At 60.8% G+C, this 57,671-nt stretch carries 44 protein-coding genes and 11 pseudogenes (1 of these 55 running past the window's edge); 28 read left to right on the top strand and 27 right to left on the bottom strand.

Annotation, left to right across the window (positions count from 1 at the left end):
• The 19 genes and pseudogenes from QCM77_RS33300 to QCM77_RS33210 form a co-directional block, all read left to right on the top strand.
• Window positions 1-646, top strand: the 3' portion of a protein-coding gene (locus tag QCM77_RS33300; RefSeq protein WP_279686312.1) for a hydrogenase small subunit. 446 nt of this gene lie to the left of the window's left edge; 646 of the gene's 1,092 nt are visible here — the last part of the coding sequence; the start codon falls outside the window, past its left edge; it ends in the stop codon at window positions 644-646.
• Between the two features lie 29 nt (window positions 647-675).
• Window positions 676-2,466: a nickel-dependent hydrogenase large subunit gene (locus tag QCM77_RS33295; RefSeq protein WP_279686311.1), complete on the top strand. Its 1,791-nt coding sequence runs from the start codon at window positions 676-678 to the stop codon at window positions 2,464-2,466.
• A gap of 12 nt (window positions 2,467-2,478) precedes the next feature.
• On the top strand, window positions 2,479-3,219 hold the full coding sequence (gene cybH / locus QCM77_RS33290) for a Ni/Fe-hydrogenase, b-type cytochrome subunit (RefSeq protein WP_462804363.1): 741 nt from the start codon (window positions 2,479-2,481) through the stop codon (window positions 3,217-3,219).
• A gap of 14 nt (window positions 3,220-3,233) precedes the next feature.
• Window positions 3,234-3,815 carry a hydrogenase maturation protease HybD family protein gene (locus tag QCM77_RS33285; protein WP_148744601.1) on the top strand — a complete coding sequence of 194 codons (582 nt, stop codon included), beginning with the start codon at window positions 3,234-3,236 and terminating at the stop codon, window positions 3,813-3,815.
• A gap of 26 nt (window positions 3,816-3,841) precedes the next feature.
• Complete coding sequence (locus QCM77_RS33280; RefSeq protein WP_279686309.1) at window positions 3,842-4,138, top strand: HypC/HybG/HupF family hydrogenase formation chaperone; 297 nt, start codon at window positions 3,842-3,844, stop codon at window positions 4,136-4,138.
• A gap of 275 nt (window positions 4,139-4,413) precedes the next feature.
• Complete coding sequence (locus QCM77_RS33275) at window positions 4,414-4,860, top strand: thioredoxin domain-containing protein (RefSeq protein WP_279686308.1); 447 nt, start codon at window positions 4,414-4,416, stop codon at window positions 4,858-4,860.
• Window positions 4,857-5,720: a hydrogenase expression/formation protein gene (locus tag QCM77_RS33270; RefSeq protein ID WP_279686307.1), complete on the top strand. Its 864-nt coding sequence runs from the start codon at window positions 4,857-4,859 to the stop codon at window positions 5,718-5,720. The genes QCM77_RS33275 and QCM77_RS33270 overlap by 4 nt, the downstream gene beginning before the upstream one ends.
• Window positions 5,717-5,926, top strand: coding sequence for a rubredoxin (locus QCM77_RS33265; RefSeq protein WP_148756122.1), 210 nt, complete (start codon window positions 5,717-5,719; stop codon window positions 5,924-5,926). The genes QCM77_RS33270 and QCM77_RS33265 overlap by 4 nt, the downstream gene beginning before the upstream one ends.
• Window positions 5,923-6,450, top strand: coding sequence for a [NiFe]-hydrogenase assembly chaperone HybE (hybE, locus tag QCM77_RS33260; RefSeq protein WP_279686306.1), 528 nt, complete (start codon window positions 5,923-5,925; stop codon window positions 6,448-6,450). Before QCM77_RS33265 ends, hybE begins: the two co-directional genes overlap by 4 nt.
• Window positions 6,447-7,541, top strand: coding sequence for a nickel-dependent hydrogenase large subunit (locus tag QCM77_RS33255; RefSeq protein WP_279686305.1), 1,095 nt, complete (start codon window positions 6,447-6,449; stop codon window positions 7,539-7,541). Before hybE ends, QCM77_RS33255 begins: the two co-directional genes overlap by 4 nt.
• The gene (hypA, locus tag QCM77_RS33250) at window positions 7,534-7,875 is read left to right on the top strand and encodes a hydrogenase maturation nickel metallochaperone HypA (RefSeq protein ID WP_279686304.1); all 342 of its coding nucleotides are present in this window, start codon (window positions 7,534-7,536) and stop codon (window positions 7,873-7,875) included. Before QCM77_RS33255 ends, hypA begins: the two co-directional genes overlap by 8 nt.
• A complete protein-coding gene (gene hypB / locus QCM77_RS33245) occupies window positions 7,875-8,795 on the top strand; it encodes a hydrogenase nickel incorporation protein HypB (RefSeq protein WP_279686303.1) in 921 nt (306 codons plus the stop codon). The genes hypA and hypB overlap by 1 nt, the downstream gene beginning before the upstream one ends.
• Before the next feature lie 2 nt (window positions 8,796-8,797).
• Entirely contained in the window at window positions 8,798-11,050 is a 2,253-nt protein-coding gene (gene hypF / locus QCM77_RS33240) for a carbamoyltransferase HypF (RefSeq protein WP_279686302.1), read from the top strand.
• Entirely contained in the window at window positions 11,050-11,286 is a 237-nt protein-coding gene (locus QCM77_RS33235) for a HypC/HybG/HupF family hydrogenase formation chaperone (RefSeq protein ID WP_279686301.1), read from the top strand. Before hypF ends, QCM77_RS33235 begins: the two co-directional genes overlap by 1 nt.
• The gene (hypD, locus tag QCM77_RS33230; protein ID WP_279686300.1) at window positions 11,283-12,425 is read left to right on the top strand and encodes a hydrogenase formation protein HypD; all 1,143 of its coding nucleotides are present in this window, start codon (window positions 11,283-11,285) and stop codon (window positions 12,423-12,425) included. The genes QCM77_RS33235 and hypD overlap by 4 nt, the downstream gene beginning before the upstream one ends.
• Window positions 12,422-13,462, top strand: a complete 1,041-nt coding sequence (hypE, locus tag QCM77_RS33225; protein WP_279686299.1) for a hydrogenase expression/formation protein HypE — start codon at window positions 12,422-12,424, stop codon at window positions 13,460-13,462. Before hypD ends, hypE begins: the two co-directional genes overlap by 4 nt.
• A gap of 8 nt (window positions 13,463-13,470) precedes the next feature.
• The gene (locus QCM77_RS33220) at window positions 13,471-14,481 is read left to right on the top strand and encodes a formyltransferase family protein (RefSeq protein WP_279686298.1); all 1,011 of its coding nucleotides are present in this window, start codon (window positions 13,471-13,473) and stop codon (window positions 14,479-14,481) included.
• A 9-nt stretch (window positions 14,482-14,490) separates the two neighbouring features.
• A complete protein-coding gene (locus QCM77_RS33215; protein WP_347882409.1) occupies window positions 14,491-15,171 on the top strand; it encodes an enoyl-CoA hydratase/isomerase family protein in 681 nt (226 codons plus the stop codon).
• Window positions 15,168-16,270: pseudogene (locus tag QCM77_RS33210) on the top strand (sigma-54-dependent transcriptional regulator); the annotation flags it as partial. The gene QCM77_RS33215 and the pseudogene QCM77_RS33210, both read left to right, overlap by 4 nt.
• A gap of 476 nt (window positions 16,271-16,746) precedes the next feature.
• Here QCM77_RS33210 and QCM77_RS33205 read toward each other — a convergent pair.
• The 12 genes and pseudogenes from QCM77_RS33205 to bioB all read right to left on the bottom strand — a co-directional run bounded on the left by QCM77_RS33205 (window position 16,747) and on the right by bioB (window position 32,040).
• Complete coding sequence (locus tag QCM77_RS33205) at window positions 16,747-17,319, bottom strand: GNAT family N-acetyltransferase (protein ID WP_279686297.1); 573 nt, start codon at window positions 17,317-17,319, stop codon at window positions 16,747-16,749.
• Window positions 17,320-18,525: 1,206 nt separating this feature from the next.
• The gene (locus QCM77_RS33200; RefSeq protein ID WP_279686296.1) at window positions 18,526-19,317 is read right to left on the bottom strand and encodes a polysaccharide deacetylase family protein; all 792 of its coding nucleotides are present in this window, start codon (window positions 19,315-19,317) and stop codon (window positions 18,526-18,528) included.
• Between the two features lie 1,100 nt (window positions 19,318-20,417).
• Window positions 20,418-22,412, bottom strand: a complete 1,995-nt coding sequence (locus QCM77_RS33195; RefSeq protein ID WP_511337219.1) for a methyl-accepting chemotaxis protein — start codon at window positions 22,410-22,412, stop codon at window positions 20,418-20,420.
• Window positions 22,413-23,330: 918 nt separating this feature from the next.
• Window positions 23,331-23,570, bottom strand: a complete 240-nt coding sequence (locus QCM77_RS33190) for a hypothetical protein (protein ID WP_279686294.1) — start codon at window positions 23,568-23,570, stop codon at window positions 23,331-23,333.
• Window positions 23,571-24,012: 442 nt separating this feature from the next.
• Window positions 24,013-24,213: a hypothetical protein gene (locus QCM77_RS33185; protein WP_279686293.1), complete on the bottom strand. Its 201-nt coding sequence runs from the start codon at window positions 24,211-24,213 to the stop codon at window positions 24,013-24,015.
• A 480-nt stretch (window positions 24,214-24,693) separates the two neighbouring features.
• Window positions 24,694-25,543: pseudogene (gene panC, locus QCM77_RS33180) on the bottom strand (pantoate--beta-alanine ligase).
• Window positions 25,544-25,556: 13 nt separating this feature from the next.
• Window positions 25,557-26,431, bottom strand: a pseudogene (gene panB, locus QCM77_RS33175) (3-methyl-2-oxobutanoate hydroxymethyltransferase).
• A gap of 1,209 nt (window positions 26,432-27,640) precedes the next feature.
• On the bottom strand, window positions 27,641-28,906 hold the full coding sequence (locus QCM77_RS33170) for an adenosylmethionine--8-amino-7-oxononanoate transaminase (protein ID WP_279686292.1): 1,266 nt from the start codon (window positions 28,904-28,906) through the stop codon (window positions 27,641-27,643).
• A complete protein-coding gene (gene bioD / locus QCM77_RS33165; RefSeq protein WP_279686291.1) occupies window positions 28,903-29,535 on the bottom strand; it encodes a dethiobiotin synthase in 633 nt (210 codons plus the stop codon). The genes QCM77_RS33170 and bioD overlap by 4 nt, the downstream gene beginning before the upstream one ends.
• Window positions 29,532-30,686: an 8-amino-7-oxononanoate synthase gene (locus QCM77_RS33160; RefSeq protein ID WP_279686290.1), complete on the bottom strand. Its 1,155-nt coding sequence runs from the start codon at window positions 30,684-30,686 to the stop codon at window positions 29,532-29,534. Before QCM77_RS33160 ends, bioD begins: the two co-directional genes overlap by 4 nt.
• Window positions 30,687-30,766: 80 nt before the next feature.
• Window positions 30,767-30,993 (bottom strand): annotated as a pseudogene (locus QCM77_RS33155) (aspartate 1-decarboxylase); the annotation flags it as partial.
• Window positions 30,994-31,044: 51 nt separating this feature from the next.
• Window positions 31,045-32,040, bottom strand: a complete 996-nt coding sequence (bioB, locus tag QCM77_RS33150) for a biotin synthase BioB (protein WP_279686289.1) — start codon at window positions 32,038-32,040, stop codon at window positions 31,045-31,047.
• Between the two features lie 203 nt (window positions 32,041-32,243).
• On the opposite strand from bioB, the gene QCM77_RS33145 reads away from it, so the two are divergent.
• The 4 genes from QCM77_RS33145 to QCM77_RS33130 all read left to right on the top strand — a co-directional run bounded on the left by QCM77_RS33145 (window position 32,244) and on the right by QCM77_RS33130 (window position 35,442).
• A complete protein-coding gene (locus QCM77_RS33145) occupies window positions 32,244-32,876 on the top strand; it encodes a GntR family transcriptional regulator (protein WP_462804362.1) in 633 nt (210 codons plus the stop codon).
• 126 nt (window positions 32,877-33,002) lie between these two features.
• Window positions 33,003-33,362 (top strand): Dabb family protein, encoded by a 360-nt coding sequence (locus tag QCM77_RS33140; RefSeq protein ID WP_279686287.1) that lies wholly within the window; start codon window positions 33,003-33,005, stop codon window positions 33,360-33,362.
• 116 nt (window positions 33,363-33,478) lie between these two features.
• Window positions 33,479-34,876, top strand: coding sequence for an aminodeoxychorismate synthase component I (gene pabB / locus QCM77_RS33135; RefSeq protein ID WP_279686286.1), 1,398 nt, complete (start codon window positions 33,479-33,481; stop codon window positions 34,874-34,876).
• Complete coding sequence (locus QCM77_RS33130; RefSeq protein ID WP_279686285.1) at window positions 34,873-35,442, top strand: anthranilate synthase component II; 570 nt, start codon at window positions 34,873-34,875, stop codon at window positions 35,440-35,442. Before pabB ends, QCM77_RS33130 begins: the two co-directional genes overlap by 4 nt.
• Window positions 35,443-36,563: 1,121 nt before the next feature.
• Here the strand turns inward: QCM77_RS33130 and QCM77_RS33125 are convergent.
• The 6 genes and pseudogenes from QCM77_RS33125 to QCM77_RS33100 all read right to left on the bottom strand — a co-directional run.
• Window positions 36,564-36,984, bottom strand: a pseudogene (locus tag QCM77_RS33125) (IS5/IS1182 family transposase); the annotation flags it as partial.
• 157 nt (window positions 36,985-37,141) lie between these two features.
• A complete protein-coding gene (locus tag QCM77_RS33120) occupies window positions 37,142-37,327 on the bottom strand; it encodes a hypothetical protein (RefSeq protein ID WP_279686284.1) in 186 nt (61 codons plus the stop codon).
• 258 nt (window positions 37,328-37,585) lie between these two features.
• The gene (locus QCM77_RS33115) at window positions 37,586-37,759 is read right to left on the bottom strand and encodes an AbiEi antitoxin N-terminal domain-containing protein (protein WP_279686283.1); all 174 of its coding nucleotides are present in this window, start codon (window positions 37,757-37,759) and stop codon (window positions 37,586-37,588) included.
• A gap of 8 nt (window positions 37,760-37,767) precedes the next feature.
• Window positions 37,768-38,004, bottom strand: a pseudogene (locus QCM77_RS33110) (ATP-binding protein); the annotation flags it as partial.
• 756 nt (window positions 38,005-38,760) lie between these two features.
• Window positions 38,761-40,016 (bottom strand): annotated as a pseudogene (locus tag QCM77_RS33105) (IS256 family transposase).
• Between the two features lie 221 nt (window positions 40,017-40,237).
• Window positions 40,238-40,417, bottom strand: coding sequence for a hypothetical protein (locus QCM77_RS33100; RefSeq protein WP_279686282.1), 180 nt, complete (start codon window positions 40,415-40,417; stop codon window positions 40,238-40,240).
• Window positions 40,418-41,231: 814 nt separating this feature from the next.
• On the opposite strand from QCM77_RS33100, the gene QCM77_RS33095 reads away from it, so the two are divergent.
• Entirely contained in the window at window positions 41,232-41,441 is a 210-nt protein-coding gene (locus tag QCM77_RS33095; protein WP_279686281.1) for a helix-turn-helix domain-containing protein, read from the top strand.
• A 154-nt stretch (window positions 41,442-41,595) separates the two neighbouring features.
• Here the strand turns inward: QCM77_RS33095 and QCM77_RS33090 are convergent.
• Together QCM77_RS33090 and QCM77_RS33085 are read right to left on the bottom strand one after the other, a co-directional pair.
• A pseudogene (locus tag QCM77_RS33090) lies at window positions 41,596-42,503 on the bottom strand (transposase family protein); the annotation flags it as partial.
• Between the two features lie 380 nt (window positions 42,504-42,883).
• A complete protein-coding gene (locus QCM77_RS33085; RefSeq protein ID WP_279686280.1) occupies window positions 42,884-43,960 on the bottom strand; it encodes a TlpA disulfide reductase family protein in 1,077 nt (358 codons plus the stop codon).
• A 749-nt stretch (window positions 43,961-44,709) separates the two neighbouring features.
• Here QCM77_RS33085 and QCM77_RS33080 point away from each other — a divergent pair.
• Both QCM77_RS33080 and QCM77_RS33075 read left to right on the top strand, forming a co-directional pair.
• Window positions 44,710-45,123: pseudogene (locus QCM77_RS33080) on the top strand (nucleotidyl transferase AbiEii/AbiGii toxin family protein); the annotation flags it as partial.
• 1,579 nt (window positions 45,124-46,702) lie between these two features.
• Entirely contained in the window at window positions 46,703-48,028 is a 1,326-nt protein-coding gene (locus QCM77_RS33075) for a DUF3422 family protein (protein WP_279686279.1), read from the top strand.
• A gap of 452 nt (window positions 48,029-48,480) precedes the next feature.
• Here the strand turns inward: QCM77_RS33075 and QCM77_RS33070 are convergent, their stop codons facing one another.
• The 3 genes and pseudogenes from QCM77_RS33070 to QCM77_RS33060 form a co-directional block, all read right to left on the bottom strand.
• Window positions 48,481-48,951, bottom strand: coding sequence for a DUF736 domain-containing protein (locus QCM77_RS33070; protein ID WP_462804361.1), 471 nt, complete (start codon window positions 48,949-48,951; stop codon window positions 48,481-48,483).
• 1,026 nt (window positions 48,952-49,977) lie between these two features.
• Window positions 49,978-50,414, bottom strand: a pseudogene (locus QCM77_RS33065) (hotdog domain-containing protein).
• 45 nt (window positions 50,415-50,459) lie between these two features.
• Window positions 50,460-51,155: pseudogene (locus tag QCM77_RS33060) on the bottom strand (P-type ATPase actuator domain-containing protein); the annotation flags it as partial.
• A gap of 272 nt (window positions 51,156-51,427) precedes the next feature.
• Between QCM77_RS33060 and hemN the strand changes: the two are divergent.
• Window positions 51,428-52,783, top strand: coding sequence for an oxygen-independent coproporphyrinogen III oxidase (gene hemN / locus QCM77_RS33055; RefSeq protein ID WP_279686278.1), 1,356 nt, complete (start codon window positions 51,428-51,430; stop codon window positions 52,781-52,783).
• 1,508 nt (window positions 52,784-54,291) lie between these two features.
• Window positions 54,292-54,477 (top strand): IS66 family insertion sequence element accessory protein TnpB, encoded by a 186-nt coding sequence (tnpB, locus tag QCM77_RS33050; protein WP_279686277.1) that lies wholly within the window; start codon window positions 54,292-54,294, stop codon window positions 54,475-54,477.
• 53 nt (window positions 54,478-54,530) lie between these two features.
• On the opposite strand, the gene QCM77_RS33045 is transcribed toward tnpB, so the two are convergent.
• From QCM77_RS33045 to QCM77_RS33030, 4 genes are all read right to left on the bottom strand, one after another.
• Window positions 54,531-55,283, bottom strand: coding sequence for a 4Fe4S-binding leucine-rich repeat protein (locus QCM77_RS33045; RefSeq protein ID WP_279686276.1), 753 nt, complete (start codon window positions 55,281-55,283; stop codon window positions 54,531-54,533).
• A complete protein-coding gene (locus QCM77_RS33040) occupies window positions 55,276-55,671 on the bottom strand; it encodes a type 2 periplasmic-binding domain-containing protein (RefSeq protein ID WP_279686275.1) in 396 nt (131 codons plus the stop codon). Before QCM77_RS33040 ends, QCM77_RS33045 begins: the two co-directional genes overlap by 8 nt.
• A 28-nt stretch (window positions 55,672-55,699) precedes the next feature.
• Complete coding sequence (locus QCM77_RS33035) at window positions 55,700-55,930, bottom strand: hypothetical protein (protein ID WP_279686274.1); 231 nt, start codon at window positions 55,928-55,930, stop codon at window positions 55,700-55,702.
• 1,336 nt (window positions 55,931-57,266) lie between these two features.
• A complete protein-coding gene (locus QCM77_RS33030; protein ID WP_279686273.1) occupies window positions 57,267-57,476 on the bottom strand; it encodes a hypothetical protein in 210 nt (69 codons plus the stop codon).
• Between the last annotated feature and the right edge of the window lie 195 nt (window positions 57,477-57,671).

Genomic DNA, 57,671 nt, shown 5'->3' with positions numbered 1-57,671 from the left:
CGAGGACGCGATGGCAATCATTGCCTGGGGCGCCTGCGCCTCCTGGGGCTGCGTGCAGGCGGCAAAGCCCAATCCGACACAGGCAACTCCGATCGACAAGGTGATCACCAACAAGCCCATCATCAAGGTGCCGGGATGCCCCCCGATCGCCGAGGTGATGACCGGCGTCGTCACCTTCATCACCACCTTCGGCAAGCTGCCCGAGCTCGATCGCCAGGGCCGACCGAAGATGTTCTACTCGCAGCGCATTCATGACAAGTGCTACCGGCGCCCGCATTTCGACGCGGGGCAGTTCGTCGAGGAGTGGGACGACGAGGCCGCGCGCAAGGGCTATTGCCTCTACAAGATGGGCTGCAAGGGGCCGACCACCTACAACGCCTGCTCGACCGTGCGCTGGAACGGCGGCGTGTCCTTCCCGATCCAGTCGGGTCACGGCTGTATCGGCTGCTCGGAGGACGGCTTCTGGGACAAGGGCTCGTTCTACGACCGTCTCACCAACATTAAGCAGTTCGGCATCGAGAAGAACGCCGATCAGATCGGCATGGTGGCGGCCGGCGCCGTCGGCGCCGCGGTGGCTGTGCATGCGGTTGTGACCGCTGTCAAGCGGCTCGCGACCAAGCGCGATGACGCCGACCACAATAGCTGATCGAAAAGACACAGCAGGGCAGGACAATCATGGGTATCCAGACTCCCAACGGCTTCAATCTCGACAATTCCGGCAAGCGCATCGTCGTGGACCCCGTGACACGTATCGAAGGTCACATGCGGGTCGAAGTCAATGTCGACGCCGACAACGTCATCCGCAACGCGGTCTCCACTGGCACGATGTGGCGCGGCATCGAGGTGATACTGAAGAACCGCGATCCGCGCGACGCCTGGGCGTTCACCGAACGGATCTGCGGCGTCTGCACCGGCACGCACGCGCTGACCTCGGTGCGCGCGGTCGAGAACGCGCTCGGGATCACCATCCCGCCGAACGCTAATTCGATCCGCAACCTGATGCAGCTTGCCCTGCAGGTGCACGACCACGTCGTCCATTTTTATCACCTTCACGCGCTGGACTGGGTCGACGTCGTTTCCGCGCTTTCGGCCGATCCGCGGGCGACCTCGACGCTAGCGCAGTCGATCTCGAGCTGGCCGCTGTCGTCGCCCGGCTACTTCAAGGATCTGCAGACCCGGCTGAAGAAGTTCGTCGAGTCCGGGCAGCTCGGTCCGTTCAAGAATGGCTATTGGGGCAGCAAGGCCTACAGGCTGCCGCCCGAAGCCAATCTGATGGCGGTGGCGCATTATCTGGAGGCGCTCGATTTCCAGAAGGAGATCGTCAAGATTCACACCATCTTCGGCGGCAAGAACCCGCATCCTAACTGGCTGGTCGGCGGCGTGCCCTGTCCGATCAATGTCGACGGCACCGGCGCTGTCGGCGCCATCAACATGGAACGGCTGAACCTGATCTCCTCGATCATCGACCGTCTGATCGAGTTCAACGAAATGGTCTATCTCCCCGACGTGGCTGCGATCGGCTCATTCTACAAGGATTGGCTCTATGGCGGCGGCCTTTCGAGCCAGAGCGTGCTCTCGTATGGCGATGTGCCAGAACATGCCAACGACTATTCCGCCAAGAGCCTGAAGCTGCCGCGCGGCGCCATTATCAACGGCAACCTGTCCGAGGTGCTTCCGGTCGACCACGCCAATCCCGACGAGATCCAGGAGTTCGTGGTGCACTCCTGGTACAAATATCCCGACGAGACCAAGGGACTTCATCCCTGGGACGGCGTCACCGAGCCGAATTACGTGCTGGGACCCAACGCGAAGGGCACCAAGACGGCGATCGAGCAGCTCGACGAAGGCGGCAAGTACTCCTGGATCAAGGCGCCGCGCTGGCGCGGTCACGCCATGGAGGTCGGCCCGCTGGCGCGCTGGGTCGTCGGCTACGCGCAGAACAAGGCGGAGTTCAAGGATCCCGTCGACAAGTTCCTTCGGGATCTGAACCTGCCGATGTCGGCGCTGTTCTCGACGCTCGGCCGCACGGCGGCGCGTGCGCTCGAATCCGTCTGGGCCGGACGCCAGATGCGCTACTTCCAGGACAAGCTCGTCGCCAACATCAAGGCCGGCGACAGCTCGACCGCCAATGTCGACAAGTGGAAGCCGGAGAGCTGGCCGAAGGAGGCCAAGGGAGTCGGCTTCACCGAGGCGCCGCGCGGCGCGCTCGCGCACTGGGTCAAGATCAAGGACACCAAGATCGACAACTACCAGTGCGTGGTGCCGACGACTTGGAACGGCTCGCCGCGCGACCCCAAGGGAAATATTGGCGCCTTCGAGGCGTCGCTGATGAACACGCCGATGGTCAATCCCGAGCAGCCGCTGGAGATCCTGCGCACCATCCATTCCTTCGATCCGTGCCTGGCCTGTTCGACGCACGTCATGAGCCCGGACGGCCAGGAGCTCGCCAAGGTCAAGGTCAGGTAGGAGAGGATCATGATGGATGCAGTTGCTCCTGCCTCGGACGCCAGGCCCGACCTCGCGGCGATCGGAGCCTATGCTTCTGGAGAACGTGCGGTGGGTCGTCCCAGCGTCTATGTCTACGAAGCGCCGGTACGGATCTGTCACTGGGTGAACGCGTTCTCGATTATCGTGCTTATGGTGACCGGCTATCTGATCGGAACGCCGTTGCCGACGGTCGCGGGCGAGGCGTCCGACAATTTCGTGATGGGCTACATCCGCTTCGCCCATTTCGCCGCGGGGCAGGTGCTTGCGGTATTCTTCCTCACGCGCATCCTGTGGGCTTTCGTCGGCAACCACCACTCTCGGCAGATCTTCTACATCCCGTTTCACCGCAAGCGGTTCTGGACGGAAGTGCTGCACGAAATCCGCTGGTACGCGTTCCTGGAGCGCGAGCCCAAGATGTATGTCGGCCATAATCCTCTGGCGCAGATTGCGATGTTCACGGGATTCACGCTGTTCGTGGCCTTCATGATCATCACCGGGTTTGCGCTCTATTCGGAGGGCACCGGCATCGATAGCTGGCAGCATAAGCAGTTCGGCTGGGTGTTTGCGATCTGGCCGAACAGCCAGGACGTCCACACCTGGCATCATCTCGGCATGTGGGCGCTGGTCGTGTTCGTGATGGTGCACATCTACACCGCGATCCGCGAAGACATCATGTCGCGCCAGAGCATCATCTCCTCGATGATCTCGGGCGAACGGCAATTCCGCGACTGAAACGGGAACGCCAAGTGAAGCCGACATTCTCGCAAGACGATCGCATCCTGGTGCTCGGCATCGGCAATATCCTGTGGGCCGACGAAGGGTTCGGCGTCCGGGCGGTCGAGGAATTCCACCGCCGCTACGCCGTACCCGACAATGTCACCATTCTCGATGGCGGCACGCAGGGGCTCTATCTTGTCAACTATCTGGAAGAGGCGGACCGCCTGATCGTGTTCGACGCGATCGACTATGGCCTCGAGCCCGGCCAGTTGAAGCTTGTGCGTGACGACGAGGTGCCGCGTTTCACCGGCGCCAAGAAGATGAGCCTGCACCAGACCGGCTTCCAGGAAGTCATCAGCGCGGCCGACCTGCTCGGCCGCTGCCCGAAACATCTGGTGCTGATCGGCTGCCAGCCGCTCGATCTCGAAGACTGGGGCGGGCCGCTGACGCCGCCGGTGCGCGACCAGATCGCGCCGGCGATCAATCTCGCTTGCGCCATCCTGGCCGAATGGGGCCTCACGGTGAGCCAACGCGCCGAGCCATTGGCAGATATCGAGCGGCTGCTCGCCAATGACATCGATCATCTCCATTACGAGACGCGGCCGGCCTGATCGGCCACACTGCCGGAGACTTGCCCATGTGCCTCGGCCTGCCCATGACGATTGTCGAGACCGACGGGATCTCGGCGCTGTGCGCGTATCGCGGCGAGCAGCGCCCCGTCTCTGTGCTGCTGCTCTCGAATCCTGCGGTCGGCGCCAAGGTGCTGGTCTATATCGACACCGCGATCCGGCTGCTGGACGAGGACGAGGCACGCCTGATCGCGAATGCGATCGAAGGCCTCAGCGCGGCGCTCGACGGCGAGGATTGCGACCGCTTCTTCGCCGACCTCATCGACCGCGAGCCGCAACTACCCGAGCACCTGCGGTCCGACTAGGATCGCCTCTGCTTCTCCCGTTTGATGCGTTGACTACATCAGTGACCGGCCGGCCTCGGCGGCCGCTGTGCGCCTGGAAGGTCGATTTCTACCTGCAAAGACAGCTCTCACCAGATATGGCAAGTATCTTTCCATTGAAGCTTGGCTTACACTCGGCGCCAAGAAATACATGATCTGGATCAATGAGATAAATCCGAACATGTGATAACCGATCCTGGCACGTGGCTTGCTGACCTCTAGTTCGCCAAAAACACAAGCTTGCTAGGAGAGGTTCGATGGAATTCCGGGTGGGAAAGCATGATCTGGCGCGGAGTGGTCTGCCCGAGGTCGATGCTGCGACGGTCGATCATTTTCTTGGCGGAGCGGATGAGGCCGGTGCGGTCGCGGTGCTGCTGTCGGCGGGCGATCCCAACCGCTTTCCGGAGGCAATCGATGTCGCCGTGGTGCTGCCCGAGCTTATCGCAGCGTTCGGCAATCGGCTGCGCGGCGCGATCATCGCACGCGACGCTGAGCGTGCGCTCGGCGAGCGCTTCGAGGTGCGGGTGCAGCCGACGCTGATCTTCGTCGCCAACGGCAAGACGCTGGGGTTGATCGCCAAGATCCAGGACTGGTCGGTCTATGCCGACCGCATCACCAAGCTGATCGACCGGCCGCGCGGGCAAGGCGCCGCAGTCGCCGTCACCATCGTTCCCCAGCATCGCGCACAAGAGGTCGGGCTATGAAGGCCGGCTTCTGGGATGCGCCCGAAGGCGCCGAGCAACCAGTCAACGTGTTTCCGATCGGCGACGAGAGTCTCAATGCAGCGAAGGGCAGCCTGACGGCGGCCGGCGCGCTCGCAAAGCTTGCAACGCTCGACAGTGCGGAGCTTGCAAAGAGCTGCCCGAACGCGGTCGCGCTGCTCTCGAGGATCGCGGATGCCATCGCGAATCAAAAGGCGAACGCGCCGACAAGACTGTTTCGGCTGGCCAATCTCAACGATCTCGAGAGCAAGCTGGTGGCCGACGTGCTCGGCGAAGGCGAGGTCGCCGGCGTCGTCGCGCTGCCGGACGGATCGCTGGCGCAGATCCAGGAATCGGTGCTGGCGGGAATTTGGCGTGTGCGGCTCGAGACCGACGCCACTTCCGAATATCTCGAGATTGGCGCGGTTCCCGAGATTGTCAAGCGTGCGGCTGCCGACCTGACCTCCGCCGATTTCGAGATCGGGCAGGTGCCGGAGGGCGCCATGAACGTGCTGCCGGTGCTCGCCGAAATCCGCGAGTGGGCACAGGCCTGGCGGCCCGGCATTCGCTCGCAGATCATCAATTTCACGCTGCTGCCGATGAGCCCGGTCGACATGAGCTTCCTGCAGGACACGATCCGGAACGGACCGATCCAGCTGGTGTCGCGCGGCTACGGCACCTGCCGGGTGCTCTCCACCGGCATCTGCAATGTCTGGTCGGTGCAGTTCTTCAACGCCATGGACACTATCATTCTCGATACGCTCGAAGTCGGCGGCGTGCCGACGGTTGCGCTGGCAGCGGACGAGGATTTCGGGGATTCCGCCGAGCGGCTGCAGGAAATCATCGAGGCCTACTTCAAATGAGCGCCTTCGAGAATATTGGCGTGCGCCAGGACGTCGCCGACGTCACGCGGCTGGAATGCGGCATCTGCTGGACCGTCTACGATCCGGCGGATGGCGATGAGGTAGCGCAGATCGCGCCGGGCACGCCGTTCGCGGCGCTGCCGGAGGAGTGGCACTGCCCGAATTGCGACGCGCCAAAATCCAAGTTCATGGCGATCGAAACATGACAGGCAGCGCACCAGCGAGTGCGTCAGGTCCTGCCGGCGACGCCGACGCCGCGGCGTGGGGCGAGCTTCTGGCCGCAAGCTACCGCGAGATCGGCGAGCGCGCGATGCGCGATCTACCCATCTACAACGATGCGCTCGGCGTCGAGGCGGTCGGTTTCCGTCCCTTCAACGGCACGATCGTCGGCATCATGGTCACGTCGTGGTTCATGAACGTGGCGATGCCGGCGGGCGCGGTGACGCCAGCCACCTCGGGCGCGACCGCGCGAATGCGTTTTCCCGCGGGCGATATCGAATTCACCCTCAGCAAGGTCGCCCGGATCGGCCGGATCGCGAGCTGCTCGCTGTTCTCGCCGATGTTCCAATTCGCCGACATGGATGCCGCGCGAGCGACGGCCGAAGCCGCGCTTGCCGAATTGATGCTGCCGGCGGACAGCGAGGAGGCGGTTCGCCGCCGCGAGCCCGCGACAAGCCCGATCGATCGGCGTAACTTCCTGCAGCGTGCCTTGACGGAGCGGCATGGATGAGTCTCTCGTTTCGCAACGAGATCGATATTACGGTGCTGTTGTCCGGCGCCACGATCGCCGACGTCGCGATCAAGCCGCGCAACCGGCCGCCGCTGACGCGGCTGTTTGCGGGAAAGCCCGCGGCTTCGCTGCTTCCGGTGCTGCCGCGTCTGTTCTCGCTGTGCTCGATCGCCCATCACGTGGCGTTCCAGTCGGCGGTGGAAGCCGCGCAAGGACGGGAGCCGGCTCCCGCAACGGTGCGGCGCCGCGTCACCGCAGTCGTCGTCGAGCGGCTGACCGAACTGCTGCGCGGCCTGTTCGTCGGACGGCTCGCGCTCGACGGCACAAACGCTCTGGCGGTGCGCGCCGTAATGCAGGCAAGCGCGCTGCTTGGGGGCGCGGACGAGGCCGTCCCGCCGGCCTTGCATCGCGACGCGGTGGTGCAGATCAAGGCCGCGCTCGGCGCGATGGGGATCGCCGGCGAAGAAGACGAGACGCTCGCGCCGGGCAGCCCGCTCGCCGCCTCCGTCGCGGGATGCCACGGCAAGCTGGTGTCAGAGCCCGAGGCCGATCCATCCTTCCTGACGGTGGCGGACGATTTAGACATCGTCACGCGTCTGCTGGCGGACGGTGCGGCCTATTCCGATGCGCCGGACCTCTGCGGCCGGATTCCGGAAACCGGCGTCTGGGCGCGCAGGGCACGCCGTGAAGCGGTCTCGGCGGCGGAAGCGGGCTCCGCCGCGCGTCTGAAGGCGCGGATTGCCGAGGTCGCGCGGCTCTGCGCCTGGCTCGATCGTGGCGATGCGGATCTCGATGAAGGCGTCGTCGCGAGCTACCGGCTCGGCGCGGGCAAGGGGGCAGCCGCGGTCGAATGCGCACGCGGGCGCCTCCATCACGCCGTCGCACTGGACGACGAGGATCGCGTCGTCAACTTCGAGTTCCTGGCACCGACCGAGTGGAATTTTCACGCCCGCGGACCGCTGGTCAGGAGCCTCAAGGGCGCGACGCTCGCGACCGGCCGGCAGGGACAGGACGCGGTTCGCGCGCTGGTCGGCTCCTTCGATCCCTGCGTCGGCTTCAGCCTGCAATTTCGCGAGGCCGGCCATGCATGAGATGGCGCTGTGCGAAGGCATCGTCGGTATCGTCGAGGAGGAAGCGCGCAAGCGCGCTTTCACCAAGATGAACGTCGTCTGTCTGGAGATCGGTGCGCTGAGCCATGTCGCGCCGGAGGCGCTGAAATTCTGCTTCGAGGCCGTAGCCGCGCGGACCATCGCGCAAGGCGCGCGGCTCGAGATCGTCGAGACGCCCGGCACGGCTTGGTGCATGGCCTGTTCCAAAACCGTTGAGATCGGGCAGCGTTACGAGCCGTGCCCGTCCTGCGGCGGCTACCAATTGCAGGTGACGGGCGGCGAAGAGATGCGCGTAAGGGAATTGGAGGTCGACTGATGTGTACGGTCTGCGGCTGCAGCGACGGCAAGGCATCGATCGAAGATGCGCATGGTCATCATCATGATCACGGCGATGGCCATGGGCACGGCGAGCACCATCATCATCACCGCGGTCATGGCCACGACCACGGTCACCACCATCACCACGGTGGTGCCCACGACCACGCCCCCGATGAGGCCGGGCTGCTCGACTGCGGCGCCAATCCCGCGGGCCAGAAGATCGCCGGCATGAGCAGCGACCGCATCATCCAGGTCGAGCGCGACATCCTCGGCAAGAACGACCGGCTTGCGGCCGACAACCGCGCCCGCTTCGCGGCCGACGGCGTGCTCGCCTTCAACCTGGTCTCCAGCCCCGGCGCCGGCAAGACCTCGCTGCTGGTCCGCGCCCTGTCCGAGCTGAAGGCAAGCTTTGCGATCGGCGTGATCGAAGGCGACCAGCAGACCTCCAACGATGCCGAGCGCATTCGCGCGACCGGCGTGCCGGCGATCCAGGTCAATACCGGCAAGGGCTGTCACCTCGACGCCGCCATGGTCGGCGAGGCCTATGACCGGCTGCCCTGGCTGAACGGCGGCCTGCTTTTCATCGAGAATGTCGGCAACCTGGTTTGCCCGGCGGCGTTCGATCTCGGCGAGGCCTGCAAGATCGTGGTGTTCTCGACCACCGAGGGCGAGGACAAGCCGCTGAAATACCCCGACATGTTCGCAGCCTCGTCGCTGATGCTGATCAACAAGATCGATCTCGCGCCCGTGCTCGATTTCGATCTGGCGAAGACCATCGACTATGCGCGCCGGGTCAACCCGAAGATCGAGGTGCTGACGGTGTCGGCGCGCACCGGCGAAGGCTTTGCGGCGTTCTTTGCCTGGATCCGCAAGCGGATGGCGGCGACGACGCCTGCCGCGATGACGGCGGCGGAGTGACGATGGGCGGCGAGGCCACGGCGCGGGACGGACGGCGGCTGCGCCTGCACGTGCGCGGCGCGGTACAGGGCGTCGGCTTTCGCCCCTATGTCTACGGCCTCGCCACGCGCTACCGCCTCGACGGCTTCGTCGCCAACGATTCCCATGGCGTCGTCATCGAGGTCGAGGGCGAGCGCGCGTCGGACTTCGTCAGGGCACTGCCGCTGGAAAAGCCGCCGCTCGCCCGGATCGACGAGATCTCGGTGCAGCCGGTCGGGGCGGTGGCGAGCGAAGGGTTTTATATCCGCGCGAGCGACCAGGGCAGGGTGTCGACACGCATCGGCGCCGATGCCGCGACCTGTCCAAAATGCCTGAGCGAGCTGTTCGATCCAGCCAGCCGGTTCTATCGCTACCCCTTCGTCAACTGCACCCATTGCGGTCCGCGCTATACCATTGCCGAGCGGCTTCCTTACGACCGCGCGACCACGGCCATGAAGCGCTTTGCGATGTGCAAGGCCTGTGCGGGCGACTATGCCGATCCCGACAGCCGCCGCTTCCATGCTGAAGCGATCGCCTGCCCGCAATGCGGCCCGCGGCTCAGCCACGGTATCGAGGACATCGCTGCCGCGATCGCCGCAGGCAAGATCGTCGCAGTCAAGGGGCTCGGCGGTTATCAGCTCGTCTGCGATGCCCGGGACGAGGCGGCCGTGCAGCGCCTGCGCCAGCGCAAGCAGCGCGACCAGAAGCCGTTTGCCGTCATGGTCGGCTCGGTGGACGCGGTCGCCGGCATCGCCGACGCCGATGCTGCCGAGCTCGCCTTGCTCGAGACGTCGCCGCGGCCGATCGTGCTGATGACATCGCGCCATCGGCTCTCGCCAGCGATCGCGCCGGAGCTGGCGCGGATCGGCATCGCGCTGCCGGTCACTCCGCTCCTTCATTTGATCTTCGAGGCGCTGGATGCGGCGCATCCGCTCGCCGGCGAGAGCTGGGCGATCGTCGCCACCAGCGCCAATCCCGGCGGCGAGCCGCTTCTGATCGACAATCGCGAGGCCGAGCTGCGGCTTGCCGGCATCGCCGACCTCATCGTCAGCCATGATCGCGACATCGTCACCCGCGCCGACGATTCCGTGGCGGCCGTCGTCGCCGGCCGGACGCAGTTCAGCCGCCGTGCCCGCGGCTACGTGCCGGAGCCGGTTCGGCTGGCGCGACCGGTGCCGCCGATCCTTGCGGTCGGCGGCGCGTTGAAGTCGACCGTGACGGTCACGCGCGGCAGCGAGGCCTTCGTTTCCCAGCACGTCGGCGACCTCGACACCGCCGAAGGCGTCCGTGTCTTCGAGGAAACCATTGGCCACCTGCTGTCGACGCTGGACGTCGAGCCGGCGGTTATCGCCCATGATCTGCACCCGAACATAGCCTCGACCCGCTTCGCCGAAGCGAGCGGGCGGCGGCTGATCGCAGTCCAGCACCATCATGCCCATGCCGCCTCCGTGATGGCGGAGCATGGCCTCGCGGGATCTGCGTTGGCACTGGTGCTCGACGGCTTCGGCCAGGGCAGCGACGGCGGCAATTGGGGGGGCGAGCTCCTGCTGTGCGAGCGCGCGCAGTTCCGGCGGCTCGGCCATCTGGCGCCGATGAAGATGGCGGGCGGCGATCGCGCCGCGCGCGAGCCGTGGCGCATGGCTGCAAGCGCATTGCATGACCTGGCCCGCGGCAACGCGATCGCGACCCGGTTTGCGGCGCAGCCGCAGGCTGCGCGTCTCCATGCCTTGCTCGACCAGCCGGGCGTACCGGTGACGACCAGCGCCGGCCGGCTGTTCGACGCGGCGGCGGGGCTGCTCGGTCTTTGCCAGGTGCAGAGCTATGAGGGCGAAGCCGCGATGAAACTGGAGGCGCGGGTTCGCGCGCCGCGCTCCATGAAAGACGGCTGGACGATCGAGGATGGGGTGCTGTCCCTGTTTCCGTTGCTTGCGCGCCTTGCGGCCGAGGGCATCGATCCGGTCGAGGGGGCCGGGCTGTTCCATGGCACGCTCGCCGCTGCCTGCGTCGACTGGATCGCCCGTGCGGCGCGCGAGACCGGCGTCACGACCGTCGCCCTGAGCGGCGGCTGCTTTCTCAACGCGATCCTCAGTTGCGAGATCGAGCGCGGCTGTATCGCCGCCGGTCTCTTGCCGCTGCTGCCGCGGCAAGTGCCGCCCAATGACGGCGGTCTCAGCCTCGGCCAGGCCTGGATCGCCACGCTCCAATTCGAACAGTACGGCCTGGAAGGAACCGCCTGATGTGTCTCGCGATACCTGCTGAGGTCACGAGGCTCCTGCCCGACGAGATGGCGATCGTCTCGATCGACGGCGTCAGCAAGGAGATATCGGTCGCCTTGATCGAGAATCTCGCCGTCGGCGACTATGTGATCATCCATGTCGGCTATGCCCTGACGAAGATCGATCCGGAGGAGGCAATGCGGACGCTCGAACTGCTGCGCGAGCTTAGCGCCGAGGGGCAGAGAGCCGCGTCATGAAATATGCCGACGAGTTTCGCGACAAGGAGATCGCGCTCGGGCTTGCGAAAGCGATCCGCGCGGAAGCCGATCCGCAAATGCTCTATCGCTTCATGGAATTCTGCGGCGGCCATACCCACGCGATCTCGCGTTACGGCCTCGAGGACATGCTGCCGAAGAACGTGCGGATGATCCACGGCCCCGGCTGTCCGGTGTGCGTGCTGCCGGGCGGACGCATCGACATGGCGATCCGGCTCGCCGAGCGGCCGGACGTCATCCTGTGCGTCTATGGCGACCTGATGCGCGTTCCCGGCTCGCAGGGCGCATCGCTGTTGAAGGCGAAGGCGCGCGGCGCCGACATCCGCATGGTCTACTCCACCATCGACGCGATCCGGATCGCCGAGGACAATCCCGGACGCGAGGTCGTGTTCTTCGCCATCGGCTTCGAGACCACGACGCCGCCGACTGCAGTCATGATCCGGCTGGCGGAGAAGAAGCAGCTCGAAAACTTCACCGTGTTCTGCAACCACGTGCTGACGCCGCCGGCGATGCAGAACATCCTGGAAAGTCCCGACATCCGCAACATCGGCCGGGTCGAGATCGACGGTTTCGTCGGGCCGGCCCATGTCTCGACAATCATCGGCACGGCCCCTTACGAGTTCTTTGCCGAGGAGTTCGGCAGGCCCGTGGTGATCGCGGGCTTCGAGCCGCTCGACATGATGCAGGCAATCCTGATGCTGGTGCGGCAGGTCAACGAGGATAGGCACGAGGTCGAGAACCAGTACAGCCGCGCGGTGAACCGCGACGGCAATCTGCGCGCCAAGGAGGAGGTCTCCGACATCTTCGAGCTGCGCGATCAGTTCGAATGGCGGGGGCTCGGACAGGTTCCCTATAGCGGGCTGAAGCTGAAGCGCGCTTACGCCATATACGACGCCGAGGTGCGCTTCGACATGCACGAGCTGCGCGTCGACGACAATCCCGCCTGCGAATGCGGCGCCATCCTGCGCGGCGTGAAGAAGCCGGTCGACTGCAAGCTGTTCGGCACCGTCTGCACGCCGGAGACGCCCATGGGCTCCTGCATGGTCTCCTCCGAAGGCGCCTGCGCCGCACACTGGACCTATGGCCGCTTCCGCGACCACCAGCAAAGGCGTGTGTCATGAAGGCCTACCAGCGCAAGCTCGACATCAGGAACGGCTGCGTCGACCTGTCCCACGGCTCGGGCGGCCGGGCCATGGCGCAGTTGATCTCGGGTCTGTTCCACGAGGCGTTCGGCAATGAATGGCTGGCGCGCGGCAACGACCAGTCGGCATTCGACGTTGGTGCCGGGCGCATGGTGATGACGACCGACGGCTATGTGGTCTCGCCGCTGTTCTTCCCCGGCGGCAATATCGGCTCGCTTGCAGTGCACGGCACCGTCAACGATATCGCCATGGCCGGTGCACGCCCGCTCTACCTCTCTGCAAGCTTTATCATCGAGGAAGGCTTCCGCTTCGCCGACCTCAAGATGATCGCGGAATCGATGGGCGAGGCTGCGCGCATCGCCGGCGTTCACATCGTCACCGGCGACACCAAGGTGGTCGAGCGCGGCAAGGCCGATGGCCTGTTCATCTCGACCGCCGGCGTTGGGGTCGTGCCCCACGGGCTCGATCTCTCGGCGGAGAATGCCCGCGTCGGCGATCGCGTCCTGATCTCGGGCACGCTCGGCGATCACGGCGTGGCGATCATGTCGAAGCGGCAGAATCTCGCCTTCGAGACCGAGATCGTCTCGGATTCGGCGGCGCTGAACGATCTCGTCGCGAAGATGGTCGAAACCGGCGGCCTCGGCATCCGCCTGATGCGCGATCCCACCCGCGGCGGGCTTGCCGCCACGCTGAACGAGATCGCCCAGCAGTCCGACCTCGGCTTCCATCTTCGCGAGGAGGCGATCCCGGTCAAGCCTGGCGTCGCGGCAGCGTGCGAGCTGCTCGGGCTCGATCCGCTCCATGTCGCCAATGAGGGCAAGCTGGTCGCGATCGTGGCGCCCGAAAATGCTGCTGCAGTGCTGGCCGCGATGCGGGCGCATCCGCTTGGCCGCGCCGCCGCCGACATCGGCGAGGCCGTGGCCGACGATCATCATTTCGTGCAGATGGCCACGAGCTTCGGCGGCGAGCGGATCGTCGACTGGCTGTCGGGCGAGCAATTGCCGAGAATCTGTTGAGGCAAATCATGCGCATCCTGCTCCTGTCGCATTCCTTCAACAGCCTGACGCAGCGGCTGCATGTCGAGCTCAGGGATCGAGGCCACAATGTCGCGGTCGAGCTCGACATCCATGCCGAGGTCACGCGCGAGAGCGTGGCGCTGCATCGGCCGGACCTTGTGATCGCGCCGTTCCTGAAGCAGGCGATTCCCAACGACGTCTGGCGCAGCCTGCGTTGCCTGGTCGTCCATCCCGGTCCGCCCGGCGATCGCGGTCCGGCGGCGCTCGACTGGGCGATTCTGGACGGTGCAAGCGAGTGGGGCGTCACGGTCTTGCAGGCGGATGGCGAGTTCGACGCCGGTCTGGTCTGGGCGTTCCGCAGCTTCCCGATGCGGCGTGCGCCTAAGTCCAGCATCTACCGCAATGAGGTGACGTCCTGCGCGGTTGCGGCGGTGCTCGAAGCCGTCGCGGCGATCGAATCCGGACGGCCTGCCCCGCAGCCGATGGACACGGACGACCCGCGCATTCGCGTGCGCGGACCTTGCCGCCAGGCGGGCCGGGCGATCGACTGGCAGCACGACACCACCGCGACCGTGCTGCGCAAGATTGACAGCGCCGACGGTATGCCGGGCCTGGTCGACAGTCCGTCCTTCCAGGAGGTCAGGCTGTTCGATGCGCATGAGGCGCACGGCATCTCCGGCGTGCCCGGCACCGTCGTCGCGCAATGCGACGGCGCGCTGGCGCGCGCCACGGTCGATGGCGCGGTCTGGATCGGGCATGTCAGGAAGCTCGCGCCGAAGAGCCTGAAGCTGCCGGCGGCGAAACTCTTTGCCGCCGAGGCGGCGCATCTGCCGCACCGGCCCGGCTGCGGCTACGCCCCGATCCGGTATCGCGAGCATGGCGAGGTCGGCGAGCTCGCGTTCTCCTTCTACAACGGCGCCATGGCGACCGCCGACTGTGAGGCCCTGCTCGAGGCCTATCGCGCGGCGCTGGCGCGCCCGACCAGGGTGCTGCTCCTGACCGGCGGCCGGGATTATTAGTCGAACGGCATTCATCTTGCAGAAATCGAGGCGGCCGACAGCCCCGCGGATGAGTCCTGGCGCAACATCAATGCGATCGACGATCTTGCCCGCGCGATCATCGAGACCACCGACCGCCTGGTCGTCTCGGTCATTCGCGGCAATGCGGGTGCGGGCGGCGTCTTCCTGAGTCTTGCCGCCGACGAGGTCTGGGCAAGCGACCAGATCGTCCTCAATCCGCATTACAAGGACATGGGCAATCTTTACGGCTCGGAATACTGGACCTATCTGCTGCCGCGCCGTGCGGGCGCCGCGAACGCAACCCGGATCACGCAATGCCGGCTCCCGATGGGCGTGGCGGAGGCGCGGCGCCTCGGCATCGTCGATCGCGTGCTATCGGGCGAGGAGCTTGCCGATATAAGCCTCGTACAGCGCGGCGCCACCATGGCGTCGGATGCCGGCTTTGCCATGCGCCTCGCCGCCAAGCGGCAGTGGCGCGCCGCCGATGAGGCCGAGAAGCCCCTGCAATCCTACCGCGACGAGGAGCTGCGGCGGATGAAGCTGAATTTCTACGGCTTCGATCCGAGCTACCACGTCGCGCGCTACAATTTCATCCACAAGGTGCCGAAGTCGCGCACGCCGCTGACCATCGCTGGTCACCGGTCCCGGCGTGCGCCAGATCGGCCTGTCGGCATGGCGGTGCCATCGTGAGCATTCAGGGAACCATTCTCCTCGTCGACGACGAGGTCCGCTCGCAGGAGCGCTGCGGCGCGTGCTCAGGGAGGATTTCGAGGTGCTCTGCATCGGCAATGCGACCGATGCGGAGAAGCTGCTGGAGGGCGAGATTGTCCACGCGATCCTCTGCGACCAGCGGATGCCGCACGAATCCGGCGTGAGCTTCCTGAAGCGCGTCCGCGAGCTCAGGCCGGATCCGGTGCGGATGATCATTTCCGGCTATTCGGAGTCCGAGGACATCATCGCAGGACTGAACGAGGCCGGCATCTATCAATACATCACCAAGCCCTGGCAGCCGGACCAACTGGCCGAAACCGTCAAGGAGGCGGTTCAGCTCTATCGGCTGCAGAAGGAGACCGAGACCGCCGGCGTCGACGTCAAGGCGACCTCGGGGCACATCAAGAAGGTCGTCTCGGTCAAGCGCGGAGTGGCCAAGCAGCTCTGCGATTTCGACCGCATCGTGCATTCGACGCAAAGCCCGATGCACGCCGTGATCGAGCTCGGCAGGCGCGCCGCCGACTACGATATCTCGGTTCTGGTCACCGGAGAATCCGGCACCGGCAAGGAGCTTCTGGCCTGCGCGATCCATTACGGCTCGGCGCGGGCCAACAAGGCGTTCGTGGTCGAGAACTGCGGCGCGCTGCCGGACGAGCTCTTGGAACGCGATCTGTTCGGTTGCAAGAAGGGCGCCTTCACCGGCGCCTACCAGGATCGTATCGGCCTGTTCGAGGTCGCCGATGGCGGTACGATCTTCCTCGACGAGATCGGCGAGACCTCCCCGGCGTTCCAGGTCAAGCTGCTGCGTGTGCTGCAGGAGAGCGAGATCCGGCCGCTCGGCGCGCAGCGCGTGCGCAAGGTCGACGTTCGCGTGGTGGCGGCGACCAACCGCGACCTGGAGGCCGAGGTCGAGGCCGGTCGCTTCCGGCGCGACCTGTACTACCGCCTCGCCGCATTCCCGGTGCACATGCCGGCGCTACGCGAGCGCCCGATGGACATCCCGCTGATTGCGGAGGGCGTGCTGTCGGCGGTCAAGAGCTCCTTCAACCGGCCGAATCTGCGCTTTGCGCGTTCGGCGTCATCTCCACCTTCCCGAAGACAAGTCGTCTCCGGCCAAGGCCCATCATGTTTCATCATGGCCAAGGCGGCAATGCCGACAATGGCACCGCGCCCTGCGACGAAATGACGAGATGGAGGGAGCCCCTGACGGGCTTTGATCCGGACCGCCGCCTGAGAGACCCAGGCGGCGATCCAGTGCGAACTAAGCGAACTTGGGGAAGTTCTAAGGCCGCGCGAAACGCTAACCCGGCCGGTGCGTGCACATCAAGTTTCGTAGTGTTGCTCCGGCCGGAGATTCGTTGCAGCCACCAGGAAATTGCACACATCGCCAACGGAGGTTCCAACGCATCACGGCCCCTTCGCAAGCCTCAGCGCCGCCCCGCCTCGACCGCGTCCGCCAGGATCTCCTCCGACAATTGCCGATCGCTCACCGCGCGCGACAAGCCGGCATTACAAACTTCGTCGCCGGTCAACCGGGCGCCGGCAATTCGACGCTCACGCAAATCTCGCAGAAGATGAATCCGACACACCGCGGCAGAGTGCGTGTTGCCGCCGAGGATATAATCGCGATCGCCCTGCAGCATTACATTTCGCACGATGACTGGCTAAGCCGTGCAACGGCAATTTGAGGCGTGGGCCGATCTCTGCAAAACCGGCCTTCAAGTACAATGCTGAGGTGGGGCTACGGCTCCACATGGGTTGCCTCGGCGCCCCCACTTCAAGCTGGCCCCAGCCTTTTACTGTCCCCAGGCCCACCGCGGCCGCAATGAGACGCATCGCGACCCCAGACGATCGCTGATCGGGCACCACATAGAGTTCGGTGATAATGCCGTAGGTTCCGCGCGCAAAAAGCGCGGCGCCTTCCGACAACATAATGAGGCCGACCGGGCGTGCCTCCGTGAAAGCCAGAAACCCGTAGACGCGCTCTTTCATCGCCAGGAGGTCGACAACAAGCTGGGTATCTAGTTCGTCCTGCATTTGACCGCCCTCAAGTTCAGCAAGTAGGGCAGCAACCATGTGGGTCACCGTTGTGGCGTCATCGATAGACACTTCACGCGTGGTCACCATATCATATCCTCTTCCAAGCTTAACCAACATACGACCTGGTCCAGCGGCGGACGGAGGCTGCCGCAGCACCCGATTCAAAGCAGATACACTGCACGGTTGAACGTGAGATGACGCTCTAGTTCACATTGAGGTGATAGCGTCCTCGTGCCGCTCCAAAAATATCTCAGAAAGCCGAACGTAATTTGTCGAACATCGTAATGGTCGCACGGAGCCCTCTCTCCTTCTTTGGACCTGCGTGTCACCCCCATCGTGTTCATGCTCGGACGTTACAGGAGCGAGGCTGACCGCTTGCGAAAAGACTCACGCATCTGGATCTACTCTCCCCCCTCGTAGAAAGTTCGAGCGGCAGGCCGACCAGCGATTTGCCGGATCCAGTCCCGAGCAATCACATTCGACGGTCCCATCGCAATGGCCGCGCGCGTCGCAGAAGGAACGCTCATCGGGCCGCGGCAATAACTGAATTACTCACTCTGTCAAAGATGTTGGTGGGCACCATGAGAGCGTCCCTGACCGGCTTCATTGCCTGAGATCAATGCTCTCAGAGAATCGTGAAACGCGCGAGTCCAAGGCGCACTGTTTTTGGTAGTGTTTAGATAATCAGTTTTTCTAATCTCTCATCGGACGCGCCATTTGTTGCCGCGCGATGAAGAACATCACGGACGCCCGACGAACGCGTGTAACTTGGTCGTTGAGCTCGCGATTGAGGCCGGCTTCTCGCGTGTTCCTCGAATAGACAATGTCCCGTCCAGATGAGCCGGGTTCACTGCCTGCCATCGCATTGCCGTTAAATGCTTTATGAGAGCCTCGTCGGGCCGTGTCGCGCGAGATCGTTTTTGTCGTTCACTTTCATCACTTTACGATCTGTTTGTTTGGAAGACCTCTTCTAATGCTTGCGGACACGCTTACAGCGTGAGACGGTCGCGGCATTCGAGCGGAAGATCGCTTGGGTCACAAGCGGTGGGCTTCTCCATTCCAAAATCAGGAAGTGCAGCACGACGAAGATACCGAGCGGCTATGCGCCCCTGCCACTCCTGCCGGCGCGTAAACGGCAAGGATGAGGCAGACGTCTGAAGTGATCCACGTCACTTTGCGGTTCCTACCTGCCCGAAACGGCTCATGCGCGATTCCGCCTTCATCCTGCACACATGAACGACGGCTTAGTGGATTCGGGATTGCTCCACTCTGCGCCGCCGTGACACTCCGCCATCAATGCGTATCGGCATTCCTCTGCAGCGGAGCCGTCGGAACGACGTGAACGACGTGATAGCCGTTGTCGTGCAGGTACCGTAGGAAGGCGGGCATCATCGCGGCGGTATGTGCTTTGGCGTCGTGAAACAGAATGATCCCCTTCCCCTCGGCATTGAGCCGGCTGGTGATCAGCTTCAGCTCCTGGTCTGGCGTCATTTCCTCCCAGTCGCTGGCCCACAGGTCCGCTCCGAACACGACGATGCCCCGAGACTGGAGTAGCTCGAGCGTCTGAGGGGTCGAGTCGAAATAGGGGAAGCGGAAGAACGGCGTCGAAGGCGCCATTGTCGATACTCCATGGAGCGCCATTTCGTCGGCGGCAATCCCGCGATCGATGTCCTCTTTCGCCTTCTCGAAGCTGATCTTCGACGCCATCGAATGCGACCAAGTGTGGTGCGCGATGGTGTGGCCTTGCGCGGCCGCGCGCCGCGCGAGCTCGGGAAATTGGGCTGACGACTTGCCGACCAGGAAGAACGTGGCTCGGACGCACTCCTGCGCGAGCGCCGCCAGCACCTTTTCCGTGTACGGCGGCCGGGGCCCGTCGTCGAAGGTCAGCACGACCTCGTGGTCGGCCAAGGGGAGAGTTTGGGGAAAGCTCTTCAGTCCAACCCGCGGATGAGTCTTGGCGTCAACGGCGAGCACGCGCGAGGTCCCGAGTGCGTCCTTGCGCGGACAGTCGGTCGCCTCCGCAGCCGTGATGCCGGCAAGCACCGCCGTCGCGGCGCTCACAAGCAGCAGGGCCCATTCTGCCATCGAGGTCGTCCCCGAACAGGTGTCTGGTTGCGGCCTTGAACAAGTTAGTCTTGCCGTCATGGCTGGCGTTACATCATCATGCCGATGGCTTCAGCCGCCTCGTTTCCATTTCGGACTAGCTGATCCGTCGCGGTGGACCTGCGCTCAGATCGGACTATGTCGCTCCCGAGCGCATCAAATTGTCTGCAGCCAGATCATTTTCTGCTTCGTCCAATTGGAATTGGTTTGGCCGCCGCCATTGCACTTTGCCGCTCTCCACAAACGTCGGCTCGTGTAATGGTCGCGTTCGCCCTGCACAGTACCGATATGGCGATATTGATTCATACAATGGCGCGGCACTGACGCCTGAAGTCCGCGTTCTGATGCCGCTTTTCGATGGATTTCACCAACGACTGTCGGCTTGTGCCGACGGCGCCAGCAATCGACAATTACAGCGACTGACGGGCAATACCGTCAACTTCATGAGGCGACGTTCTTCCTCCAGAGGACAAGATATCGATCGAAACCGCTTAGAAACGGCGGCTTTGCCGCGAAGCCGCCAATGCTGCAGAACGCCTACTGGATGCCGACGCTCAGCAACCTTCACCGCAGCAAGACCATCGGCTTATAATTCCATATGCTCGATGTCGATCGGTTCCCTCGTCGTCGGATGCAGCCGCTAAGCGAAGGCAAAGACGAGTAGGCTCGAGCAGAGCAGCGCGAGGCCGGCCGCGGTCAGTGCCAGGGCTACCGGAAACAAGGTTATGATTGCGCATGGAAATACCCTCGATTGCACCGCAGAAGAGAGCAGCAACCGCTGCGTTGCGCCGTTTGACCGGTCAGCACCTAAATTGATATTCAAGACCAGCGCATTATTCCTGCTGTTGTTGGGGGGATAAGCATTTTTGCGTCGGGTTTACGGCTCGCTCCGCCGTCTCGCGGCGGAGATAAAGAAACCGCGCATGAGAACCGTAGGAGTGCTCAGCGCTTCCGCGTTGCAGCTCTAACAGACCCGGTCTCCTAGCATTTACCCGCCGATTCCGATAGCAGATGGGCCAACTTGGCTTCGGAAGAAAGGTCAACTTTCAGGCGTGGAGAGCTTACGACGTTGACACGCCGATTTAAGCCGCTTGAACACTGCCCAGGTAGCTGTCTAGTTCGTGCTTCAGCCGAGAGCTTTCCTCAGATAGCAGTTCGGCAGACATCAGCACCTGCATCGAAGCCCCTCCGGTTTCCTTTGCGCGGTTGGTGACTTCACCGGCGCTCGCTGCCACCTGGGTTGTCCTGGCCGCCGCTTCCTGCAAATTGAACGCAATGTTCTTGCTGGTCGCCTCCTGTTCCCCGATCGAATCGACCACGGTGATGGCGATGTCCGAGATGCGGCCGATGATGACGCCAATTTCGGTAAGCGCGACGACCGACTCAGTCGTCGCGGCCTGAATGCCGCCAATGTGCTGGCTGATCTCAACGGTCGCGTGCGCGGTTTGCGTCGCGAGCGATTTCACTTCCTGGGCGACAACCGCGAAACCTCTGCCGCGATCGCCGGCGCGCGCGGCTTCAATCGTCGCATTCAGCGCGAGCAAATTGGTTTGCCGCGCGATCGCGGCGATCAGCTGGACCACGCTGCCGATTCGCTCCGCCGCGGCCGCTAAATTAACCAGGCGCGGGTCGCTGAGTTCGGCCTTGCGAACCGCTACGCGCGCCATGTTGGCGACCTCTTCCACCTGCCGGCCCACACCGGCGATGGTTGCCGCCATTTCGCCCGTCGCGGCTGCGACACGTTGAACGTTTTCAGACGCATCCTCCGATGAGGAGGCGACCTCTATGGAGAGTTGCCGGCTGTGATCAGCGGAACTGGTAAGGCTGCGTGCGGAGACTTCAAGTTTTGTGGACGCGGACGAGACAGTGTCGATCACCTTGCCTACGGCGGCTTCGAATTCGCCGGCGAGCCGGGCGATATCGGCCTTACGCTGCTCGGCAGCGGTACGATCTTGTTCGACCTTTGCGTCGAGCTCGGCCTGCGCCCTCTCGCGAGCTCTCAGCTTGAACATTTCGACTGCCGCAGCCATCTCGCCAAGCTCATCCTTTCGGCCAAGGCCCGGGAGAACCACATCGAACCGGCCGTCGCCGAGCTGGCGCATGGCTGCCGTCATCGAAGCGACCGTTTTGGCGATGCGTTGGCCGAACAGTAAGGCGAGCAGGCCAACGACCATCGTTGCAAGCCCGATCACCCAGATCAGCTTCCGCCGATTTTCTTCAGCTCGCATTTCCGCAGCCCGCGAGCGCGCGTCAGCGGCAGACATGATCTTCACGAGCGCCGGGCGGATACGGTCGAAGATCGGCGCGAGATCGTCGACCTGGTCGCTCAGCGCTTGCTGCGTCACCATGAACGACATAAAACTCGACTTGTATGCGCGAATCAGCTCGAGGATCTGGGATTTCATCTCAGCCGGTAGGCTTGACTGAGCGAGCGCGGTTTCGAATTCCGCCGCCCGGTCAACCAGTTGATCGCCATATTTGTCTTCGCCGCGCAAGATGAAGTCTTTCTCGTGCCGGCGCATCATCAGCATCAAGATGGTCAGCCGAGGCTGGTTCAGCTCTGCCAGACGTTGTTCGACGGTGTGCACGGCTTTGCGCAGCTTGTCCTGGAATCCGTCATCTTCATTGAAGCCGAGGTTGTGTTGCGCCGAGACTACGTTCTGAAAGCGCGTTGCATAGAGATTGATCGCCGGCCGCAGGAAGGTTGCTTGCTTCAGCGGGTCATCCTCGGGCAAAGCCGTCAAAAATGCTTCGAGGCGACTCAAGTCTGCGAGCTGCCGCTCATAATTGTCCGCATACTTCTTGATCGACACTTCACTGGGCTTGCGCAGGAAATCGCTCGCGATTTGTCGGGACTCGAGAAAGCTTTGCGACAATGATGCGACATTGGCGTTGAATTGGTTGCTGTGATTCGAATCGCGCTGGACCAGGCTCGCATAATTCAGGGCGGCGGCGCAGATTGCACCGGTGACGAGGACCCCGGAAATCCCGAGCAGTGCCATTTGGCCGCGCAATCCAATGCGTAAGCCACGGCAGCCCTTTGATTGCCCGAAAATCCTCGCAGCAATTTTACTCATTTTACCCCTTCAATAAGTTCATGCCCGCGCAGTGCTTGTTATTGCGAGTGCGACGGGCGCTTTTCTATATGAGCTAAACGGGAGAGGACTTCATTCGGTCGATGACAATCTGCCAGTTAAATTACATTGATTTCAAAATCCTGAACTCGCAGTGTAGGTGAAGCACTATTGCTCAGCGTCGTGGCGAGCGAAGATTTCGACGAGCTTTGCGCCGATGATAAGGAGCCAAGCTCGCTGGGCAAAAGCGGTCCGAGGCGCGCTATATCGCCTTGAGGACACGTTGCAGATCTATCAACGTGAAATCAATTTACAGGCCGATGAGATGCGAACTGCCAGAACAGCCCGGTAGTAGCTCACAGCGTGCGACACGTTGATCATTTTCGCATAAAAGATGCGAAGCATGCGCGAAAAACGCCGCCAAGCGGCGCTGAATTCGGTTGTCCGATCACTCAAGCGCGGGATCAAAGATGATTGACGCGCTCGCAACGGTGATTCTCTGACAAGCTTGGAGCTCTCGATGAGTGATCGATCTGCTCATCTCGATACCCCTTCAAGCGTTTTCCTCCCCGACTTGGCCGCGCGTAATGTTCGCGCGGCCTTTTTCCGCATCCAACAAGGTGCCGGTCGATATGCAGGCTTCAGCCGGTTTTTAACGGAAAAAACGTGGAACGCTGTTAGGACGCAAGGCCAGGCCCCAGTCGCCTCATCGAGGCTCCCTTTTTAAGTTCAGGCGACGAAGTCAAGTAAGCGTGAATCTCTACTCGTCCATCGCGCGCCCATTCTGTCGACGCTATGGCCCTTAGATGACCTCGACAGTTCGACTGTCTGGGAACATCACGGCGCCTCGCCCTGGACGCGCGATCGCCCCTCCCATAAGCCAAACCGATCGTTTCGAGTGTCGCCCGCCACTGCCGACGCTCAGTGCTGACGTCTCATCCATGACGGGACCGGATCGAGTGGCGTGCGATAGATCTCAGCGTTCTCGGGGCTGGTGACCCGAACCGCACAGCCTTTGGCCTTCAGGTCCGGATGTACAATAGACAGTTCGGTCGCGAGCTGGTCCGCTCGGTCGGAGGCAACCTCGATATTTTCGAGAATGAGGCCGCCTTGATTTTTGTACTCCTCGTCAATCACGAGATCAAAAGAGTAGTACGGCATCCGAAGGTCTCCCATTTCATCGGATTCGTCCCTTGGGGCGCATCCTCACCTCCACTCAGGCTTCGTCAGATGGTTCCAGTCGTTCGTATGGAGAGAGATAACTAGGAGCCGCATCGGCTCTACCGACAAGACAGTCAGTTCTCAGGGTTCGACTTATCAGGATCTCTTGCAGTAACATTTATCGGCTTCCTAAAAGCGAAATTCGCTAATCTCGGCCCTCGCATCGACGAAAATCTGCGCCAGCTCGGCAGAATGCAAGTTTTCCGTGCGGTCATGGCGTCAACTTTTTGGGCCAACGCGGACAAGGCAGGAGACAGCCAAAATGGCCATGTCACGCTTAAGCTCAGCATCGGTGCGGCCTCGACCAGATAGCTCACCAGTATCTTCAGAACTGTGATCTGGAAATTCAACTGAGTGGCAACATCGTGTCTGTTGTCTACGCCTACCCCCACATGGTCGGTCTTTCGGAAAGGGCTTCGCGGCCGATCTGTTTGAGGCGGTCGGACGTCGTCTCACCTCTGATGGCGGCTTCCAGAAGCTTCGAGGCGACGTAAGTGCGGGCACCGGTATCATGCGGGGAAAGGCTCTCGCAGACCTCGTCCAGGATCGCGCGCAGAAGCGCGGTGGTAGCGGCATCCAACATTTGGAGATCTCCCCCGTCCCTAGTGAGAAAGATAATGCACATTTCGCGTTTCGCGGTTCAAGTCTGTTTGATCGGGTAAGAAATCTGCGACTTCCGCGCCCCCACCAAGCCGTCTCCACCTTCTCTTTCTGCTTCTCACATGACACGTTTTCTCGGCTTGTGCCGGTGTTCGATTGCGGCTTGTCCAGCCGCGATCGCGCTTACGTTTCGATGGACTTCACCGCATCGATGGCGCGATTGTGCTGGTCGGCGAAATCGCCGTGGCCGCCATCTTGATCGCCTGAGATGGGCGGCTAATACGTCTGTCATACCGTTCCGCGAGGTCCCAGCACTCTCTTTCTGATGAAAGGGTCTGCCTTGTCCGCTAGATCGCGAATAATCCGAGCCCGGTCCCTCAAAAACTGTTCGTGGACGAAAACACCCATTCATTGCAAACATCAGTATCTCTGAGCTCATTCCGTCGTTTTGTTGTGAGTAACGCTAAGGAGTTGGCAACGGTAGTATCACGTTGTCGATTAGACGCGTCGAGCCGACGTAGGCTGCGGCGCATAGTGCAGCGGTACGCCGAAGAGGACTCTCGGCGGGCTTGAGCGTATCAGGGTCGACAAGCTCAAGGTACTGCGTCGATCGACCGTATTCAACTGCTCCTTTGCGATCGCAATCAGCTGTTCCACGTCGCGCTCTCCTGAGCGAAACTTATCCGCTGCGGCGAACAGCCCACGGCTGGTGGCAAGAGCGCGCCAACGTTCTTCCTCGCTTAGGTAGCGGTTGCGACTGCTCATCGCGAGTCCGTCCGGTTCCCGGACGGTTTGCACGGTGACGATCTCAATTGAAGGTTGAGGTCAATTGCCATGCGGCGCACCACCGCGCATTGCTGAAAATCCTTTTGTCCAAAAAACGCGACATTCGGCTGCACCATGTTGAATAGCTTGCCAACGACAGTCGCCACCCCACGAAAATGCCCAGGCCTGAAAGCTCCGCACATTGGTTTTGCGAGCTCGCCCGGTTCGACGAAGGTCTCAAATTGAGCCGGATAAATCTCCTGTATATCCGGCGCAAAGACGATCGCAACGCCCGCATCGCGACACAGCTCTTGATCGCGCAGGAAGTCGCGCGGATAGGTGCTGAGATCCTCATTGGGCCCGAATTGAGTAGGATTGACGAAAATGCTAACTACGGCGACGTCGCATTGCGTCCGGCTGGCCTCGACCAGCGCCAGATGGCCGTCGTGTAGATAGCCCATCGTCGGCACAAGTCCGACGCGTTTATCGGCGCTGCGAACCTCTGCGAGCGCGCGACGAAGCTCTGCGACCGTCGTGATCGTTTGCATGTTGTACTTTACATCAGGTTGGATTGGAGGGTGTCCAGTTCGCGACCGTGTCGCGAAGGCCTTCAGGAAGCCGACAGGACTCTTGCGGTGTCGGGAATGTACCGTTGCGGACATCGGCTGCCCAACGCGACAGGGCCTCCTGTAACAACTGGAAACCATTGGCATAAGCGCGAACAAATTTTGGGGCGATGACCTTCAGTCAATCCCAGCACATCGTGAAAGACGAGCACCTGGCCTGAGCAGCCAGGACCCGCACCGATTCCAATGGTCGGTATCCTCAGGGATTCGGTCGCTCGCGCCGCGAGCTCAGCCGGAATACCCTCCAGGACGAGAGCCGAAACAGCCGGCCTCCTGTAGATGGTGGGCGTCATCGAGCAGGCGCAAGGCGTCATCGGAGTTCCGGCCCTGCACCTTGAACCCCCCCATGACATTGACGCTCTGAGGGGTGAGGCCGAGGTGGCCCATCACAGGAATCTCGCAATCGATCAGGGCGCGCACTATTTCGATACGCTTGGCACCCCCCTCGAGTTTGACAGCGTCGGCCCCGCGCTGCAGGAAGCCTCCGGCATTACGAATCGTCTCCGCTGGACTGAGATGGAAGCTAAGAAGGGGCATATCGGCCACGAGCAAGACACGAGGCTTTGTGCGTACAACGGCTTCGAGGTGATGGTTCATCATCGCCATGCTGACCGGCAATGTATCATCGAATCCAAGACAGACGTTGCCGACGCTATCCCCGATAAGGATGACATCTATGATCGGATCGGAGATGCGTGCCGTAACCGCGTCGTAAGCGGTGGTCATCGCGATACGACGGCCCTCCTCCTTCCATCGCTGCAGGAGTGGAATCGTGACGCGTTCAACAGGCAGCTCTGAAATGTGGCTCATCTTAGATCGCGATCCACCCCGCATGCTTGGGAGTCGGCGCTTCCTTGGGAAGGCGAGAGGAAGCTGTCAATGGGGAGACGGAAAAAGGAAATTACCTCTCCACGGTCACGGACAGACGCATCAAACCCTCCAATGATCGCGCGGTCATCAAATAAGAACTTCTCAGCCGTTCTTCCTCATGCGGAGCGGCTTTGGGTCACGCTGGCGCACACCGCGCGACTCAGCCCAGCTCAAACCGAGGGAGGTCGCTCAGCCGCGGACGGCTCGTCGGCATGCGCGGCTGTGCTGATCCATGACATCGAGGCCGCCCCGACCTGAAGCCAGAACGAAGCCGCACCTAGCAAGGCTGCGAGCCCAAGAGGAACGAGACCTTTCGTGCCGGAATTAGAATCGGCACGCGCGGTAAGGTACGGGAAGGCGATATCCATTAAGTGGCAGCGTCGGTAGCAATCGTAGTTGCAATATTCTCTCCGCGTTACCACCTCTCGCACGTAACCCGGACCTAAGGACCAGGAACATTCGGTGCAGGTTCTGTCGCCGCGCAGGGTCCTTTGATTCACGAGTATAAATTTCATAGCGTGGCCCCGTTAAGCCATGTATTAAGCCGCTCGCAGCCAGCGAAACCATTGATGGTCGGCCTCCCGGCGGGCCTTGAAGCGGTCGACGCATTTCTTGGAGCAAAGGGCCGTACGCCAGCAGTAGTAGCGGATCAACCCGAACCTTCCACCGCATACCGCGCAGCACTTTACTGAACCGTGGTGCGAACCATGAGAACTGTTGCGCATTTCTCGCCTCCTGTCTGGATTACGTGGATAGCCCCCTTTCCTTCGCTGCAACACCACGCCCGCACGGGAAGTGCGGCGCGGGCGATGCCTAGTCTCGCGGCTTGTACGGACACCGGGCGCAAGAGTTTGAGCTCTGAATTGCGCCTCCTTGGCGAGGCGACACGCTCCATCGGCGTGCTTCGCTAGCCAAGTATTGATTACCAAATCTAACGATATTTCGATCTTGATTTATGCAATGAGTTACGCGTTGACGCTTGAATCCCGCGTGCGGGCGGCTTTCCTCGACGGAATTCAGCTGGTGATGATGGCGTGCCTACAGCAACTCAATCAGAACCACCCTCTTTGCCTTTACGCGGTCAAAGGGTGGTAATCAGAAACCCGACGGCCGAACCTTGGATTCTCCCTCGCTGAACGCCAAGACCACTTAAGCTAGCGCATCGGCGGCATCTGTGATGCCGAGGTAGATTTCATGAAGATCTGCCCCTGTGACGCAATATGGTGGCATTACATAGATCGTATTGCCGAGCGGGCGCAGCAGCAGATTTCGGTCTTTGAAGAAAGCCTGAAGCTTCGGACCGACACCCGCGAGATAGCCTGCACCCTTCGTTTTCAGATCGAGCGCTGTAATCGTGCCGCTCCGACGGACGTTTGCAAAGCGCGGATCGGCGCGGAATGACTCAATTGCCTGCTCTTGCATCGCCGCGACCGACGCCAGGCGTTGGCGAGATTCCGGATCTTGCCAGAGATCCAGGTTGGCCTTTGCGGCGGCGCAGGCCACTGGATTTGCCGTATATGAACTTGAATGAAAGAACGTACGTGTCCGATCTTTCGAATAGTGCGCGTCGAAAATATCCGCGCGACATAGTGTCACCGCGAGTGGAAGCGCCCCTCCCGTGAGGCCCTTCGAATAGCAGGCGATATCGGGGGTGACATTGGCTTGCTCGCAGGCGAATAGTGTTCCGGTGCGACCCCAGCCTGTCATGACCTCGTCGGCAATGAACAGGACGTCCGAGGCCTCGCAGATCCGCCTCATCTCTCGTAGCACCCAGGCTGGGTACATCAGCATCCCGCCCGACCCCAATATTAGAGGCTCCACAACAAAAGCTGCCGGAACTTCGTTGCGACATACAGACTCGAGCGCATCGAGCGTCGCCTGTTCATGACCTCTCCCAGGGAACGGGATTGACGTAACGTCGAATAGCAGGGGCCTGTACGCCGCGTTGAACACACCACGGGCGCCAACCGACATCGCCCCTATCGTATCGCCATGGTAGGAATGTTGCATCACGACGATGCGCGTCCGCTTCTTCCCGATGTTGTGCCAGTAGCCGAGCGCCATCTTTAACGCGACTTCCACACTGGTCGAGCCACTATCAGAAAAGAAGACATGCTCAAGTCCACGGGGCGCAACTTTCAAAAGCAGTGCCGCAACCTCCTCAGCTGGTTCGTGGGTGTAGCCTGCGAAGATGATCTGGTTGAGCTTGCCTGCCTGTTCCTGGATGGCGCTCACGATATGTGGATGGCAATGGCCGTGGGTCACCACCCACCAAGATGATATAGCATCGATAATTCGACGACCATCAGCGGTGTGGAGATAGGCGCCATCTGCACGTATAACCTTTGTCATCTCCTCTTGGAGAGCGTGTTGTGTGAACGGATGCCAGATCGGCGACTTCGGCTTCGTCCTCATTGCTTGAATTGATCGGCACGGAACGAGCTTTTAAAGGCGGCCTGCAGCGTGTCTGCTGTGAGGGGAGACAGCCAGGGCAATCGCCCTAACCAACGCGCCCGCCCAATCTCCCGAATTGCGATCTGGGTCTCAGCATTTGGTTCCCCAATGAAGGCAATGCCAAGAATAGGGATCTGGCGCTTTCGCAGAGCCTCTATCGACAGCAGCGAATGATTGATGGTGCCTAGTGCCGTGCTCGCGCAAAGCACGACCGGAAGCCGCCATCGCTCGAAGACATCAATGTAGAGTGTATCGCCCCTCAGCGGCACCATCAAGCCGCCAGCGCCCTCAATCACTAACGGTCGCTCCCCGGTGTCCGGCACATCGAGCAAATCTGGCTCAATGCAAATTCCATCAATTTCAGCGGAATGATGAGGCGAAACGGGCGTTTGAAGGCGATAACGCTCCGGCACGATGCGATCGGACGAGAGATTGCCCAGTCGCGCGACGAGCTCGGCATCAGTCTCTCCTTCGAGGCCGGCCTGAATCGGTTTCCAATAGTTCGCGCCGAGGAGATCGGCGAGCCCCGCGGAAAACACCGTCTTCCCGATTCCCGTATCGGTGCCTGTGACCACGATCTGCTGCCTCATCGCGCTTCACCTCTGGTCTCCTCGAACAGAGCATCGAGCATTGCACGCACGTCATCCTCCCCAACGTTGAGCGTCAGTGAAATTCGCAAACGCGCCGTGTCCGCCGGCACGGTTGGCGGCCGGATTCCTCGGATATCGAACCCGCGAGCCTGCAGTCTTGACGCGAGCCGCATCGCTCGTGCGTTGTCGCCAACGATATACGGCACGATTTGCGAGGCCGAAGGACTTCGCCAACCGCGCAAACCCATCTCCCGATGCGTGAACGCGACCAGCTTGGCCAGACGCTGCTGCCGCTCAGGTTCATGTTGCAGGATGAAGAGTGCCTCCCGCACGGCGACAGCCATCAGCGGTGAGGGGGCGGTGGCGAAGATAAATGGACGGCAGCGATTGACCATAAAGTCGCGTAGCACGCCGGAGGCAGTGACAAGTGCACCTGCCGCACCGAGCGCTTTGCCGCAGGTATGAACGACCAGGAGATTGTCGCGTCCCTCATAAGGCGCGGTGAGCCCTCGTCCCTGCTCTCCGTAAACGCCTGTGGCATGAGCCTCATCCACCATCAGGAACGCGTCGTACCGGTCCGCGATCGCAACCAGGCCTTCGAGCGGGGCGAAATCGCCATCCATGCTGTAGAGACTTTCGGCCACGATCCAGACGCGACCCGTTCCGCCCTCGGCCCGCCAGTCACGAATTGTGTCCTCGACCGACTGGGCGTCGTTATGGTCGCTTATCCGAAACTCGGCCCGGCCAGCTCGCGCGCCTTCATGAATACTTGCGTGCACCAGAGAATCGAGAACAAGCAAATCGCTCCGCTGTGGCAACGTTGTTAGGACAGCAAAATTTGCGATATACCCGCCACCAAGGAAAAGCGCCGTCTCCGCCCCAAAGAACTGAGCCGCTTCTGCTTCGAGAGTTTCGTGTTCGTCGCAATTGCCGCGCAGAAGCCGCGACCCGCCGGCTCCGATCGGTGTGCCGGCTTCTAGCGCGGCGTAAACAGCCTTTTTCATCCGCGGCGCGCTCGCGAGCGCCAGATAATCGTTCGACGCAAAATCGATGCCCGCGCGCGGCTTGAGGCCACGCAGCCGGTTGTCTACCTTCAGGGCATGCAAGGCCGCGACATAGTCGCCAACTTTGGCCTTGTGGATTGAATTCATTCTTCACTCGCAAAGTAGCGGTCGATCTCGCGAAAGTTCTGATGGCCGCTAATAATCTTGTCTCCGGGCATCGCAAGTCACGCAGCCGCTCCGTTCAAATCTATGATGCCAGATCCGCGGGCGCTTCCTCCACATAGGCAGCGAAGCGCGCTCCGGTTTCGATGTTGTCGATTTCGACGCGTTCGTTGATCAGGAATCCTGCCGCATCCAGCAGTGCACGATCAATCGAAATCGAGCCATCACTGTGCAGATCGGCTTCAGTCGCCGAAGCGCGAAGGATTTTGCCTTTCATCAACGCAATCTGCATTTCTCACCTAAACCGGAGTCTGCGCACAGCGTGCTCCTTGAGCTGCTTCAATCAGGCAAGCCCGGACGTGACGCCGAGCCGGTCCAGTAAATTCGCGTCGCGGTCGCGCCGCGGGTTTTTGGTGGTCAACAGCACATCGCCGATGAAGATCGAATTCGCGCCGGCCAAAATGCACAGCGCCTGCTGTTCATCGGTCATATACTGCCGTCCAGCGGACAACCGCACGACACTCTTAGGCATCATTATCCGGGCGGTCGCGACCAGGCGCACCAGCGCGATCGGATCGGGACGCTCCGCGGTGTCATTGACCGGCACGCCCTTGACCTCGTTCCACAGGTTAATCGGCACGCTTTCCGGATGGCTGGGAAGATTGGCGAGTAGCACGAGCATGCCGAGCCGGTCCTCGACGCGCTCACCCATGCCGACGATACCGCCACAACAGACCTTCATGCCGGCGTCGCGCACGTGTGCCAGTGTGTCGATGCGATCTTGCAGGGCGCGGGTGGTGATGATCTTGTCGTAGAACTCGGGCGAGGTATCGACGTTGTGATTGTAGAAGTCGAGCCCCGCCTCGGAGAGCCGGGTGGCCTGCTTCGACGTCAGCATGCCGAGCGTGACGCAGGTTTCCATGCCAAGGTCTTTAACAGCGCTGATCATGTCGCAGACCTGATCGAGATCTCGGTCTTTCGGACTGCGCCAGGCCGCGGCCATGCAGAAGCGCGTCGCGCCAGCGTCCTTGGCGCACTGGGCGATGGCGACCACTTCGGCGCGATCCATCAGGCGGGCGGCTTTCAGGCCGGTGTCGTAATGCGCGCTCTGCGAGCAGTAGCCGCAGTCTTCCGGACAGCCGCCGGTCTTGATGCTGAGCAGGCTTGCTGTTTCGACGTGGCTTGGATCGAAGTTCTTCCGATGAACGCTCTGCGCCTGGAACATCAGGTCGGCAAACCGCAGGCCATAGAGCGCTTCGGCCTCGGCGCGCTGCCAGTCATGGCGGACCGGCGCGCTGTTGGGCCCGTCATTCCGTTCCGCTCCGACGGCAGCAACCATAAGTCTCGCCTTTCCTTATTATAGATAATCCCGGCTATTATCTATAATGTGGCCGCCCGTTGCCTGCTTTGCCTCTTCGACATGAAACATAACCGTATGCCGACGACCAAAGACCGCGAAAGTCTGCGGGGATTGCAGAAATTCTGCAAAACGAGCGGGCTTATGCCGATCATCGACGGAGGGGTAATGATAGATAATCTATGATGACTGACGAGAACACGACGGTTGCGGTGCGCATTGCGGAGTCAATCGGTGAGCGCATCCTCAGCGGCGCGCTGCAGCCAGACGCCCCACTCCGGCAGGATCATGTCGCGCGGGAATTCAATTCCAGTCACGTCCCGGTGCGCGAGGCTTTTTGGCAACTGGAGGCCCGACATCTTGTCGTCACCGTGCCCCGTCGCGGTGTGCGGGTTGCCCCGCTCGACACCAATTCAGTGAAGGAGATCGCCGAGATGCGTGCTGCGCTCGAAGTGGTCGCGTTGCGCAATGCAGCCGCAAAACTCACATCGGCCCATTTGGCACGGATTGAGCTCGCCCTGATTGAAGCAGACAATGCCCTGACCATTCAGGAGTTTGAGACGGCCAACCGCGCCTTTCACTACGCGCTGGTGGCGCCCTGCGCGATGCCGCGCCTACTCGCGAGCCTTGACGGACTACAACTCGCAAATTCACGATTAGTGTTCGCTATGGCGCGAAGTGTCGGCTGGCGACCACGATCCAACCAGGATCACCGCCTAATTCTGCAGGCACTTCGAGCGCGCAACGTTGATCAAGCCTGTAACCTGCTGGCACGCCACATTCAAACGATTGAGCGCCTTGCCCTTCCCGCTTCCTGAGCATGAGCTTCGTTGAAAACTGCGGACTATCGCAAGGGCGTCACACTACCGCTTTGGCGAGCGTTGCGGCGGCCTCGATCCTAAGCTAGTTATGCGACCTACTTCCGAAATTACTAACGGCTATCCATGATTCGTCACATCGTCTTGTTCACCGCCAAGGATAAGGCCCATATCGACCAAATCGTCGAAGGCCTATCGGTACTCACCACAATCCCACATGCAAGCCGGCTCGAGGTTGCTCGCAATCGCAAGTCCGACCGGTTCGGCAACGATGTTGACGTTGTGGTCTACGGTGAGTTCGACAACGAGACGGAACTCGCAGCTTACAAGGCGCATGATCTGTACCAGGAATCGATCAGGCGGGTACGACCGCTCCGGGAGCTACGGTTCGCGGCGGACTACAATGTATCAACAGATGCGCGTTTGGCCCCGACGGCAGCGAAGAGCCAAGTTACTCGGCGCACTGTGTCCACGGGCGGGGGTTAACCTGACAATCGATTTCAAGAGCCTGCGGGTCCCAGACGAGCGTCGCTCTCATTGGGGTCGGGATCACAATCGGAGCACACCTCACAACACACCGGTCGTTGGTGACTGACAGTCCCGTGCACGTCCGCGAGCTGCAGTGGATTGAGCCGGTCACAGCGATGCGATGTCTCACGCATCGAGCACACCTCACGTTTTTCGATAGCGCAGCAAGGCATGAGTTGCTCGGGCGCTACTCATATCTGACTTGCGACCCGTTCAGCACCTACATCGTCGCGGACGGACAAGCGAGTTGCAACGGAGAGGCTCTCGAGGGCGATCCATGGGAAGTCCTTCGCACCCTGCTTGCCAAGTATCCGCAAGAGCATCGTCCTGATCTCCCGCCGTTCCAGGGAGGCGCGGCCGGCTTCCTTGCCTACGATCTGAACAGGACTCTGGAGCGATTGTCGGGGCCGACGATTCCCGGTCAGCGTTTGCCCCAATCCATCCTCCATTTCTATGACGTGGTCATCAGCTACGACCACCATGACGAGAGATGCTGGGTCGTTTCTACCGGATGGCCGGAGCAGGATCCTGCACGTCGCGCCGAGCGCGCACGCCGTCGAGCCGACGAGTTTGCCGCAGCATTGCTTGCGGGCCCAAAGACGTCGGGGAACAACTCACCCGGCCGAGCTGCTGCATGGCATTCGAACTTCAGCCCTGAGGGCTACATTGCGGCGATACAGCGCGTCGTCGAATTGATTCTGGCTGGAGAGGTCTTCCAGGCCAACATTGCGCAGCGCTTCAGCGCCCGCCTGTCGACCTCATTTGATCCTCTTGCCTTTTACTGCCAGCTGCGGTCATTGAACCCGGCACCCTTTGCAGCCCTCCTGCGCTATGGCAAGCTCACCATCGCATCGAGCTCGCCGGAACGTTTCCTGAGGCTCGAGGGACGACAGGTCGAAACGCGCCCCATCAAAGGCACGATCGCGCGTTCCGCGGATTCCAAGGAAGACCAGCGCCGCGCTGAAATTCTAGTCGCGTCCGAAAAGGACCGTGCCGAGAACACTATGATCGTCGACCTCATGCGCAACGATCTGTCGCGCGTTTGCACTCCACATTCGGTCGAGGTTCCAGCGCTGTGCGGCCTCGAATCCTATGCCTCAGTGCACCACCTCGTATCGATCGTTACGGGTGAACTTGCAGACGACCAAGACGCTATTACCCTGCTTCGAGCCTGCTTTCCTGGCGGCTCCATTACCGGGGCGCCAAAGGTGCGGTCGATGGAAATTATCGCGCAAATAGAGCGGACGGCGCGAGACGTCTATTGCGGGGCGATTGGCTTTATCAGCTTCAGCGGGCACATGGACACGAATATCGCGATCCGCACTGTCACGATCGACGACGACCTGGCTGTGTTTCATGCGGGTAGCGGGATCACGGCGATGTCAAACCCAGAGGCCGAATACGAGGAGACACTCGCAAAGGCACAGCGAATCTTTGACGCATTTCGTGTTGAAACATCCGGTGCATCTTGATTGTCATCATCGACAACTACGACTCCTTCGTCTTCAACATTGCCCGCTATTTCCGCAAGCTTGGTGAAGCAACGGAAATTATCCGGAACGACGTGGTCGGCGTTAGCGATCTTGTTGGCCTCAGGCCGCGCGCAGTAGTTATCTCGCCCGGTCCCTGCGGTCCAGCTGAGGCCGGAATATCCACCGCCGTCGTCCGCGAACTTTCGGGTCAAGTCCCTATTTTAGGCATCTGTCTCGGTCACCAGTGCATTGGGAGCGTTTTCGGCGGTCAAGTGGCGCGTGCACGTCGCCCTATGCATGGTCGATCCTCCTACGTAACGCATGATAGCCGAGGGCTATTCAAGGAACTCCCGTCCCCACTTCGCGTCGGGCGCTACCATTCTCTCGTTGTCGAGGTCGATGAGTTATGCGCGCCGCATCTCAGGGTGACAGCGCGTTCGGAGGAAGGCGAGGTTATGGCCCTCGCACATCGATATCACCCAACTATTGGTGTGCAGTTCCATCCTGAATCGATACTTACCCAACAAGGGCACGTGCTTCTGCTCAACTTCTTGCGACTCATATAGTCTTCCAGGGGGTGAGGAGCTGAAGTTGCGTCACACGCATGGGCTCTATCGGGCTGCTCAGAATCCCGCTCCGAACGGTTGATCTCTTCGATTGGAGTAGAGCGACGCCGCCGCGTTCGTTCGACGGCACAAAACGCGTTCAGCATGCCGAGTGTGCCGCCCATCAGGATGGCAAGGAAAGTTGCCGCCGCAGGATCCCGATTGAGAGTGCGCGCCGACAACGATGCGGCTGAGGATCGCGGCCGAAGCAATTACTGCCGAGCGGCAGCGCCGAGCACAGGCGCGCGAACGGGTCATCGTCGACCGGCGCGCCGACGTCGTGAGGGGCGATGTACGGAACGTGTGAACGCCATCAGTTGGCGACGATGCTAGGGCCGATCGTGCCTGCGAGCGGACAGCCGCAGGTGCGAGCGCGGCGGGCGCTTCGACTGCAGCAATGGTCTGATCAGTGTTCAATGATGACCGCGCCTCGGGTTAAATAGGATCCCGGCGATATCGACCAGGAACCCAAGGAACAGATAGACCGAGCGGAAGATCATGACGCAGACCTGGATGAGCGGCATGTCGCGTGTCGGGACCGCTATCGATCAGACGGCGCGCAAGCCCTGGATACCCACAATCGACAGTTTGGGACCGCTCTTGCTCTAACACTTGGCCGCTGGTGGCCCAAGGTCTGGCTTCCTTCAGATGCGTGCGATACGGACCAGCGTTGGCCTCACGCGAAAGCGGCCAACGATTTGAAGGCGGATTGGCAGCCCACTGGGCGTTTGTGCCGAAGCCAGAGCGCTTCGTCCTCGACATGAGGGCTGCTGTACCTGGGGCGAACTCTCTGACGAAACTGTGAGCACTTCTCGAGCAGCAGCGCCACAACTGCAATTTTTTCTGCCACCGCGTGTTAAAAACCTGGTCCTCGTGGCCGCTTCCGCCCAAGGCCCGATTTTTTTTGCTCCTCGAACAGGTCACCGGACTATAAGCCGACGTCAGCGACCGGATGCAGATCTACTGGCGTCCGAGGAAAACCTGCTGGCAAATAGTCGTCCGTTAGCAAGTGGGAATTAGGGCGACAGGGTTGCGAAGGCGCGCCAAAGGAGGATCAGGATGGAGCGCTAGAGCTTCCAGCACCAGGCGAGGATGCGGCGGAAGTTTATAGCCGACAGCCGAGAGGATGACGCTAGCCACAGCGGCCTTTGAAATAGCAGGGGCCGAGTAGCCACGGGCCTTTAGCTGTCCGATGATGGTTTCGATAGCGCTGCGGCGACGCAGCTCGCGCTTGATGACACCGAAGATGCCGCTTCTGGCCAGAGATGAAGGTTCAGTGGGATTTCGTGCGTCGACCGCTCGATCGCGCAGTCGTTGAGTGTCTCGGTTCGGTCGATGAGCTCCCGCAAGGTGTGACCGTCGTACGGGTTATGGGGGCAGCGCCCTAACGTGCAGCACGAAACAGAACAGGACACGGTGGTTGTTGGTAATGATTGAGCCTTTGACTGCAAACTCACTCTTGGCGATGCGCCTCATCGACGGTGCAGACCTCGACCTCACTCTGGGGCGATGCCGACCGATGCCAGGTGCTCGTCACGGCGCGGATCGGGGCATCGACATGCATCGACCTCGGCATAGGTGATTGTCATCGGCGTCTCGCACCGTAGGTCTGCGCGAGCTTCGGCCCCAACACGGCGAGCGCCGCCTTGCAGTCGGCGACTTACATCGCCCGACCGCCGTGGAGGATGGTCTTCAGACCTGGCGCGGGGCAGCCGGCTCCCTCTGCCGCGACCGTCAGGCGCCACACAGCGCCGCGAAGAAAGAGATGCCGTTCGCGCTTTGCGGTCAGCTCAAGAATCTCGTCCGGCTCGAAGCAGCTGCTCACCCGAACAATCTGCGTGCCCATACCGAGCACATGGGCCCCCTTGTCGACGACCGAGCCTTGCGAAATCGGCCGGAATGCAGCAGTGCCTCGCCACGGGCGATCGGGTTAATCTCGGCGAGGTAGTTCAGCGCGCGCTGGCAAGCAGTTTTCGATGGCTCAGCACCGCACTTGGGCGGCTCCGACGCGAGCACTTGTGAACAGGCGTCCAAGGTTTAACCCTTCGCCGTTTGCTGGATCAACATCTTAGTTCGCCGATCGGCGTCGGAACTCCACGCTGATTTACAGGCGCTCAAGCAACGTCCGAAGCGATATGGCCGATTTCTGCCATGTCAGGGTGCCAAGCGGGCGCTTGAAAGTTCCACGCGTTGGCTGAACCAGCCAGCCAGCCGAAACGTACTGGCTGCGCAGACCTGTCGAATAGCGATGCTTCGTCATCCACTCGGGATCGACCAACCATGGGTGATACGCGGCAGGGTCAGCACGCTTGCCGAGCCGGTGAGCAAGCAACCCTCGTCAACCGTCTTCTGTATCGCCAGCAGCAGGGCCGGCGCACGCTGGATCTCCTCGATGATGGTGGCTCGGTCCAGGCCCGATCAAACCAGCCGGGTTGCACTCTGCGGCTCCAGGACCGTCTGATCGCCGAATGTAATATAGGTTCGGCTGGCCCGGCGCGGTCACGCAATCAGGATCACCGAGATATCCGAAAGGGCTTCTTCCGCCTAACGTTCTACGAACCGCTCAAACATGCGAACTCCGAATCCCGGTCGATCGGAACTATTGATATCGGCTGATTGGAAATCCATGAGAACGGCGATCTAGACCCACTCCGGCACTTCCGACAGTTCACGCAGAGCGAACGCGGCCAATCGAGGCGCCGGAAGGGAAGCGCGGCCAAAAGAGCCGCATCGAAATCTTGGCTACATTTTCCAACCCAAATTTGCTCTGTTGAGAATTCTAGCACTTCCTGAAGACTGCGTCGTCTACATCGATCGAAACGACGACGTCGAGTTCGTGGAAGCGGACGGCCGAATATCGCTGGCTTCCTCAAGCGCAAAGCGCAGGGCGACCGTCTCTCGGATCTTTCGACTGATTCTGGAAATCGGTGCGTATCTGTTTGGCTCATTACAAGTCCACGGGAAAAGCTGGATCAACGCATACTTTCTGCTCGTTACTACCGCAGTTATTGCGACAGGCTCTTTCTTGGAGCCGTTCGCCGACACAGATGCCGATGGCGACGCGAGGGCTAAGGTGCGTCTCACGCACTGGCAGCCAGTCGGTCGAAAGAGATCGCCAAGGTGAAGGCTGACCTCGCGGACCTAAGCGCCGAGGAGGCTAGCGACCTCTATGCTCGCATCACCATCTTCCCGGAACACCGCGTATCGACGAGATTCGGCAACTCATCAAGCGGCGCCTGATCACGAGCTATCGCCAAATTTTGGTGAAGGCCGGGCCGGTCAGGCGGCGGCGGTTTTGGGCTGACGGCCGGTCGGCTTGGCGATGACCTCGATCCCGTTGTTGAATTCCACACCGAGAATGAGTTTTGGCAGCTGGTTGTGGCCATCGAGACGACGCCAATTTTTCTGGGCGGCCTCGACCAGTTTGAAGACCATCGCGAGCGCGGTCTTGTTGGATAGACAGCCCTTTGATCGGAGCGTGCGGTGGCGCACGGTGGCGAAGGTGCTTTCGATGGGTCGCAGGTGTTTCCAATGCTCGGCCGGGAAGTCGTAGAACGCCAGCAGCGTGTCCCGATCCTTGCGCAGGCAGTCGGCCGCCTTCTCGTATTTCAGCGTGTAGCTCTCGACGAAGGCGTCGAACACCAGCTCGGCTGTAGCCTTGGTTTCGGCCATCCAGATCTCCTGCAGCGCGCGTTTGGCTTCCGGTGCTGGCTCTTCGGCAGCTTGGCAAGTACGTTGGCGGTCTTGTGCACCCAGCAGCGCTGCTCGCGCGTTTTCGGCCAGACCTCACCGGCCGCCTTCCAGAACCCGAGTGCGCCATCGGCGATGACGACCTGCGGGGCCACGTCGAGCCCGCGCCGCTTCAGATCGAGCAGCAGATCGCGCCAATCGTGCGCGCTCTCCCGGGCACCATCGGTGAAGCCGACCAGTTCCTTGCGGCCTTCCGGCGTCGCGTCGATCAGCACGAGGATGCATTGCTTTTCGTCGTCAAGGCGAGCTTCGAGATGGATGCCATCAGCCCAGATGTAGACGAAACGCTTGGCCGACAGATCGCACTTCTGCCACGCGGCATGCTCGGCGAGCCAGCCGTCCTTCAAGCGGCCGATCGCGGAGGCCGACAACCCGGCAGCATGCTTGCCAAGCAGCGCCGCCAGCGCCTCGGAAAAGTCGCCGGTCGAGATCCCCTTCAGATAAAGGACCGGCAGCAGCGTCTCGATCGACCTCGAGCGGCGCATGTAGGGCGGCAGGATCGACGGCGAGAACCGGATGCGGCCAGGATCGGCAGCGCCGGCCTTGCGATCGCGTACACGCGGCTGGCGGACGGCGACCGGACCGATACCGGTCGTCACCTCGCGCTCCGGCAGGTGGCCGTGGCGGACGACGCGCTGGTGGCCGTCCGCGGTCTTCAAATCGGCATGCTGGCCGAGAAATTCTGGAACCTCGGCTTCGACCGCCTTGGCGAGAAGGGCACGTGCCCCGTTGCTCAAGATTTCCGTGAGTTGATCGTCGAAGATTCCTGGCTGAATCAGTTGGATGCGTTATCGTTGAACACGGCATATCGCTCCTTCGGTGGAGAAGTGGAGGCGTCTAGCACCCCCACGATATGCCGCCTTCCCGATTCTCGCCGTCACCAACTTTGGGCGATAGCTCCCTGATCACCGTGAGGCGCCAGTCACGACAGAGCCTCTTCGAGCGGCTTGAGGGATGGTGGCTGAATCAAATTGTAGAGTTTCTGACCGGCCACGTACCGAGCCGATCAGGGTTCAGAAGGTGACGGATAGTCGCGCACCGCATCAACAGGATAGAGTGGGCGGCAGCCGACGTACCACTGCTCCAGCGCGCCGGGCGTGCGCCGGATAACCGCCGCGGCCTCTAATGCCGTCAAATTAGAGCTGCCCGGCAGCGTATTGATATCCAACGTCGCCGACGGCGGCATGCCACGGTTCTTGCGACGGCGCTTCGTGGTACGCGGAATTATTCGATTACTTGGACGGCCCTAATGCCTGGATCGGAGTCTTTTCGCCCTTGCCGCTCATGCTTCCGCCCCGAACGATAGTCGGTATGAGGCTATGAGATTGTAGGCTTCTCCGGCAAGAAACAAATATAGAGCGCAGGTATGACCGCTGGATAGCTGTGGCGTACAAATAAGACGGATCGCACCCCTCTGACGCCCTCCGACATCACGCGATGCAAGCGATCGGTGCGGATCACGAGATGGATCAAGCATCCCGCGGCGACATTCGAGTCAATAGTGTCGCCCAGCACCGTGGTCCGCATAGCGTGAATGACTTTGATTTTGTTCGATGTCCGTTATCAACTCATCCAGTGTCAATGAGCCGTCGGGCGATTTACGCGAACAGAACCAGTCCTCCACGGCATTATCGGCAATGCCCACAACCTCTGGCTTGGAGCCGCGACGATGTCGTTGGGTCCGCTCCGCCTCTTCCATTGGGTCATGCAGAAAGCCGCGCTGGAGCAAGCGCGGGACATAATGCTGGCGCTTACCAGCTATGGGGAGACCTATCCCAGGCCTAGGTTAGGTCCCGTGCCGTTGTTGCAACCACTGCTGTCGCGTTTACGACGTATGTCGCAATTGCTTCGATAGCCGATGGTGCTGCAGTTGCATCGGCAGCTTGCCAGGCTGATCGGTGCTCCTCAAGGCTTGTCTTGGCAGGAGAGTTTGCGATCTCCGTCGCGTGGTACGGCATTTGCTAATCTCGTTCCAGTCGTCCCGGCTCCAGGAGAAACACATGGTCGATGTGCAAGACGTTGTGCTGTCCGCACGAGAAAAACAGTGCTTGCAGTGGGTAGAGGAGGGCAAATCATCCTGGGAAATAGGGGTGATATTGAGAGTCAGCGAGAACACCGTCAATTTTCATCTCAAGAACGCGATGCGAAAGCTGGAAGTGACCACCCGAATCCAGTGTGCTATCAAGGCGCGCCGCCTCGGGCTTCTTTGAACTATTGGAGTGCTGCTGTTGTCAACTTGTGCCGACGGCGACTATAACCATCCGGTGATAGGACTACTCCATGAGATGGGATCCCATCTGCCGAGAGTAGCGGGCCGTTGTGAGCGCAGCGGTATAGCTAGTCGGCCGTGAGGGATCCTGATTTTCAGGCTGATCGTCCCGTGGTTTTGGCGAGAGTGCCGATGATTTGCCACAACAAACGCCTGAGCCAGCAGATCAGGCGGCGGAAGTTACAGCCGACCGCGGCGAGAACGGCGCTGATGGCGTCGCCTTGGCGATGCCAGAGTTAGTTGCGGCCGATGCGGTGCTCAGATTTGAAGTGGCCGATGACCGGCTCGGCGGCGGAGCGCCGTCGCAGCTCGCGCTTGATCTGTGGCGTCACCCGCCGCTTCTGTCCTGAGATAACAACCTGAACTTGTAATCGGGCGGTTGCCGCGATGGCCCTTGTCGAGGAGAGCGCGCTCGATAGTGTTGCCGATCAGCGCTTCCATCTCTGGGATGCGGTTGCAAGTGTGTGGGCGTCATAGGGGTTGCCGGGTAGCGCCTTCACATGGGTCACGAACTGCCCGTCGCGGGCCTGCGCCAGCGTGGTGGCGACCGAGACCTTGACACCGAACTCTCATAAGGCCGGTGCGCCTTGCCCTTGCCGATCACTCCACCTCCGGCGCGTGCAGCGAGTAGAGCTTCGGGCCACGCTGGTGCCACTTCTGCTCAAGCACTTGTCGCGCCCGCGCCAGCATGCGCTCCAACACGACCACACCGAGCAAGTCGGCGTTGCCGCCGAGTTTGCGGCCAATGTCGCGGATGATGCGGCCGAGATAGGTCTTGAGTTTCTTCAAGGGCCTGTTGTCGCGCTTGAACTGTTTGGCGTGGGCGTAGCGCTGGTGCTTGATCAGCGCGAACTTGCCCACGCTGGCATAGGACTAACGCAGCTTGACACCATGTCGCTTCGCCAGCCGAACCAATCGCGCGTCCGGTTCAGCAGCTTGGCATCGGCATCACATTCTTGGGTTGCGCCGTCGTATCGTTCCCTGGTTGCGTCGCTCCCTTCCGATGCAATCAGGGAATCTCGCCTTGCGATTCGACGGAATCCTCAAAGATGAAATTGCAAGCTTTCGTGCAGTCAAAGCCCGAAAGCTTGCAATCTCAAAGCCAATCTCGCCCGGGAAATCGATTCTTGATCAACCGCTTGGACGGTTCTCCATGAACGACTAACTAGACACCCAGCAAAGAAGGACCGCAGGGCGTCGCATCGCTCGTTATGGCTAGGCTTTCCTTGTGACTTGCGTGTCGCAATCGCCCTGAAGGATTCTACTGGTCGCGACTTCGAAGGCGCTTACATAGCCGCGATCGTGCATCTCCGATTAACATCCCCCTTCATGTCTCCTCCTGCGGCTTCACTTTGGGAGCTCCAGCCGACTCTTCCTGCGAAATCAACAAACCTTCTCGCCCCTGTAGTTGGCCAAGGTTTGGAGCAACTGCGGCATATAATCCTTTTTCATAGCGTCCGGCACTTTCGGATCGGCTAGCCATGTCATTTCCCGCTCGATTACCTCGATCGCGCGTTGCTTGTCACCACTCTCGTAGTAATACTGAGCGAGCGCCCCATGAGAATAGAAGTTGAGGCCATCGCTGGGTTGCCCTGGATTGCGGATATGTTCCGACACATCCCTGCCGATCGCAAAGCGTTCCGCACGCGGAAGGTGGGTCATATCGTTCTCCGGATCAAAGAGTTGTTCCATCACGGCGATCAGCCCACGCACAGCATCTGACTGTTTCTCAAGCGCATCTCGAACCTGTTGGCGTAAGACCTGGAAGCCGTTCGCCGTGTCGCGCATTTTGTGAAGCAACAGATCCGCATGAATCTCGCGGAACAGGAGACTGTCCGGCACGGCGGCAATGCCCTTCTCGACCGCCGAGAGCGCTGCCGGCCAATCCTTCGCTTCCATTGCCGGTTGAATTGTCTCGAGGATTGGGAGTTCGCGCGCAAAGCGCTGAACTGCCGCGATCCGTTTCGCATCCGCAGCTTTAGCTTGATAGCTGCTGCGCCAAGTGCCGTTGATAATTTTCGGCAAGGCGGCGTCGATATCGATCGCTGGATGACCGATAGCGGCAATGTGGCCGTCGCGGTCGACGACGAACGATGTCGGAATCCCAACAGAAGAACTCGCATCCATCCAAAGCTTGTTCATTTCGCCTGTACTATCGAACCCGATTCGATAGTTCAGATTTGGGAATTTTTCAGTCAACCATGCGTCCAACTTGGTGCGAGCCTCATCCGGCGTTGGTGCTATTTCACTGGCTGCGACTCCGACGACCTCAAGCCCCTCGTCTTTGTATTTTGCTTGCAGCTTTATCAGATGAGGCATCGCCGCCACACATGGGCCGCACCAAGTTGCCCAAAATTCGACGATGTACAGTTTACCGGGCTGGAAGTTCGTGAGGGGCTCGCCACGAAGCCAGTTCTCGACCTTGAGCGAAGGAGCCGGGGAATCCATGCATAGCGCCATGATTGTTTCCAAAGTTACCTGTTACGCGACCTTGTCGTCGCTTCGCCCGAATAGCAATCACCGCTCCAGCTGTCCACGCACGTTAAGCTACATGACAAAACTTTGAAGAACATCCACACGCCCAGTAGCATCCACTGTGTGTAACCTGACGTGGTTTGCGTCGGCGTCGGATTTCAGGCACGCATCGCGACCTTCGTGCCGCTGAGGATCGTCTTGCGAATGCGCATCAGCGAGCCGCGCTGCGCCACTAGGAGGCGCGCGAGAAGCCGGATGGTGCCCGCTGACCGACAAATTCCAAGGTCAGCGCGACGACGAACTCGCCTCCCTTTAAGATCGGCCGGTCCGTTTGAGATGCGCCCTCTTTCCAAGCCATTCGCAAGCTGGAATCGAACGGCGGGGCCGCAGTAGTTGAATCCCCCGCCGATTTCACGTCGGTAAGGTCGGCAACTGCGATCTCGTTCGTCTGGCATGTCCCCGCATTTTGCGACGAAGTCGCTAAGATACGTAAGCTTGAAGAGCTAGCCGCCTGCTAATCCTTGTAGGGTCCCTAAAGGCAACCGGCCAGATTCATCACCCTAAATTCGGCACGTCCATGCTTGTGGCGATGGCGTTGCTGGCGAGCACGCTAGCGGGGCGCGCCACTCGATCGGTTGAGATCTTCAACCAGCAGTCATTCCGCTTGGCGGCCTAACCCGGCAGAAGCTCCACTTATCAACCCGGAGAATCTGTTCAGGCAGCCGGGACCAGCTCTGGTTGCGCTGCTGATCGAGACCTTGCCATTCGGTGCGGCGTTAAACGATTTTGCTCCCAAAGGCGGGACTGCGATCAATCTATTCGTGCGCGATCTGCCGCGTTTTGTCGGTCGATATCGACCTGCGCCCGTCGCCGGCCGGCCGGAATCGCTGGCCGCGATCGGGCATGAAAAGAATGGCTGTCGCCATGGCAAGGCAATTCCGGGCGCTTAAGGTGAATGAGGAGGTGAACCGCGCGGAAAGCATCGTTGCCAAGATCCGTGCTTCCGAACGTCGAGGGAGGCTCTGATTTTACGGAGACACAAGTCGTCTCGTTTTCCGACCTCTACGCGGGAAAAATCGTCGTCACCCTTGACCGCAACATCCTCGCGATTTTTTGATACCCGCGATCTTCTGGCGAATGAGGGCATTATAGATTGCCCCATCCCCACAAGCGCACCAACACTGCCAAACACGAGTCGCCCGGAGCGATCGAGGCGAAATGAAGAGAGGACCCTCGCCGCGGAATGCTGAACACGACGCGCAGGAATGTTGTATCGATGGCAGCAGTCTGCACCAGCGTGCTCATCTTATGAAGCGGCCGATAATCAGGATTTGCACGCCGGCCTGTGACGCCGCGCGCAGCCGATCGCGCAACGCCGGTCCCTTGGTCGGACAATTTGGTGGCGGCACGAGCTCAAAACGGCAGTCCGCCGTGACATCGTCCCCCAGCCCGGTCATGAAAGCCCGCAATCGCTTTTCATGAACGGCCAGATACGTGTCGATCCTGGTGAGTGATCGACCAAATAACGGCGGATCACAGCTACGGCCGGGGACTCTCGTGAGCGGAGCGTGTGGCCGAGACAGTGATCGCTAGCGGAAATCTGCGCCTGTCAGCACAAAGAGCCAATCACCACTGAATGCGTTGGGCCGGCTTCTCGGCGCTATCGCCGCGGTTTCGTTGATGTCAGCTCTGTTCGGATCGAGTGCACCGAACGGCGACTTCGATGGAAGTGTGCGTCAAAGAGAGGACGGCGAGCGCTCCGGGTCCGTGATCCAGTCATCCTCACTCGATGTGACGTTATCAGCCCATCGGCAAACCTTCCTCCGCGGGTCCGGGCGCGGTCACTCTCCCGGCTCTGCATCGACAAATCCGGCCACAGCGTGGCCGCTCAGACAATGGCAGCGGCCGGGCAGGCGATCATCTTGCCGAAACAGGCAATTTCCTGTGGCCTGCGCCACGTGCGCATTCTGTCAGAATACAAGCGCGCTTCATGTCTGAAACGCGCCTCCGACTCTCTCGGAAAGCCAGGTTGCGCAAAGAAAGACGCGAGCGCGCTCCTTCTACAGTGCTGGCCCAAATCCTGCAACGGCTCTCCGCGCCAGAAAGTTTAGCGGCGGCAACAGGATGGGAGTCGTGTTTGGGCCTCGATCTGTCAATCGACAATGCGGTTGCCGCACCGGAGGTCGCCTGTTTGCACCCCGCTGGGACAACGGAAGACGCCACCGCTTGCCGCCCCCTCGCGCGGCATCGGTCATGTCATCGAAAAGCTGTTTGCAGAAGAGCGCCGGCGCATCCTTATTTGCACGGGGCAACCCTTTGGTGGCGGGCGATGTCCGTCGGATTCGGAGACAGACAACCATGTCCACGTCGATCTAGGCAGTCGTCGGACGGTGCCGCACGCAACTGCCGAGGTCGCGGAACGGCTTGCTGGCGCACAGCTACACGCATTGATACACAATGCCGGCATTTCGCCATAGACACCGGACCGTACCCGACAGACGTCGCTGACGGCGTTAGTCGAAGCCTGGACGAGGCTGTTCCGCCTCAATCTGCTCGGCCTGATCCTGCTCCCGCAAGACCTCTTCCCGAATCTGAAGGCGGCCTCGGCATCGATCGTCGACATGACTTGATCGGCGCCTTGCCGCGCGCACCGTTTTCCAGCACCGCCAATGCCTCTCGCGTCAAGGCTGACGGTTGCTTGCTCAATCTGAAGCGAGGCGTGAATAGATGATCGATGAACTTGATCTGCGAACCTTCAAGCCGCATCCGCAACGCGCCGCCGTGCTCGGCGAAGTGCACGCGCGCCCTTTCACGCAGCTTGTTTCGCCATTCAGCGTGATCCACTTCGCTGTTCTTGCGCAAGGCGAGGCGGCCGCAAGCGATCGCTGCCGATTTATCGATTTCTGCCTGGAGCGCAATCTTCCGCCGCCTGAGCAATTGGCGAAACATCATCAGATTGTCATCGGGCCCGCTATGCTACGTTGGGAGCAGCATTCGGAATTTACAACATTCACCTGGATCTGGACTAACGGAAATGGTCCTGCCGCTCACCCATTCGAGAAGGTTGATGATACCGTCCGATCGCTGATCCGCGCGTTGCGGCAGACGGGTCAATTGCTGGTCGCGATCAGGTTAGAAGTGGAGCAAGGCGCCTCGCCGACCAAGCGCGCCGAACAGATTTTTGACAAGAATAGCCTGGCCATGGTTGCCACAAAGAGCGGTGCAGGCGTTGCCGCCTCAGACTTCCACGTGGACGAAAAAGGCTTCACGAAAATCCTCGTCTGCGACCTCGGATTGACGTCGCACGATCTCGGAGCGCTGGTGCAACGGCTCCTGGAAATCGAGACCTACCGTCCGTTGGCGCTGCTTGGCCTGTCGGCGGCCCTCGAGCTTGCACCGTCTGTTGATCGCATCGACCGCCGTCTTGTTGAAGCTCTCGAAAAAATGCAAAGCGGTGAGGGGCTGCAATTCAACAACCATCTGCTTGCCGAGCTGACCGCGTTGGCCGCCTCCTTCGAAAGAGGCGCGACCGGTAGCCTGTTTCGCTTCGGCGCCAGCAGGGCCTATAACGAGCTGGTCCAATCGCGACTATCCATCATTGAAGGTACTGATGTGTCGGGCTATCCGAGCTGGTCGTCGTTTCTGGCCCGCCGCATGGCGCCGGCGATGCGAACCTGCGCGACCGTGGAGGATCGCCAGGCAGCTCTGTCGGTGAAGCTAGCGCGTGCCGCCGATCTGTTGCGAACCCGTGTCGACGTCGAGATCGAACAACAGAATCATGACCTGTTGCAGGCTATAAACGAACGCACGAGGCAGCAACTTCGGCTGCAATGCACGGTCGAAGGATTGTCGGTCGGGGCGATTGGATATTACGTGGTCAGTCTGTTTAACTATCTTGCCGAGGGCGCGCACGATATCGGACTGCGAGTAAAGCCCTCGCTCCTAACCGCAGTCTTCGTGCCGATCGCGGTCGGCGTGATCTGGTTGGTGAGTTACAAGATCCGAAAGCGACACTTCAAGCACGACGAGGCGCCCTCGGTATCTCGTAACTAATGCCCCTTGGGGAATCAGTGCGTCCGTCCTACGAAGTTCGTATAGTCGTGGTGCGACGCTGCCGCCAGAGCCCCGACGGGTTAGCCCGTAATTGCGCTTTAATTGATCGGGATAGCGGGACGTCTCGCGACGCGACCCTTCCCACACTACCTGGCATACACGGGTCCGTACCGCGGCGGTTCGACTGAATTAAGCTGGCCGAGAAACCAATATTCGGAGAGACCGCGAGCGTCAAAGAAGTGGTTGCGCAGGGCGTGCTGGACCGCCGGTGCCCGGACATTCGCCAGAGCCCCGCCGGCGAACCGGCGGCAATCGATGCGGGAACTTCGCGATGCCGAGGCGGCGAAGCTCCATGAATCGCTTGTGCCGGTTCTGCCATTGTCGCTGCGATGACTGCGAACATAGATGTTGCAGTTGCCTGCATAGCAGGGAGAACCGATGGCCTCGACGTGTCAACTCCTTGTCGAGATCGTCGAGCACGAAATTACCGAGGACGGGCGAGAGCGGCCCACCCTGAGCGGTTCTTCCACCGGTCTGATCAGACCGTCCTCCAATACGCCGGCGTTCAGGATTGCCCGGATGAGGAGCACAAAATCGCCCTCTGCCGTCAACTCCCTTCCTAAAATGCGAGATCCCCGTCTGCTGAAATTGCGGCGACACCATGCGATGCATCGCGCCCGCGGGTCAGTCGCCGTTGCGACGGCGGGGCGGGACCCGATCAGGCTGAAGCCATCACCTTCCTCGTCGACGAAGAGGTTGGCGAAAATCGGAGCGGTGCAGCTCGGATCGTCGAGCTTGAGACCCAGATAATCGCGACCCTCGTTGGAGCGCTTGGACCAGGCGGCCCCGATCACACGGCCGACATAGACCCGGTGGCTGGGGCGTTGTCGCCCGAGCGGCTGTTTCGGGGACGACCCGGGCATTCCTGGCTTTAAGCGAGAGGGTGACGATTTCGCCGTTGACGGGGCACAACATACCCGCCGGCATTGATCCACTCCTGGGGACAGTAAGCGAGCGAGCTAGCATCGAGATCTAGGACCGTTGCGTCTTATCGCCTCGCGCGTGCCAGTCGGCCGGCCTCATTCCGTCTCTCCGATCGGATCACGACGCATTGCGTCGAACACGGCTGTGTCGTTCTTCGGCATGGCAATCTCCTAAGGTGCTGAAATCAGGCTGTGCGAAATGAGTTTAGATTGCCGCTCGTGCTCTCGGCGAGAAGTGGCAATCGTTTTGCAGTTGCTCACTGACCCCTATGATCGGTTGGACCGTCTTCCTTGTCGCTCCGCGAGCGGACGCCAGCACCTTCGCATCGCCGCAAGTCCGCGCATCCAGTCGCCCCCATTCCTCGCATACGCAAAGGATCACTTGATCGTCTCGGGATGGATCAGCTCGACCACTCCGGTTCGGCTCTCATCCGCAGTCCGTTCCTGTTTTTGGAAACAAGTTGCCCTTCTTCGGAAAGTCTTTTCCCGACGTTCTGGCTTGACGAAACGGGATTGGGGCCGTGTGCTGCCATTTGGGCGAGCAAGCTTTGGCTTCATTCCACGGCGCATCCACACGTCGCGTTCCTCGGCAGCCGTTAGAACCAGCGGCATCGCGTGGATCGGCTCGACCACACCGTTTGCGCGCGGTGGTCAGCAAGCTTTAGAGCTGGCGGGCTCGTCGGACTGGATGATCCGCACCCCAAAAGGATTGCTGCACTATCTTGGGCTGGAACTACTCGGGAACCTTCCTAGTGAACGTAGCTGTTCCGAAATTTGCATTCCCTGAGCCAAGGGCCCTGACGCTTATCTGATAGCGATGGCTGCCTTACGAGGGCTCCGGGTCGGGGGGTTGTACGTTTGTAGCGTGCCGCAGGGAGCACTGGTTTGACGATGTCGCAACAGAAGCCAATGACCTGATTACATTGGGGCGCTGGAAGGAAAAGCGTAAACGAGGCAGCAGATTCATCAAAGCCTTTCCATAGCGAGCTGCAGCGACTTCGGAATGCGCTGCGCCTTTCCGGCTGAGTCGAACGCCACGCGTACCCGCGCCGCGACGAAGGAGATCGTCGCCGCGCCTGCATTCCTGCAGCAAGGCAATCGACGCGCCCCTCACCTCTTGCGGAACTGTGACGAGTCAAGAAGGTCCAAGACCGCCGGTGGTACAAACTCGATTGTCATGGAGCTCACAACGAAGGCAAAGCCGGGCGCATCATTCTTGGTTTCTTTAAGTAGCGCTCGCTGATTCGTTCCGAGCAGGCGCAAGTAGTTCGTTCTGCCGCGTTCCATGAAGCGCAAGACATTTGCGTGATAAACAATCTGCCCGGAGTCGGATCATCGAAATAGACCCGAACCTGCATATGATGGCGGCCGTCGCGAATTTCGCCATCAAGAGAGGCTGTCACTGTGCGGTTCCCTTACTGCCCTTTCGGCACCCATTGTCTCGTACAGAGGCCGAGATCAGCGCCGTCGACGATGACGCGCACGCCCTGCCCGGCTTCCTCAACCATACCGATAATCGGCGGTTTGAGGCCGGCGGCCGGCACTACTGCGGCGGCCACCGGATGATGGCTCGATAGCGCCAGGCGTCCGGCGAGCGCAAATACGCCAGCGGGAATATCGGCTGCATTCGTCACGTCGAGATCCGGCAGCGTGAGCGTGCCGATCTTGTTCAAGATGAGATGATCGACTTCGGTGAGGCGCTCGATCACGTCGCCCGAATTGAGCAGCACTCTGGACATGAATATCGTGCCGAGGCCACTGCCTGCACGAGGAGCACGGTCGCATGCACCACTGGCGCGTAGAGCCGCGCCGGTGATCAGGCTCTGGTCGATCTCAGAGCGCCCGTCGATCACGGTGCCGTCGACGGAGCAGCGCTCGCCGGGCGGCCGCAAGAGCACGATGTCGCCGGGATGGATCGCCGCCGGCACCTGCGAGATCTCAACGGGCCCGACGAATTTGGCTACTGTCTCCGCTTTCAGCACGGCGAGATTGCCGCGACCGCGCGCCTCCGCCTGTTCTGCTCCAAGACGCGGCCGACCCGCAGCAAGGTAAGCAGCATGATCCCCGCCTCGAAAGAAGCGTGCGGCATGATGAATGGTCTCCACCACGGACATGCCGAGCGCCAGGATAACCAGGATCGCAAGCGCCAGCGCCTGCACAATCTCGGCGTCTGATCGCTTTCACCCGGCCGACGTTTCTCCTCCGCGACTTGGCCCGCCGAACGCATTTCGGCCGGCCTTTTTTGTCCCAATCAAAGCCACGGGCCGCGTTTCCGGCCAAGAGGATCAGAGCTGCCAAAAGGTGGCGCCAACTGCTGCGGGCGGAGTTGAGGCCCAAAACGAGCAAAGGATTGCGCCAGCGCAACGTGCCTCCTCAGCGAAGTCGTTAGACCATCCGGCAGTTGAAGGAGAAACAGATGAGATCGGATCTGGCGCAATCGTACGGTCACGAGAGGCTTCCCCGCTACACAAGCTATCCGACCGCGCCGCACTTTTCGCCAGCGATCGGCGAACCTGATTACCGGATGTGGCTCGGATCCCTGCCGCCCCGCCAGCCGGCCTCGATCTATGTGCACGTTCCGTTCTGCCGGTCTATGTGCTGGTACTGCGGTTGGCACACCTCGGTCACCAAGAAAGACAACCCCATCGCAGTCTATACATCCGGTCTGCGAGCGGAGGCGCACCTAATCGCGGAAACTATCGGCCACCGCCTTCCTATCTCGCACATAAATTTCGGCGGCGGCACGCCGACGATCATGACGCCCGAAACCTTCGCCGATCTCATCGGCGCGCTCCGCTTCTCGTATTTCGTGTTGCCCGATGCCGAAATCGCCGTGGAGATCGATCCGCGTACCCTGACCGAGCCGATCGCGGCGGGTTTGGGCTACAGCGGAGTCAATCGCGCGAGCCTGGGGGTACAGAGCTTCGATCCTGTTGTGCAGCGCGCAATCAACCGCGTGCAGACATTCGAGCAGACCGCCACGTGCGTTGAGCGCCTGCGGCGAGCCGGCGTGGGCCGGCTCAACTTCAATCTTATCTGCGGTCTGCCGCTTCAGACCATGCAATCGTGCCTAGACACGGTCGCCAAATGCATCGAACTCCGGCCGGATCGCTTGTGGGTGTTCGGTTACGTGCATATGCCCTCCTTCAAGAGGCATCAGCGCAAGATCGACGAACACGCCCTCCCCCAAACAGTCGAGCGCCATCTTCAGTCGGAATTGATTGCAGAAGCCCTGGTCGACGCGGGCTACGTGCGCATTGGTTTCGACCACTTCGCCCTACCCCGCGACAATCTTGCCGCGGCGAAGCGCGAAGGGCGGCTGCGTCGGAACTTCCAGGGTTACACCGACGACACCCCCGAAACGATCATCGGGCTAGGGGCAAGCGCGATCGGCAGGATGCCGCAAGGATTTGCACAGAATGTCGTGGTAACCCGTGATTACCTGGCGCGCATCGCCGAGGACCGGCCCGCCACCCTCAAGGGGTATGCCTTCACGGGTGACGATCGCTTCCGAGCCGATCTGATCGAGCGACTGATGTGTGACATGGCCCTCGACCTGTCGAAGATCGCTCGATCGCATGGCCGTGATCCGAAGTCGGCCGTTGTCGATCGCTCGCGGCTCGATCGCCTCATTGCAGACGGCGCAGTGACGATGGACGGCGGCGAGCGACTGTTCGTCAGGAAAGGCGCCGAGTTTCTCGTCCGGACCGTAGCGTCCGCATTCGATGCTCATCTGGCGCGGCCAGTGGCGACTCATAGCCGCACAGTATGAGGCTCCTGGAGCGCCCACACTAAAGCGTGATCAGATTAGGTTAGATTGCCGCTGTTGCGACGGTTGTTGAGCAAGCTGCGAAGTCGATCGGCTACCGTCGGTCGCGACTAACCGGTCCAGTTTCTTGCGCGTCTCGGAACGATCACGGAGCCTGGCGGATATGTCCTTCCGTCTCACGACCTCTATTGGGGCCGCGTACGCGGCGTAGGCTTCCTTCAAGAAGACAAGATCGAGGAGGCGAATTTGCGGCTCGATACCCGCAAAAGCTACCATCTCGCCTTCGAGTCGGGCGTCGTGTCCCCTTTCGCACTTGCGGATACCGCATAGCAAACAACATGGTCCCAGCCGGCGATTTCGAAACTGATCGAGAGATACAGATCAAGGATCGTCCGTTCGATGCCCGCTTGGAGAACCAACTCAACCAGGAGCAGCTGTCCATACGCTATCGCTGACTTGTCCCAACTTTCATCCAGTTCTGAGTTCACCTCGGGCGCTCCATGAACCGGCAGGCAAAAGACTGGGTGTCGATACCAGCCGCCACCAGGGGCAGCAGCTCAGTCAGGTCATCCATCGCAATGGGTGCACGATGGCGTGATTGTCCACTTGAATACGGCCCTGACACGACGACTACCTAGTTGCGGAGATACAGGAAGATAGAAAAGAACCGACGAATTCAGGGGCCCCGAAGCTGCTGTTTCCTGCGCCCAAAGGGTACACGCGATTCTTTACCCTGAGGACGGGCAACCGGCTGCCAGGCTGCGAAACAGTACCTGCGCTGAGCCTGTCCTTGATACAGTCACGCTCTTAGAGCCTTGACCTAGTGAACCTCCTCGAATTGTTGCACAGCTGTAGTGGGCTCGGAGCCACGAGGTGTCAGATGGAAGCACGTCAACTCCGCTCGTTTCCGGACGACTACAACCGGCACGCCATCCATCTGGTCGCATCGGGCGGCCACTCGATCGCATCGTGGAGGGAACTTGGCCTGCGCGACTCCGTGTTATAGCGCTGGGTGAGAACGACGTGGGCCGGACCGCGGCGGCGCGGCGCCCCACGACGCAGGCGACGCTGCCCTTGACGGACCGCGCGGCGGAGATTGCTCGTTTGCACGAGCGGTTGCGCATGGAGCGCGATATTTAACAGGTCATTGGGTTGGGCGCCGAGCGTTGACGACGATGGCGAGCGAGTTACGATGAGAAGGTTCACCTTGTCGAAGTCGCAAGGTCTGCGGCGTCGCGCGCGCCGGCACGGGCTGGCTCACAGCCTGCTGTTCACTTGAAGTCGACAAGCGCGCCAGGGTCGGCTGGGCGGCGATTCCATGCCAGCTCTCGTTCCCGTCGAGATCACGTCCGATCTCAAGCGACGCGCCACAATCGTCCTGTTCCCCACCTGCGCAGCGTGCAAGGGCTGGAGTCATGGAGATCGAGCTTCGGCGGCGGCTGTCGCGTTCGACTTGACCGTGACGGGGACGTTGAGGCGCTGCAGTGAGTTCTCGAGCTGCTGCGGCGACGATGATCCGGATTCCGAGCGGCGTCACGGCTTGGATCGCCGCTGGCCACACCGACATGCGTCCCGCCAGACGAAGCCTGGCTCTTACAGTTCAGGAGATTCTGAACCGCGATCCGCACGTTGGCGATCTCTACATCTTCCGAAAACGCCGCGGCGATCCGGGCAAGATCCTCGGCACGAGGCAATAGGCATATCGCGGCAGGTTAATCGGCCGTCGGCGTCAGCCGGCGCGGTATCGAGCTCAGCGGCGGTCTCCTGCAATCCGCGAGCTCGCGACTTCGCGCACGAGACTATACGGGTCATTGACGAGGCTATAGATCTGAGCCGCTGGCGCACGGCTTGCGACCTCGAGGCGGATGCGCCAGTCAGGATCATGCAGCAGCAGCGACACAAGCTGCATAGGTAGTCGTCGGGCTATCTCCAGTCTTACCGACGCCTCACGATCGTCGATCATGCGGAGCAACCATTCGTTAGGAATGCGCTGCGCCACAACACGGCGGACCTCGGCTTCCTCGTCGTCCACCATTCGGAGGAGCAGCATAGGCTCGATCCGGCTCGCGACGACAAGGCGAACATAGTAATATTCGTCTGAGGCCATGGGCAGCAATTCTTCACCCTCGAGGAGGCTCGCCACCCGCTTCCTCAGCTCGGGATTCGGATGCTTCCGTAGTTGCAACACGCAGCGTCTAGGCAGGCGAAGCATCGCATTCCATTGCACCTTTTCATTGGGATCATCGATCAGCGACTGCAGCAGAAAGACACTCGCAAACTTCGCCGCGATTGCCCTTACCTCAAAATGCGGATGGCTGAGATGGCCGTCGGCGAGATCCGGATTGCACTCGAAGAACCTCTCGATACCGCGGGGACAACGGTCGTTGACGCAGGCGTGCTTGAGCCGGCATCCGCCGATTCCGCTCAGTGCAAGATGCTCGCATGATGCGCAGTCAAGCCGGTTGCCCTCCCAGTCAAGAGCCTTGTCGATGTCATCAACCATTGTCCTGCCCACATAGGTCAGGCACGCGCAGCAACGACTTGGGTCCAAATTTTGTCGGAGGTAGCGAGCTCCAGAGGTTTTCCGAGCGCCGGCCCTGCGCCTGCATCTGAATGGCGTGATCGTAGAAGCCGATCGTCCCGTCCATCGAGCTGCCGACCAGCGCCTGCAGAGTCTTTGAGCCAACGGCTTGGAAGCTCTCGACGGTAACGTCAAGGCCATCGCCCCGAGACGACCCAAGCTTTACGCCAAGCTCGAGAGGCATACAGTTGAGGATCTGTGACCCCACGGCGATCCTCAATTTGGCCGTCTCGGGCTCGGCGGCTTGCGCCGAAATGACCCAGCAAGCGGTTAGCGCCATGACCAGCATCATTCGTGCCAAAACGTGCATGCGAACCTCCGTGGCTGTTGGGAGAGCGTTACCAGGGTTCGTGGGCAGGCGAGGGCCGCCAGACCACGAGCCGGTTTTCGGCGCGGTCGACGATGGCATCGAGGACAACAACAAAGGCGGAGAGAACGATGATTCCAGCAGATACCCTGGCGGCATCGAGGACGGCCTGGCCTGCGCAGCCGGATTGACCGCGCGCGCCCTGAAAAGGGTTGAAGAATGCGACGAAGAGAACCCGCGTCCCACCAGCCAGGAAAGACAAGACTGTCTCCTGCCGAATGGACTGCACTGCTTGGGAGGAGCGAAATTGTTGTGGCCCCCAAAAAAGACCTCCTAGATCGCATCGAAGACTGCCTTACAATCGAGTGTTCCTTGTCGCCACACAGCAAACCGTCAGGACCGACCAGACGCCAGCTTGCAACTCATCAACCTTACAGTTGTTGTCGCATGGACTTCTTGATCTCGATCAGCATCAAATAAGAAACCGGACTTGCGTTGAACAGATGCATCGACACAGATCGTCTGAAGACATTGCGCGCAGGAATGAATTATCCGTTCTAAGCACGAGCTGCGGCCGCAAGCCCTTCTACCGCTCTCGGTATGTTGTGCCGTACTGATCTGATTTTGATCGCACGGACCTAAACGTTTGTGACGCCGGTATTGGGCGGCGAGTTGTCGCGGCCCTCGCCAGTATCTACGGCAGGAATTTCAGCCAGCATCGCAGGACCCCTAATCGCTATGGCCCGGCGCTCGTGGCACGCGTATTTCTGGAAGAGGCGCGACCTTGTACGGGAACTTCTCTCCGAGGATGAAACTGATGTGGAACCAGGGGGTTAACAGCTATACTGTCTACGCCGCCGCGATATTTCTGTCGGCGAATATCACCGGAACGAGCTCACAAACACGGGAATCGGCCATGGAGCCGATCTGGGCGTGAGCCGGGGACCGGCGTCCAAAATTTGATCCTTTGCAGGTTTGGCCGTTGAGCTGTCTGCTTTGAGCTGAAGGTCTTTTGATTGTTAGGCCTTGTCCGCGCCACCGGCCCGATCGTGCTGGATGCGTTGAACAGCGGCCGTCAAGTCGAGATAGTTGAAACGTCATTTGCAGGTATTCGGCATGCAACATCAACCAGAATCTGTTCTCGGCAGCAGCTCCGATCATTGGCTGACGTTCCACAGTGGTCTGGGAGAGCCGCTCCGGGCGCGCTGCAACAGCGGCGATGTGTCAGTCTGCGATCTCCTCATCACTGAGGAGAATTGAGTCACACGCCAGACGAGGTCTTCGCACTGTTTTGGTAGGACGAACTTGCCCATGCGTAAGCGCTATGTTCATCCTCTTGACCTTCCCAATAACTTCCCGTCCACCCTGCAACAGACTCATTCTCGAAAGACACCGTCATGCAACCGGCTGCGTTACTATCACGCTCCGCGGCACTGCTCACCGAAGCACACGTTTTCCTTCCTGAAATTGGACGTACCGTCGAATGGCGCGAACCTCTTACGCGGCCGACTTGTACATTGCTGCACTATATCAACCCCGATCCCTTGCTCAACTCAATGACTATCCAGTTACTGGCAAACAGCGACTAGCTAGATTGGTCAAGATTGAAGCGCCAAGGCGAATGATGATCTGTCCTTCTTGAGATGTGGGATCCGTTCGCGGCATTTGGATCTGCAAGGCCGTGCGAGCGCTTTGCCGAAGACATCTTCAAAGATCGGCGCCGGATCTTGACAGCCGAACATCAGGTGCAGTGGATGATGGGCTGGAACGAAATCCTCCAACCGCTTCATCGTGAACAGCTGCTCCATGAACAGTCGCTCCCGCGCATCGAACCGTTTCGCCAAGGTGGATTAGCAGTCTATCTTTAGCGTAGATATTTCAGCAGCCTGCTCTCATGTTTGCTGTCAAGGGACTCGATCAAGCGGAGCCGCTTCCGGCTGAGCGCCCGGACGCTGGACTTCGAAGGTGCCCACGGTAGGAGGCAGGGCCAAAGACGACGGTTG

This window comes from Bradyrhizobium nivariense (assembly GCF_029846695.2).
Classification (GTDB): Bacteria; Pseudomonadota; Alphaproteobacteria; order Rhizobiales; family Xanthobacteraceae; genus Bradyrhizobium.
This window is presented reverse-complemented; position numbering and strand designations above follow the sequence as displayed.

Excerpts from the sequence above, each read along its gene's own strand:
- QCM77_RS33185 (WP_279686293.1), bottom strand. The coding sequence starts at position 24,213 with ATGTTGGATGCCGCTACCACCGCGCTTCTGCGCGCGATCCTGGACGAG.
- QCM77_RS33160 (WP_279686290.1), bottom strand. The coding sequence starts at position 30,686 with ATGAATTCAATCCACAAGGCCAAAGTTGGCGACTATGTCGCGGCCTTG.
- QCM77_RS33265 (WP_148756122.1), top strand. The coding sequence starts at position 5,717 with ATGAGCGCCTTCGAGAATATTGGCGTGCGCCAGGACGTCGCCGACGTC.
- hypF (WP_279686302.1), top strand. The coding sequence starts at position 8,798 with ATGGGCGGCGAGGCCACGGCGCGGGACGGACGGCGGCTGCGCCTGCAC.
- QCM77_RS33205 (WP_279686297.1), bottom strand. The coding sequence starts at position 17,319 with ATGGTGACCACGCGTGAAGTGTCTATCGATGACGCCACAACGGTGACC.
- QCM77_RS33235 (WP_279686301.1), top strand. The coding sequence starts at position 11,050 with ATGTGTCTCGCGATACCTGCTGAGGTCACGAGGCTCCTGCCCGACGAG.
- QCM77_RS33190 (WP_279686294.1), bottom strand. The coding sequence starts at position 23,570 with ATGCCGTACTACTCTTTTGATCTCGTGATTGACGAGGAGTACAAAAAT.
- QCM77_RS33045 (WP_279686276.1), bottom strand. The coding sequence starts at position 55,283 with ATGGTTGATGACATCGACAAGGCTCTTGACTGGGAGGGCAACCGGCTT.
- bioB (WP_279686289.1), bottom strand. The coding sequence starts at position 32,040 with ATGGTTGCTGCCGTCGGAGCGGAACGGAATGACGGGCCCAACAGCGCG.
- QCM77_RS33145 (WP_462804362.1), top strand. The coding sequence starts at position 32,244 with ATGACTGACGAGAACACGACGGTTGCGGTGCGCATTGCGGAGTCAATC.
- hypD (WP_279686300.1), top strand. The coding sequence starts at position 11,283 with ATGAAATATGCCGACGAGTTTCGCGACAAGGAGATCGCGCTCGGGCTT.
- cybH (WP_462804363.1), top strand. The coding sequence starts at position 2,479 with ATGGATGCAGTTGCTCCTGCCTCGGACGCCAGGCCCGACCTCGCGGCG.
- QCM77_RS33275 (WP_279686308.1), top strand. The coding sequence starts at position 4,414 with ATGGAATTCCGGGTGGGAAAGCATGATCTGGCGCGGAGTGGTCTGCCC.
- QCM77_RS33220 (WP_279686298.1), top strand. The coding sequence starts at position 13,471 with ATGCGCATCCTGCTCCTGTCGCATTCCTTCAACAGCCTGACGCAGCGG.
- QCM77_RS33280 (WP_279686309.1), top strand. The coding sequence starts at position 3,842 with ATGTGCCTCGGCCTGCCCATGACGATTGTCGAGACCGACGGGATCTCG.
- QCM77_RS33295 (WP_279686311.1), top strand. The coding sequence starts at position 676 with ATGGGTATCCAGACTCCCAACGGCTTCAATCTCGACAATTCCGGCAAG.
- QCM77_RS33120 (WP_279686284.1), bottom strand. The coding sequence starts at position 37,327 with ATGGGCACGCAGATTGTTCGGGTGAGCAGCTGCTTCGAGCCGGACGAG.
- QCM77_RS33100 (WP_279686282.1), bottom strand. The coding sequence starts at position 40,417 with ATGCCGCCGTCGGCGACGTTGGATATCAATACGCTGCCGGGCAGCTCT.
- QCM77_RS33085 (WP_279686280.1), bottom strand. The coding sequence starts at position 43,960 with ATGGCGCTATGCATGGATTCCCCGGCTCCTTCGCTCAAGGTCGAGAAC.
- QCM77_RS33255 (WP_279686305.1), top strand. The coding sequence starts at position 6,447 with ATGAGTCTCTCGTTTCGCAACGAGATCGATATTACGGTGCTGTTGTCC.
- tnpB (WP_279686277.1), top strand. The coding sequence starts at position 54,292 with ATGATCCGGATTCCGAGCGGCGTCACGGCTTGGATCGCCGCTGGCCAC.
- hybE (WP_279686306.1), top strand. The coding sequence starts at position 5,923 with ATGACAGGCAGCGCACCAGCGAGTGCGTCAGGTCCTGCCGGCGACGCC.
- hemN (WP_279686278.1), top strand. The coding sequence starts at position 51,428 with ATGAGATCGGATCTGGCGCAATCGTACGGTCACGAGAGGCTTCCCCGC.
- QCM77_RS33070 (WP_462804361.1), bottom strand. The coding sequence starts at position 48,951 with ATGCCCGGGTCGTCCCCGAAACAGCCGCTCGGGCGACAACGCCCCAGC.
- hypE (WP_279686299.1), top strand. The coding sequence starts at position 12,422 with ATGAAGGCCTACCAGCGCAAGCTCGACATCAGGAACGGCTGCGTCGAC.
- QCM77_RS33030 (WP_279686273.1), bottom strand. The coding sequence starts at position 57,476 with ATGGAGCAGCTGTTCACGATGAAGCGGTTGGAGGATTTCGTTCCAGCC.
- QCM77_RS33170 (WP_279686292.1), bottom strand. The coding sequence starts at position 28,906 with ATGAGGACGAAGCCGAAGTCGCCGATCTGGCATCCGTTCACACAACAC.
- hypA (WP_279686304.1), top strand. The coding sequence starts at position 7,534 with ATGCATGAGATGGCGCTGTGCGAAGGCATCGTCGGTATCGTCGAGGAG.
- hypB (WP_279686303.1), top strand. The coding sequence starts at position 7,875 with ATGTGTACGGTCTGCGGCTGCAGCGACGGCAAGGCATCGATCGAAGAT.
- QCM77_RS33095 (WP_279686281.1), top strand. The coding sequence starts at position 41,232 with ATGGTCGATGTGCAAGACGTTGTGCTGTCCGCACGAGAAAAACAGTGC.
- QCM77_RS33195 (WP_511337219.1), bottom strand. The coding sequence starts at position 22,412 with ATGAGTAAAATTGCTGCGAGGATTTTCGGGCAATCAAAGGGCTGCCGT.
- bioD (WP_279686291.1), bottom strand. The coding sequence starts at position 29,535 with ATGAGGCAGCAGATCGTGGTCACAGGCACCGATACGGGAATCGGGAAG.
- QCM77_RS33270 (WP_279686307.1), top strand. The coding sequence starts at position 4,857 with ATGAAGGCCGGCTTCTGGGATGCGCCCGAAGGCGCCGAGCAACCAGTC.
- QCM77_RS33075 (WP_279686279.1), top strand. The coding sequence starts at position 46,703 with ATGATCGATGAACTTGATCTGCGAACCTTCAAGCCGCATCCGCAACGC.
- QCM77_RS33040 (WP_279686275.1), bottom strand. The coding sequence starts at position 55,671 with ATGCACGTTTTGGCACGAATGATGCTGGTCATGGCGCTAACCGCTTGC.
- QCM77_RS33200 (WP_279686296.1), bottom strand. The coding sequence starts at position 19,317 with ATGGCAGAATGGGCCCTGCTGCTTGTGAGCGCCGCGACGGCGGTGCTT.
- QCM77_RS33140 (WP_279686287.1), top strand. The coding sequence starts at position 33,003 with ATGATTCGTCACATCGTCTTGTTCACCGCCAAGGATAAGGCCCATATC.